This is a genomic window from Brevundimonas viscosa (assembly GCF_900116065.1).
In the GTDB taxonomy this organism is placed as follows: Bacteria; Pseudomonadota; Alphaproteobacteria; order Caulobacterales; family Caulobacteraceae; genus Brevundimonas; species Brevundimonas viscosa.
Window position 1 is genome coordinate 54,621 of the sequence record NZ_FOZV01000003.1, and the last position, 56,198, is coordinate 110,818.

The 56,198-nt window shown below is 71.2% G+C and carries 53 protein-coding genes, 1 tRNA gene and 1 other RNA gene (2 of these 55 cut by a window edge); 24 read left to right on the plus strand and 31 right to left on the minus strand.

The window, feature by feature from the left end; translation table 11 throughout:
- The 6 genes from BM333_RS06650 to thiE all read right to left on the minus strand — a co-directional run.
- Nucleotides 1-126: the 5' portion of a Crp/Fnr family transcriptional regulator gene (locus BM333_RS06650; protein WP_092308756.1), read on the minus strand. Its footprint begins 651 nt before the window's first position; only the first 126 of its 777 coding nucleotides appear in the window; it begins with the start codon at nt 124-126; its stop codon lies off the left edge, out of view.
- A 174-nt stretch (nt 127-300) separates the two neighbouring features.
- Complete coding sequence (locus BM333_RS06655; RefSeq protein WP_092308759.1) at nt 301-1,134, minus strand: hypothetical protein; 834 nt, start codon at nt 1,132-1,134, stop codon at nt 301-303.
- A gap of 160 nt (nt 1,135-1,294) precedes the next feature.
- The gene (gene cydB, locus BM333_RS06660) at nt 1,295-2,320 is read right to left on the minus strand and encodes a cytochrome d ubiquinol oxidase subunit II (protein ID WP_092308763.1); all 1,026 of its coding nucleotides are present in this window, start codon (nt 2,318-2,320) and stop codon (nt 1,295-1,297) included.
- Entirely contained in the window at nt 2,317-3,717 is a 1,401-nt protein-coding gene (locus BM333_RS06665) for a cytochrome ubiquinol oxidase subunit I (protein ID WP_245777176.1), read from the minus strand. Before BM333_RS06665 ends, cydB begins: the two co-directional genes overlap by 4 nt.
- Before the next feature lie 101 nt (nt 3,718-3,818).
- Nucleotides 3,819-5,480: a sensor histidine kinase gene (locus BM333_RS06670; RefSeq protein ID WP_092308766.1), complete on the minus strand. Its 1,662-nt coding sequence runs from the start codon at nt 5,478-5,480 to the stop codon at nt 3,819-3,821.
- A 64-nt stretch (nt 5,481-5,544) separates the two neighbouring features.
- Nucleotides 5,545-6,204: a thiamine phosphate synthase gene (thiE, locus tag BM333_RS06675; RefSeq protein WP_092308769.1), complete on the minus strand. Its 660-nt coding sequence runs from the start codon at nt 6,202-6,204 to the stop codon at nt 5,545-5,547.
- A gap of 128 nt (nt 6,205-6,332) precedes the next feature.
- Here thiE and BM333_RS06680 point away from each other — a divergent pair, with 128 nt between their 5' ends.
- On the plus strand, nt 6,333-6,518 hold the full coding sequence (locus tag BM333_RS06680) for a (2Fe-2S)-binding protein (protein WP_092308772.1): 186 nt from the start codon (nt 6,333-6,335) through the stop codon (nt 6,516-6,518).
- Nucleotides 6,519-6,664: 146 nt separating this feature from the next.
- On the plus strand, nt 6,665-7,165 hold the full coding sequence (gene bfr / locus BM333_RS06685) for a bacterioferritin (protein ID WP_092308775.1): 501 nt from the start codon (nt 6,665-6,667) through the stop codon (nt 7,163-7,165).
- Here bfr and BM333_RS06690 read toward each other — a convergent pair.
- Nucleotides 7,162-8,040 carry a CPBP family intramembrane glutamic endopeptidase gene (locus tag BM333_RS06690; protein WP_092308778.1) on the minus strand — a complete coding sequence of 293 codons (879 nt, stop codon included), beginning with the start codon at nt 8,038-8,040 and terminating at the stop codon, nt 7,162-7,164. The genes bfr and BM333_RS06690 overlap by 4 nt on opposite strands.
- A 130-nt stretch (nt 8,041-8,170) precedes the next feature.
- On the opposite strand from BM333_RS06690, the gene BM333_RS06695 reads away from it, so the two are divergent.
- From BM333_RS06695 to BM333_RS06705, 3 genes are all read left to right on the plus strand, one after another.
- Nucleotides 8,171-8,716, plus strand: coding sequence for a tryptophan-rich sensory protein (locus BM333_RS06695; protein WP_092308781.1), 546 nt, complete (start codon nt 8,171-8,173; stop codon nt 8,714-8,716).
- Nucleotides 8,717-8,819: 103 nt separating this feature from the next.
- The gene (efp, locus tag BM333_RS06700) at nt 8,820-9,386 is read left to right on the plus strand and encodes an elongation factor P (protein WP_092308784.1); all 567 of its coding nucleotides are present in this window, start codon (nt 8,820-8,822) and stop codon (nt 9,384-9,386) included.
- 93 nt (nt 9,387-9,479) lie between these two features.
- Nucleotides 9,480-10,286, plus strand: a complete 807-nt coding sequence (locus BM333_RS06705; RefSeq protein ID WP_092308787.1) for an inositol monophosphatase family protein — start codon at nt 9,480-9,482, stop codon at nt 10,284-10,286.
- Between the two features lie 10 nt (nt 10,287-10,296).
- Here the strand turns inward: BM333_RS06705 and recN are convergent, their stop codons facing one another.
- Complete coding sequence (gene recN / locus BM333_RS06710) at nt 10,297-11,997, minus strand: DNA repair protein RecN (RefSeq protein ID WP_092308790.1); 1,701 nt, start codon at nt 11,995-11,997, stop codon at nt 10,297-10,299.
- A 142-nt stretch (nt 11,998-12,139) separates the two neighbouring features.
- Complete coding sequence (locus BM333_RS06715; RefSeq protein ID WP_092308793.1) at nt 12,140-12,997, minus strand: outer membrane protein assembly factor BamD; 858 nt, start codon at nt 12,995-12,997, stop codon at nt 12,140-12,142.
- 203 nt (nt 12,998-13,200) lie between these two features.
- Between BM333_RS06715 and BM333_RS06720 the strand changes: the two genes are divergently transcribed.
- From BM333_RS06720 to ychF, 7 genes are all read left to right on the plus strand, one after another.
- Complete coding sequence (locus BM333_RS06720; RefSeq protein ID WP_092308796.1) at nt 13,201-14,136, plus strand: ribose-phosphate pyrophosphokinase; 936 nt, start codon at nt 13,201-13,203, stop codon at nt 14,134-14,136.
- Nucleotides 14,137-14,218: 82 nt separating this feature from the next.
- Nucleotides 14,219-15,445, plus strand: coding sequence for a hypothetical protein (locus BM333_RS06725; RefSeq protein ID WP_092308799.1), 1,227 nt, complete (start codon nt 14,219-14,221; stop codon nt 15,443-15,445).
- 125 nt (nt 15,446-15,570) lie between these two features.
- On the plus strand, nt 15,571-16,656 hold the full coding sequence (locus BM333_RS06730; protein ID WP_092308802.1) for a hypothetical protein: 1,086 nt from the start codon (nt 15,571-15,573) through the stop codon (nt 16,654-16,656).
- Between the two features lie 150 nt (nt 16,657-16,806).
- The gene (locus tag BM333_RS06735; protein WP_092308805.1) at nt 16,807-17,478 is read left to right on the plus strand and encodes a 50S ribosomal protein L25/general stress protein Ctc; all 672 of its coding nucleotides are present in this window, start codon (nt 16,807-16,809) and stop codon (nt 17,476-17,478) included.
- An 80-nt stretch (nt 17,479-17,558) separates the two neighbouring features.
- A complete protein-coding gene (gene pth / locus BM333_RS06740; RefSeq protein ID WP_092308808.1) occupies nt 17,559-18,188 on the plus strand; it encodes an aminoacyl-tRNA hydrolase in 630 nt (209 codons plus the stop codon).
- Nucleotides 18,189-18,306: 118 nt separating this feature from the next.
- Nucleotides 18,307-18,762 carry a copper chaperone PCu(A)C gene (locus BM333_RS06745; RefSeq protein WP_092308811.1) on the plus strand — a complete coding sequence of 152 codons (456 nt, stop codon included), beginning with the start codon at nt 18,307-18,309 and terminating at the stop codon, nt 18,760-18,762.
- Between the two features lie 79 nt (nt 18,763-18,841).
- A complete protein-coding gene (gene ychF / locus BM333_RS06750) occupies nt 18,842-19,936 on the plus strand; it encodes a redox-regulated ATPase YchF (RefSeq protein ID WP_092308814.1) in 1,095 nt (364 codons plus the stop codon).
- A gap of 9 nt (nt 19,937-19,945) precedes the next feature.
- Here ychF and BM333_RS06755 read toward each other — a convergent pair whose 3' ends face one another.
- Nucleotides 19,946-20,362 carry a hypothetical protein gene (locus tag BM333_RS06755; protein WP_143105787.1) on the minus strand — a complete coding sequence of 139 codons (417 nt, stop codon included), beginning with the start codon at nt 20,360-20,362 and terminating at the stop codon, nt 19,946-19,948.
- 201 nt (nt 20,363-20,563) lie between these two features.
- On the opposite strand from BM333_RS06755, the gene BM333_RS06760 reads away from it, so the two are divergent.
- Nucleotides 20,564-20,827, plus strand: a complete 264-nt coding sequence (locus tag BM333_RS06760; RefSeq protein ID WP_092308820.1) for a hypothetical protein — start codon at nt 20,564-20,566, stop codon at nt 20,825-20,827.
- 139 nt (nt 20,828-20,966) lie between these two features.
- Here BM333_RS06760 and BM333_RS06765 read toward each other — a convergent pair whose 3' ends face one another.
- Both BM333_RS06765 and ppdK read right to left on the minus strand, forming a co-directional pair.
- Complete coding sequence (locus BM333_RS06765; protein ID WP_092308823.1) at nt 20,967-21,491, minus strand: porin family protein; 525 nt, start codon at nt 21,489-21,491, stop codon at nt 20,967-20,969.
- Between the two features lie 187 nt (nt 21,492-21,678).
- Entirely contained in the window at nt 21,679-24,369 is a 2,691-nt protein-coding gene (ppdK, locus tag BM333_RS06770) for a pyruvate, phosphate dikinase (protein ID WP_092308826.1), read from the minus strand.
- A gap of 974 nt (nt 24,370-25,343) precedes the next feature.
- Here ppdK and BM333_RS06775 point away from each other — a divergent pair.
- The 3 genes from BM333_RS06775 to BM333_RS06785 all read left to right on the plus strand — a co-directional run bounded on the left by BM333_RS06775 (nt 25,344) and on the right by BM333_RS06785 (nt 29,909).
- Entirely contained in the window at nt 25,344-26,423 is a 1,080-nt protein-coding gene (locus BM333_RS06775; RefSeq protein WP_092308829.1) for a site-specific DNA-methyltransferase, read from the plus strand.
- Between the two features lie 125 nt (nt 26,424-26,548).
- Nucleotides 26,549-27,661: a glycosyltransferase family 4 protein gene (locus tag BM333_RS06780; protein WP_092308832.1), complete on the plus strand. Its 1,113-nt coding sequence runs from the start codon at nt 26,549-26,551 to the stop codon at nt 27,659-27,661.
- A 103-nt stretch (nt 27,662-27,764) separates the two neighbouring features.
- A complete protein-coding gene (locus tag BM333_RS06785) occupies nt 27,765-29,909 on the plus strand; it encodes an amylo-alpha-1,6-glucosidase (RefSeq protein WP_092308835.1) in 2,145 nt (714 codons plus the stop codon).
- Here BM333_RS06785 and mutY read toward each other — a convergent pair.
- Nucleotides 29,906-30,934: an A/G-specific adenine glycosylase gene (gene mutY, locus BM333_RS06790; RefSeq protein ID WP_092308838.1), complete on the minus strand. Its 1,029-nt coding sequence runs from the start codon at nt 30,932-30,934 to the stop codon at nt 29,906-29,908. The genes BM333_RS06785 and mutY overlap by 4 nt on opposite strands.
- Before the next feature lie 22 nt (nt 30,935-30,956).
- On the opposite strand from mutY, the gene BM333_RS06795 reads away from it, so the two are divergent.
- The 4 genes from BM333_RS06795 (at nt 30,957) to smc (ending at nt 36,343) form a co-directional block, all read left to right on the plus strand.
- Nucleotides 30,957-31,511: a DUF721 domain-containing protein gene (locus BM333_RS06795; protein WP_092308841.1), complete on the plus strand. Its 555-nt coding sequence runs from the start codon at nt 30,957-30,959 to the stop codon at nt 31,509-31,511.
- Nucleotides 31,512-31,607: 96 nt separating this feature from the next.
- Nucleotides 31,608-32,264, plus strand: coding sequence for a DsbA family protein (locus tag BM333_RS06800; RefSeq protein ID WP_092308844.1), 657 nt, complete (start codon nt 31,608-31,610; stop codon nt 32,262-32,264).
- Between the two features lie 16 nt (nt 32,265-32,280).
- Nucleotides 32,281-32,892, plus strand: coding sequence for a thioredoxin domain-containing protein (locus BM333_RS06805; protein WP_245777178.1), 612 nt, complete (start codon nt 32,281-32,283; stop codon nt 32,890-32,892).
- A 13-nt stretch (nt 32,893-32,905) separates the two neighbouring features.
- Nucleotides 32,906-36,343, plus strand: a complete 3,438-nt coding sequence (gene smc / locus BM333_RS06810) for a chromosome segregation protein SMC (protein WP_092308850.1) — start codon at nt 32,906-32,908, stop codon at nt 36,341-36,343.
- Between the two features lie 75 nt (nt 36,344-36,418).
- Here smc and BM333_RS06815 read toward each other — a convergent pair whose 3' ends face one another.
- The 17 genes from BM333_RS06815 to sppA form a co-directional block, all read right to left on the minus strand.
- Nucleotides 36,419-37,141 (minus strand): WecB/TagA/CpsF family glycosyltransferase, encoded by a 723-nt coding sequence (locus tag BM333_RS06815; RefSeq protein WP_092308853.1) that lies wholly within the window; start codon nt 37,139-37,141, stop codon nt 36,419-36,421.
- A 23-nt stretch (nt 37,142-37,164) separates the two neighbouring features.
- Entirely contained in the window at nt 37,165-38,298 is a 1,134-nt protein-coding gene (locus BM333_RS06820; protein ID WP_342741661.1) for a mechanosensitive ion channel family protein, read from the minus strand.
- A 24-nt stretch (nt 38,299-38,322) separates the two neighbouring features.
- Nucleotides 38,323-39,408 carry an undecaprenyldiphospho-muramoylpentapeptide beta-N-acetylglucosaminyltransferase gene (murG, locus tag BM333_RS06825; RefSeq protein ID WP_092308859.1) on the minus strand — a complete coding sequence of 362 codons (1,086 nt, stop codon included), beginning with the start codon at nt 39,406-39,408 and terminating at the stop codon, nt 38,323-38,325.
- Nucleotides 39,409-39,416: 8 nt separating this feature from the next.
- Nucleotides 39,417-40,595 (minus strand): FtsW/RodA/SpoVE family cell cycle protein, encoded by a 1,179-nt coding sequence (locus BM333_RS06830; RefSeq protein WP_092308862.1) that lies wholly within the window; start codon nt 40,593-40,595, stop codon nt 39,417-39,419.
- Complete coding sequence (gene murD / locus BM333_RS06835; protein ID WP_092308865.1) at nt 40,592-41,968, minus strand: UDP-N-acetylmuramoyl-L-alanine--D-glutamate ligase; 1,377 nt, start codon at nt 41,966-41,968, stop codon at nt 40,592-40,594. Before murD ends, BM333_RS06830 begins: the two co-directional genes overlap by 4 nt.
- 4 nt (nt 41,969-41,972) lie before the next feature.
- Nucleotides 41,973-43,082, minus strand: coding sequence for a phospho-N-acetylmuramoyl-pentapeptide-transferase (mraY, locus tag BM333_RS06840; RefSeq protein WP_092308868.1), 1,110 nt, complete (start codon nt 43,080-43,082; stop codon nt 41,973-41,975).
- A complete protein-coding gene (locus BM333_RS06845) occupies nt 43,082-44,497 on the minus strand; it encodes a UDP-N-acetylmuramoyl-tripeptide--D-alanyl-D-alanine ligase (protein ID WP_092308871.1) in 1,416 nt (471 codons plus the stop codon). Before BM333_RS06845 ends, mraY begins: the two co-directional genes overlap by 1 nt.
- Nucleotides 44,490-45,944 (minus strand): UDP-N-acetylmuramoyl-L-alanyl-D-glutamate--2,6-diaminopimelate ligase, encoded by a 1,455-nt coding sequence (locus BM333_RS06850; RefSeq protein WP_092308874.1) that lies wholly within the window; start codon nt 45,942-45,944, stop codon nt 44,490-44,492. The genes BM333_RS06845 and BM333_RS06850 overlap by 8 nt, the downstream gene beginning before the upstream one ends.
- The gene (locus tag BM333_RS06855) at nt 45,941-47,587 is read right to left on the minus strand and encodes a peptidoglycan D,D-transpeptidase FtsI family protein (RefSeq protein WP_177221837.1); all 1,647 of its coding nucleotides are present in this window, start codon (nt 47,585-47,587) and stop codon (nt 45,941-45,943) included. The genes BM333_RS06850 and BM333_RS06855 overlap by 4 nt, the downstream gene beginning before the upstream one ends.
- 95 nt (nt 47,588-47,682) lie before the next feature.
- On the minus strand, nt 47,683-48,123 hold the full coding sequence (gene ftsL, locus BM333_RS06860) for a cell division protein FtsL (RefSeq protein WP_092308879.1): 441 nt from the start codon (nt 48,121-48,123) through the stop codon (nt 47,683-47,685).
- Nucleotides 48,120-49,070: a 16S rRNA (cytosine(1402)-N(4))-methyltransferase RsmH gene (gene rsmH, locus BM333_RS06865; RefSeq protein ID WP_092308881.1), complete on the minus strand. Its 951-nt coding sequence runs from the start codon at nt 49,068-49,070 to the stop codon at nt 48,120-48,122. Before rsmH ends, ftsL begins: the two co-directional genes overlap by 4 nt.
- Nucleotides 49,067-49,546 (minus strand): division/cell wall cluster transcriptional repressor MraZ, encoded by a 480-nt coding sequence (locus BM333_RS06870; RefSeq protein WP_092308883.1) that lies wholly within the window; start codon nt 49,544-49,546, stop codon nt 49,067-49,069. Before BM333_RS06870 ends, rsmH begins: the two co-directional genes overlap by 4 nt.
- 328 nt (nt 49,547-49,874) lie before the next feature.
- Nucleotides 49,875-50,251, minus strand: an RNA gene (gene rnpB / locus BM333_RS06875) — RNase P RNA component class A.
- A 6-nt stretch (nt 50,252-50,257) separates the two neighbouring features.
- Nucleotides 50,258-50,773, minus strand: a complete 516-nt coding sequence (locus BM333_RS06880) for a DUF6678 family protein (protein ID WP_092308886.1) — start codon at nt 50,771-50,773, stop codon at nt 50,258-50,260.
- Between the two features lie 11 nt (nt 50,774-50,784).
- Nucleotides 50,785-51,486, minus strand: coding sequence for a peptidoglycan recognition protein family protein (locus BM333_RS06885; protein ID WP_092309634.1), 702 nt, complete (start codon nt 51,484-51,486; stop codon nt 50,785-50,787).
- Nucleotides 51,487-51,556: 70 nt separating this feature from the next.
- Nucleotides 51,557-51,883: a hypothetical protein gene (locus BM333_RS06890; protein WP_092308889.1), complete on the minus strand. Its 327-nt coding sequence runs from the start codon at nt 51,881-51,883 to the stop codon at nt 51,557-51,559.
- A gap of 99 nt (nt 51,884-51,982) precedes the next feature.
- Nucleotides 51,983-53,767 (minus strand): signal peptide peptidase SppA, encoded by a 1,785-nt coding sequence (gene sppA / locus BM333_RS06895; RefSeq protein ID WP_092309637.1) that lies wholly within the window; start codon nt 53,765-53,767, stop codon nt 51,983-51,985.
- Nucleotides 53,768-53,986: 219 nt separating this feature from the next.
- On the opposite strand from sppA, the gene panD reads away from it, so the two are divergent.
- Together panD and BM333_RS06905 are read left to right on the plus strand one after the other, a co-directional pair.
- Nucleotides 53,987-54,343, plus strand: a complete 357-nt coding sequence (panD, locus tag BM333_RS06900; protein ID WP_092308895.1) for an aspartate 1-decarboxylase — start codon at nt 53,987-53,989, stop codon at nt 54,341-54,343.
- A 44-nt stretch (nt 54,344-54,387) separates the two neighbouring features.
- Nucleotides 54,388-54,663 carry a hypothetical protein gene (locus BM333_RS06905; RefSeq protein ID WP_092308898.1) on the plus strand — a complete coding sequence of 92 codons (276 nt, stop codon included), beginning with the start codon at nt 54,388-54,390 and terminating at the stop codon, nt 54,661-54,663.
- A gap of 36 nt (nt 54,664-54,699) precedes the next feature.
- Here BM333_RS06905 and BM333_RS06910 read toward each other — a convergent pair whose 3' ends face one another.
- Complete coding sequence (locus BM333_RS06910; RefSeq protein ID WP_092308901.1) at nt 54,700-55,503, minus strand: SIMPL domain-containing protein; 804 nt, start codon at nt 55,501-55,503, stop codon at nt 54,700-54,702.
- 192 nt (nt 55,504-55,695) lie between these two features.
- Between BM333_RS06910 and BM333_RS06915 the strand changes: the two genes are divergently transcribed.
- A tRNA-Ile gene (locus BM333_RS06915) sits at nt 55,696-55,768 on the plus strand.
- Between the two features lie 85 nt (nt 55,769-55,853).
- Nucleotides 55,854-56,198: the 5' portion of a hypothetical protein gene (locus BM333_RS06920; RefSeq protein ID WP_092308904.1), read on the plus strand. 240 nt of this gene lie beyond the right edge of the window; only the first 345 of its 585 coding nucleotides appear in the window; the start codon lies at nt 55,854-55,856; its stop codon lies beyond the right edge, outside the window.

The window sequence follows — 56,198 nt, forward strand, 5'->3', positions numbered from 1 at the left end:
GGTGTCGACCATGGCGCCCTGCTCGACGAGGATCTCGCCGCGGTCCACGCGACGCTCTGTCAGCCAGGGGACCAGGGCGGCGAAATCCGCATCCCGCATACCGGCGATGGTGTGGTTTCTGAGCATGGAAGCACTCCGGCGGCGGGGCGGGAGTGCGCAGCTGCTTGTGCCGAATTCTCTCAGCCTCCAGCGGCCAAAAGAGGCTGGAGGTCCAGATAGAGTGGTCGCGAAGGCGAGGAAGTTCCGCCGGCTTCACGACATTGCACGCGGAATTCGGCGTCGAGCGCCGATTTCCGACGCCTAGCGGACGTCCACCGACTGGGCGATCTGTTCCGCCAGGGCGCGGTCGGCGCCATCGAGGGTCATGGTCCAGACGTGGATCTCACGCGGGGCTTCCGCACGCTGGAACAGGTGCTCGACGGCGTGGCGGGCGCCCTGCTCCGTCAGGACCACGCTGGCGCGGCCGCCGGCCTCGACCATCTCGCCCGTGTAGATCGGAAACTGCGAAGCCGGGCCGACGTAGACCATGACGAACGACCGCTCCCCGCGGCGGATCGTATAGATGCGGAAGTCCGGGCCGGGGCGGCCGGTGACGATCTGGAAGCCGGCCGGAAGCTCGACCGAGAACGGCAGGGCGGCGCGCGCGGCGGCGTCAAGGACGGCGACCGCCGGGGTCGGCGGCGGGGCAGGCTCGGCGGCGGGCGCCGCGGCCGGCGGGGCGAGCGGCTCGACCCGCGCCGCCGGCGGGGGAGCGGGCGTGATGGGCGCGGTGCGCGCGGCGGGCGAGGGCTCCACGGGGATGGGGGCGGGGCGAGGCGGCTGGGTCTCGCCCGGGGCCTCGAACGGTTCGGGAATTGAGGAGCGCCGGGTGTCCGGGGCCGGCGAAGTCGGGGTTGGCCGAGCGGGAGCCGGTTCCGGCTGGACCGCGGCGCCCGGCGGAGTCGCCGGGGCAGCGGGCGGTGGCGTCGTCGCCGCCGGCGGCCGGGCGAGGTACTCCTCGATGGTCGGCGGGCCGCTGTTGAGGTCGCGCGTCAGGTCGCTGGCGGAACGCGGGGGCGGCGTCTGCGGAGCGGTCTGGGCGTCGGCGGCGCCGGCGAGAAGCAGGAAGGCGGCGGCGGGTACGAGGACTTTCATGGCCGCGACCTTCCTCCCTCAGCCCATGAACGGCAAGGCCCTGAGCGCATAGGCGACCGCCGCCGTGACCGCCGAGGCGGCGACGGCGAGACCGAGGAACCAGGCCAGGCGCTTCCACAGGGGGCCGGGAGATTCACCGGGCCCGGGCGGGGGCTCGATCCTAATGATAGCCGGCCTCCGGCGTGACCTTGCCGCGGAACACCCAGTAGACCCAGCCGGTGTAGGCGAGGATCAGCGGCAGGATGACCACCGTGCCGACCAGCATCAGGGCGAGCGCGTTGTCGGGCGCGGCGGCGGCGCGGAAGTCGACGCTGTACGGCGCGACATAGGGGAAGAAGCCGGCGGCAAGGCCCGCGTAGCCCGACAGGAAGACCAGCACCGCACCGACGAAGGGCCAGCCGTGGGAGGCCCGTCGTACGCCCCAGCCGACCAGGCCCAGGCCGATGAGGCCGAGCAGCGGAATCCAGGCCAGCGGCAGGAAGCGGCCGAAATCGAGCCCCCCTCCGGTCCAGCCCCAGCGCTCCGCCACCACCGGGTGAACCACCAGTGTCGAAAGGCTGACGCCGACGAGGAACAGGGCGGTCAGCACGCCGGAGATCACCGCCCAGCGGCGGGCGTCGCCGTGCAGCTCGTCGGCGGTCTTCCACATCAGCCAGGCGGCGCCGAGCAGGGCGTAGCCGCAGACCAGACCGGCGGCGACCAGCAGGGTGTAGGGGGTGAACCAGTCGAAGGTCCCGCCCGCGAAGCGGTCGTCGACCACCTCGATGCCCTGGATGAAGCCGCCGAGGATCAGACCCTGGGCGAAGGCGGCGAGGATGGAGCCGAAGGCGAACATGGCCGTCCAGAACGGGCGGCCGCGGCGCTGGCCGCGGAAGCGGAACTCGAAGGCCACGCCGCGCAGGATCAGGCCCGCGAGCATCAGGATCACCGGCAGGTAGAAGGCCGGCATGACGATCGAATAGGCCAGCGGAAACGCCGCCAGCAGGCCGCCGCCGCCCAGCACCAGCCAGGTCTCGTTGCCGTCCCAGACCGGGGCGACAGTGTTCATCATCACGTCCCGGTCCTCCTTGTTCCGCGAGAAGGGGAACAGGATGCCGACGCCGAGATCGAAGCCGTCGAGCAGGACGTAGAGCAGCACGCCCGTGGCGATCAGTCCGGCCCAGATCAGGGGGAGGTCGAGGCTCATGACGGATCTCCCGGAGCGTCCTCGGGGGCGGCGGCGAGCGGGGTGCCGGGGGCGCGCTGGCCCTCGGGCTTCGGCTCGGCGGCGCCGGCGACCGGGCCCTCTCGCAGCAGACGGAGGACGTAGATCGCGCCCGCGACGAAGACGATGGCGTAGACGGTGACGTAGATCAGCAGCGAGGTGGCGACCGAGCCGGCGGTCACCGGCGAGACGGCGTCGGCGGTGCGGACGAGGCCCTGCACCACCCACGGCTGGCGGCCGACCTCGGTGACGACCCAGCCGGCGACCACCGCCACGAAGCCGGACGGCCCCATGAGGACGGCGAAGCGGAGGAACAGCCGGTCGTCGGCGAAGCGCTTGCGCCACACCAGCCAGGCGCCCCAGAGGCCGAGCCCGAGCATCAGCACACCCAGTCCCACCATGACCCGGAAGCTCCAGAACACGATGAAGACCGGCGGCTGGTCCTCCGGCGCGAAGGCGTCGAGGCCGGTAACCACCTCGTCGGCAGGGGCGACCAGCACGCCGCCGCCGGGAATGGCCAGTTCGAAATGGTTCGACTGCGTGGCCCGGTCGGGGATGGCGAAAAGGATCAGCGGGTGGTTGGCGTCGGTCTCCCAGTAGGCCTCGATAGCGGCCAGCTTCTGCGGCTGGTGGTCCTTGGCGACGAGGCCGGACTCGTGGCCGACCAGCACCTGGACCGGGGCGAGCACGGCGATCAGACCGATGGCCATCTTCAGGGCCAGGCGGCTCTCCTCCTGGCCGCGGTTTCGCAACAGCTGGAAGGCCGAGGCGGCGCCGACCACGAGCGCCGTGGTCAGGAAGGCGGCGATCAGCATGTGCGCCAGCCGGGTCGGGAAGCTGGGATTGAAGATCGCCTCCATGAAGCTGGTGGCCACGATGCGGCCGTCGGCCAGCACCTCGTAACCCGCCGGGGTCTGCATCCAGCTGTTGGCCGAGAGGATCCAGAAGGCCGAGATGGAGGTGCCGATCGCCACCAGGCAGGTGGCGAGGAAGTGCAGCCTCGGCCCGACCTTCTTCCAGCCGAACAGCATGACGCCGAGGAAGGAGGCCTCGAGGAAGAAGGCGGTCAGCACCTCGTAGGCCAGCAGGGGGCCGATGACCCCGCCCGTCAGGCGGATGAACTCCGACCAGTTGGTGCCGAACTGGTAGCTGAGCACGATGCCGGAGACGACGCCCATGCCGAAGCTGATGGCGAAGACCTTCACCCAGAACAGGTAGAGGGTCTTGTATGCCTCGCGCTTCGTGCGCAGCCACAGGCCTTCCAGCACCGCGAGGTAGGCCGCCAGACCGATGGTGAAAGCCGGGAAGAGGATGTGGAAGGCGACGGTGAAAGCGAACTGAAGCCGCGACAGGATCAGGGCGTCGTATTCCAAGGCCATACCCTTTCGAGCAGCGAGGCCCGGGAAGGCTACGCCCGCAGGCGGCGCCTGTCACCCGGCGCCCTGTCGCGCGACGGAACGCCTCAGCTTGCGGAAAGGGGTCAGGCCGCGGGCAGTTCGACCCAGAAGGTGGCTCCCTCGCCCGGCGTCGAGTCGACGCCGATCGATCCGCCCTGCAGCTCGACCAGGCGCTTGGCCAGGGCCAGGCCGATGCCGTGGCCCTCGACGGCGGATCGCTCCAGACCCAGCCGGTTGAAGGGCTCGAAGAGCTGGGCCTGCTTTTCCGGCGTCAGCCCGGGGCCCCTGTCGGTGACCTCAAGCCGCACCCCGTCGTGAATCCGGCAGGCCCTCATGACGACGACGCCGCCGGCCGGGCCGTACTTCACCGCGTTGGAGGTCAGGTTGCTGACCACCTGGGCGAGGCGCTGGGAGTCGGCCAGGGCGATGAGGCCGTCGCCCTCGTTGATCATCTCGAAGCGGATCGCCTGGGCTTCCGGACGCAAGGCGGTGGCGCGGCGGACGTCTTCGAGCACGCCGGGCACGTCGGTCGGACGCAGCTCGACCTTCACCGCCCCCGATTCCGCGCGGGCGACGTCGAGCAGGTCGTGGGCCAGCGACTCGACCTGACGCGCCGTTTTGACGAGCATGTCGGCCATTTCGGCCTGGGTCGCATTCACGGGACCGAGCTGACCGGTCTTCCACAGTTCACCGATGCCGATCACGCCGCCGACCGGGCTCTTGATCTCGTGCGCCACGTTGGCCAGGAGCCGGGACTTCGCCTCGGACGCCCGTTCGGCGCGAGCCTGGCCGGCGCGAGCCCGGTCGCCGAGGCGGTCCCGCTCCTCGAGCAGGGCGGCGACGAGCAGGATGGGCAGGTAGCCGAGCAGGACCAGCAGCTGCGCCATCATGGCCCGCTCCGGTCCCGGGAAGGCGGCGTAGGGACCGTAGCCCAGCATGCTGCCGCCGACTGCCAGAACGGTGATGATGACAAGGCCGGCGGTGGTCCCGATCACCCTTAGCCGGACGGCGACAAGCAACAGAAGCGGCAGCACCAGAAAGGCGACGGGCGCGGCGCTGCGGAGAAAGATCGTGGCGGCGACGACGGTCAGCGCCAGGAGCAGGACCGCCGCTTCCGCGGCCCGGGGAAACGCCCGATAGCGCACCAGCTCCCGTCGGGTGACGGCCAGGCCGAAGCTGCCGACGACAGCGATGCTCAGGGCGTGGCCGAACCACCAGGTCTGGGTCGTCTCGAAGAAGTCGGCGCCGTTCATCCACCACAGCATGCCGCCGACGAAGACCGCGGCGGGCAGCGGCGCGACGGCGGCGGCGCTTATCAAAAAGCGGCTCGCCCCCTCGACGCTGGCGAGGTTGAGCGTCGGCGCGAACCGCCGCGCCAGCAGCACGGCGACGTAGATGTCGAGCATGTTGGCGACGGTGAACATCGCCGTCGTCCCTGTGGAGTTGCCGGCCAGCAGATTGCCCGCCGCAAGACCCAGCGCGGCGAGCCCGCCGAAGGACAGGTCGTACATCGGCCCGCGCGAGGTGCGGAGCCAGACCGCGACCGCCAGGCCTGCCGAGCCCCAGAGGGCGGCGACCATGTCCGCCGAGCGCGCGAACGTCAGGGAGAGCACGGTGAGGACCATCACGGCCATGGCCGTGAACACGGGCGCGAGCGGCTGCCGGGCGCCCAGCGGGGCCGCGACGGGCGACGCCTTGAGGACGGGCCTCGCCGGCAGGGGCTCGAGCGCGGGGCTCATGGTCATGGTCGGGTCCGGACGTCTGGAAACCGGACCGGCTTACCCTGCGCTTCCTAATATCCCCTGAAAATCAGAAGGCGCCGGCCAGCGCCGCATCGAAGGCGCGCACCGCCGCGGCCGGACCTTCGGGGGCGTTCCACACTGCCGAGCTCACCGCCACGAAGTCGGCGCCGGCCCGCGCCAGCTCCGGGGCGTTGGCGGGGGTGATCCCGCCGATGGCGACGCAGGGCGTCTCCACCGTCTCCTGCCAGATCGACAGAATCTCGGGATCGGGTCGGTGCGTGGTCGCCTTGGTGTCGGTCGGGAAGAAGGCGCCGAAGGCGACGTAGTCGGCCCCCGCCTCCGCCGCGTCCATGGCCAGCTCGCGGCTGTCGTGGCAGGTCACGCCGATCATCGCCTGCGGCCCCATGATCCGCCGCGCCTCGGCGTAGGAGGCGTCGGACTGGCCGACGTGCACCCCGTCGCAGCCGGCGCGGGCGGCGAGATCGGGGCGGTCGTTGAGGATCACCGCCACGCCCCGGGCGCGGGCCACGGGCGCCAGGGCGGCGACCGCCGCGAGGATGGCGGCGTCGTCGACGTCCTTGAGCCGGATCTGCAGCGCCGCCACATCGCCGGCGTCGAGGGCCTCGGCCAGCGTCACGGCGAAGGCCGCCGGATCGGGAATGGCGGGCGGGGTGATCAGATAGAGCCGGCACGGCGGACGGGGCGGGGCGACGGGTTCTCTGGCCATGGCGCGGGATTGGGACGCCGTCGGCCGTGCGTCAATCGGTTACGTACAATTCCCGAATGCGAACGACTTGCATTCGCCTCATTCCCGTGGCTATAGCGAACTGTTCGCAATCGCATCGGATTTCCGCCGTGTACGTCTGCAACTGCAACGGTCTGCGCCAGCGCGACGTCGCCGCCGCCATCGACGCGGGCGCGACGCGGCCGAAGGACGTGTTTGACCGCCACCAGTGCCGGCCGCAGTGCGCGCGCTGCGTCTGCGAGATGCGCGAGATGATCGACGAAAGCCGCGACGCCTTCGCCCTCGCCGCCGAATAGCTGCACACGCCTTTTACTCGCATTTTCAATGTGCTGAGAAGTGTTCGCAGGTGAACACACTCGCGCGGCGCGTGTTATGAATGCGGCGAGCGACGGGTGATTCAGGGCGTCAGGTCGACGACCGCCCCGCCGACGGGAAGACGATCATGAAGGGCGACCCCGCGATCATCCGCACCCTCAACGCGGTGCTGACCAACGAGCTGACCGCGGTCAACCAGTACTTCCTGCACGCGCGGATGTTCGAGAGCTGGGGGCTGAAGCACCTCGGCCAGATCGTCTACGACGAGTCGATCGGCGAGATGAAACACGCCGACAAGCTGATCAAGCGCATCCTGTTCCTCGACGGCCTGCCCAACCTTCAGGACCTGCACAAGCTAAAGATCGGCGAGAACGTGTTCGAATGCCTCGGCGCCGACCTGGCGCTGGAGCTCGGCGGACGCGACGCCCAGATCGCCGGCATCGCCCAGTGCGAGGCGGCGAAGGACTACGTCAGCCGCCAGATCCTGTCGGAGATCCTCGCCGACACCGAGGAGCACATCGACTTCCTCGAGGCCCAGCACAAGCTGATCGAGCAGCTGGGCGAGCAGAACTACCTGCAGTCCGCGATGACCGAGATCGCCCCGGACCGGAGCGCGACGGGGAACTAGAGGCCGACGGCCAAATGGCTGCCGAGGTTGAGGAGCGTGTGGACGGCGGCGATCAGGGCGATCGACCCTGACCTGAGCCAGAGCACGCCGAGGAAAAGCCCCAGCAGCACCTGCATCAGAAACTGGGGGGCGTAGTCGAAAGCGACGATCTGGAGCAGCGGCCAGTTCGCCTCGAACAGCGGCTGCGCGAAGGCGCCCGGCACGTGCATCAGTCCGAACGCCACCGCTGACAGGAACACCGCTTCAAACCGGGAGCCGAGGCGCTCCAGCAGGGCGGTCATCAGCATAACCCGGAACACCACCTCTTCCATTGAGGCCGCGAGGAAGGTGACGGGAAGCACGAAGAGAACGCGTCCGATCGAGGGAGGATCGAGTCGATCCGGAGCCCACGACCAGGCCGCCCAACTCCATGCCGTCGCAATCCCGATCCCGACGACGCAGAGCACGAGCAGGGAGGGCCAACCCGGCCGCGCTACCCGGCTCGGCCAGCGAACCTCCCGTGCCAGCAGGAAGGCGGCGGGCACGAGCGTCGAGGCGATGAGGGAGACGACTATCGCACTAAGCGCATCAAGGCGACCCATCCACTCAAGCGCCCGTCCGCCTGCCAACATGACGCCCATTGTGGAGACGATCATCCAGCCGATCGGGCGAAGCTGATCCGGCGTTCGCATCGTCCAGTAGGTCGCGTTTCCCCCGGTCGCCCAGCGCAGCGCCAGGAACACCGCCCCGAAGAGGATGAGCGTCAGGACGCCGAACACGGCGATGATCTCGGCGACGAATTCGTCCCCGAGGACGCCCGGCCGGGAGACGCACACCCACCATGCCAGTGCAGCCAGCGCCGCCGCCGAAAGTTGAGACAATCTGCGCGACGTCATCCATCCCCCCGATACGCCTGGGGCGACGGTAAGCGCGACCTTCGCGGCGGCGCAACCACAGCGCGTTCCTCCCGGGATGCGGAACCGGCCCTCTCGCGCATCATTGTTCCGGGCGGAAAAGGAGAGCCGGATGGTTGCGATCGACGAGGCCGTGGACAATGCGAAGGACGCGGCGACGGACTTCCTGAATGCCGAAGGCCGTCACCCCGGGCATGTGCTGCTGGGGGCGCTGCTGACTGTCGGCTTCGCCTTCGCCGCCACCACCCTCGCCCGCCGGGCCATCCGGCCGCAGCCGCTGCACGAGGCGGACGGCGGCAAGCCGGTGACCGAGCGGCCGCGCGGGGCGCTGAGCCTGATCCTGCCGGCGGTGTTCTCGGCCACCACATTGTCGGCGCTACGGGTGTGGAACGCTCCGCCGGCGCCCGCCCGCAGTCGCGCCATCGGCCTGTGGACCGCGGCCCAGGCGCTGAACGCCGTGTGGATCGCCCTGCGCCCGGCCAGCCGCGGCCTGCAGATCGCTGCGGCCATGTCGACGGCGGGCATGGCGGCGGCCTTCGCCCACGAGGCCCGCAAGATCGACCTGAAGGCGGGCCAGTGGGCCGCGCCCATGGGCAGCGGGGTCCGCATCGCCAATACGGTGCAGGAGAAGGTCGACGAGCAGCCGACGCTGCACTGAGCCCGGCCGCCTTGCCGGGCGCCGTGGTTTCCTCTAGGGACTGCGCCCGATTTCGCGCGCGCCGGACGGTCGGACGCCCGCGCCTCCAGACCTCCGAGATTCCATGAAGATCAACGGCAACACCATCAAGCCCGGCATGGTCCTGCAGCACAACGGCGGGCTGTGGGTGGTCACCAAGGCCAGCCACGTCAAGCCGGGCAAGGGCGGCGCCTTCGCCAACGTCGAGGCCAAGAACCTCGAGACCGGCAACAAGCTGAACGAGCGCTTCCGCTCGGAAGACAAGGTCGAGCGCGTCACGCTCGAGCAGAAGGACTTCTCGTACCTGTACGAGCAGGGCGACGCCCTGGTGTTCATGGACGACGCCACCTACGAGCAGATCGAGCTGCAGAAGGACTGGGTCGGCGACGAGCGCATCCCCTACCTGCAGGACGGCATGAAGGTGGTCATCGAGATGCACGAGGGCCGGCCGATCGGCCTGGAGCTGCCCGAGCAGGTGACCCTGACCGTCGCCGAGACCGAGCCGACGGTGAAGGGCCAGACCGCCTCCTCGTCCTACAAGCCGGCCATCGCCGACAACGGCGTGCGCATCATGATCCCGCCGTACATGTCGGCCGGCGAGCGCATCGTGGTCGACACGACGACGGGCGAATACGTCCGCCGCGCCGACTGATCCTTCCGGCTCCATCGGGGCCGTCCAGCGTTTGAACTTCTCCGCCTGTCCGGGCTGCGCGCCTTTTCAGGACTTGCGGACCAGGAGATTCCCATGGCCCTCGCCTCCGCCCTTCTGCAAGTGATGATGGACGCGGTCCGCAAGACGGCGCGGCCGATCCTGCGCGACTTCGGCGAGGTGTCGAACCTGCAGATGTCGAGGAAGGGCCCGGGCGACTTCGTCACCGCCGCCGACCTCAAGGCCGAGCAGACCCTGTTCGAACTGCTCACCAAGGCCCGCCCCGGCTACGGCTTCCTCGGCGAGGAGCGCGGCATGATCGAGGGTACCGACAAGTCGCACCGCTGGATCGTCGACCCGATCGACGGCACCACCAACTTCATGCACGCCATGCCGCACTTCGCCATCACCGTGGCGCTGGAGCGGTTCGCCCCCGACGGCGGTTCGGAGATCGTGGCCGGGGTGACCTACAACCCGGTGATGAACGAGATGTTCTGGGCCGAGAAGGGCAAGGGCTCCTACCTCAACGACGGTCGCATCCGTGTGGCCGGACGCAAGGATCTGTCGGAGAGCCTGATCGCCACCGGACTGCCCTTCATCGGCAAGACGGGGCACGCCCAGGCCATCAAGGACATCCACGCGGTGGGGCAGCGGGTGGCGGGCATCCGCCGGCTGGGTTCGGCGGCGCTGGACTTCGCCTGGGTCGCCTGCGGCCGGTACGACGCCTACTACGAGCGCAATCTGCAGCCGTGGGACGTGGCGGCGGGCCTGCTGTTCGTCACCGAGGCGGGCGGGATCGTGACGACCATCGACGCCGACGGCGATCCGAAGGCCGGCAAGCAGATCCTGGCGGCGAATCCGGAGCTGCACCCGCAGCTGCGCAAGGTGCTGCAGGGGGCCTGAGCCCCCTCCCCTAGCCGATTAGCGCCCTGGCGGCGGCGCGCGCCTCGTCGGTGACGACGGCGCCCGACAGCATGCGGGCGATCTCCTCCAGCCGCTGCGTCTCGTCCAGCGCATCGACGGTGGTGGTCGTCAGGCCGCCGGCGTCGGACTTGCGCACCTTCCAGTGGACGTGGCCGCGGGCGGCGACTTGGGGGCTGTGGGTGACGACCAGAACCTGCGCGCCCTGCGACAGGCGCTGAAGCCGGGTGCCGACCGCCTCGGCCACGGCCCCGCCGACGCCCTGGTCGACCTCGTCGAAGATCATCACCGGCTGGCGCTGGTCCTCGCGGCCGGCGAGCGCCGCCTTCATGGCGAGGGCGAAGCGGGCCAGTTCGCCGCCCGAAGCGATGGCGTCGAGCGGGCCGAAGGCCGTACCGGCGTTGGTGGCGATCTCGAAGCGCACCGTCTCGACGCCCAAGGGGCCGCGACGGCCCTCGGCCACCGGCTCGAAGGCGACGCGGAAGCGGGCTCGTTCCAGCTTGAGCGGCCCCAGTTCCTCCATCACCGCGGTCATCAGGCGCTCGGCGGCGGCTTCGCGCGCCGAGGTCAGCAGGGTGGCGGCCATGTCGTAGGCCTCGCGGGCGGCGGCGGCGGCGCGCTCGGCGGCGGTGATGGCCTCGGCGCCATCCTCGATCAGGCGCAGCTGCTCGCGGAAGCGGACGCGCAGCACCGGCAGCAGTTCGACGGATGTGTTCAGCTTGCGGGCCGCGGCGCGCAGGGCGAACAGCCGCTCCTCGGCCTTGTCCAGCCGCCCGGGCTCGAAGTCGAAGGCGTCGGCGGCCGCGTCGACGGCGGCGATGGCTTCCTGGGCCTCGACGAGGGTGCGGTCGATGGCCTCGGCGGCGACGGAGAGGCGCTGCAGGATGGGATGGTCGGGCTCCGCCCCCGCCTGCCCCGCCCTCTGCCGGGCGTGCTCCACGGCGCGCAGGGCGGCGGCCAGGTTGCGGGCCAGCTTGTCGCCGCCCAGCTGGGCGCGGGCGTCCTGGAGGTCGGCGATGGCCTTCTCGGCGGCGCCGAGGATGGCGCGTTCCCCGGCCAGTTCGGTCTCCTCGTCCGGCTGGGGATCGAGGGCGTCGAGGTCGGCGAGGTTCTCGGCCAGTTCCCCGGCCCGGGCGGCGGCGTCGGCGGCTTCGGCTTTCAGGGCCGCGACGGTCTGCTCGGCCGCCTTCAGGCGTTCGGCGGCGCGGGCCACCCCGTCGAGTTGCGGCTGCAGGCCGCCATAGGCGTCGAGCAGGGCGCGATGGGTCTTCCAGTCCAGCAGGCCGACGGTCTCGTGCTGCCCGTGCACCTCGACGAGGGCCTGGCCGATCTCGCGCAGGGCGGCGACGCCGGCGGGCTGGTCGTTGACGAAGGCGCGGCTGCGGCCGTCGGCGGTCAGGGTGCGGCGCAGGATCAGCTCCTCGCCGGGCGCGACCTCGAAGCCCTTTTCGGAGATCAGCTCGATCAGGGTCGGGTCGTCCGGCGCGGCGAAGACGGCGGTGGCCGAGGCCTGTTTCGCACCCGCCCGCACCAGGCCCGCTTCCGCCCGGGCGCCGAGCGCCAGACCCAGGGCGTCGAGGATGATCGACTTGCCGGCGCCGGTCTCGCCGGTGAGCACGGTCAGCCCGCTTTCGACCTCAAGGTCCAGCGCGTCGACCAGCACGATGTCGCGGATGGACAGGGCCGTCAGCACGGGAGTCTCCCGCGAAGGATGGAGGGGCCGGCGGGACGGACAGGTGGAATGGACAAGACGAATCGGTCTCCGGCGACGCCGGAGGATGCGAAGCAACGACCGCCCCCGGCAAGGCCGAGGCTAGCGGAACAGAACGGAAACGTCAGCCCGGAATGATCCGGCGCAGCCAGCTCTCGCGCTGGCCGGAGGGCTCGACGTCCGGGCGCGAGCCCTCCTCGGTCAGGAGGGCGTAGGCCTCGGCGTACCAGGGGCTGCCCGGATAGTTGTGGCCCAGCACGGCGCCGTTGCGGGTCGCCTCCTCCTTGAGGCCCAGCCCCAGGTAGACCTCGACGAGGCGATAGAGGGCCTCAGGGGTGTGGGAGGTGCGCTGGTAGGCCTCGTTGTCGATCACCGCCTTGTAGCGATTGATGGCCGCCAGCGGCTGTCCGGCGCGCTGGTAGTAGCGCCCGATCGACATCTCCTTGCCGGCCAGCTGGTCGTTGACCATGTCGATCTTGACCGTGGCGTCGATGGCGTAAGGGGTGCCGGGGTAGCGCCGCGCCACGTCCCGGAGCCCATCCAGCGCCGCCTGGGCGTAGCCCTGGTCCCGGCCCACGTCGGTGATCTGCTCGAAGTTGCAGAGCGCCTTCATGTAGAAAGCGTAGGGCGCGCTGGGATTGCCCGGGAACAGGGCGATGAAGCGATCCGCGGCGGCGATGGCCTCGGCGTAGTCATTGCTCTGATAGTAGGCGTAGATCTGCATCAGAATGGCGCGGCGCGACCATTCCGAATACGGGTGCTGGCGCTCGACCTCCTGGAAATAGTCGATCGCGTCGTTCCAGCGGCGGGATTCGAGGCGCTGGTAGCCGGTGTTGTAGAGGGCCTCGACCGGGCGTTCCTCATAGGCGAGACGCGGGCGGTTGCCGCGGCCGGAGCAGGCGGAGATCGTCAGGGCCGAGACGGCCACGGCCGAAAGGATCAGGCCGGTGCGGAACTTCGAAGCAGACAAGGACGACCTCAACTTGCAGGCCGGCGGGCAACCTCCCGTCGGCGCCCCCGGAAACGAGACGCGTTCTCTACACCAGCGGACAAGCTCGCGCCAATGCCGCCACGAAGCCGCAAAAACGCAGGGCCGCGCCTTGTGGCCCGGCCATCCCCTGTTATGAAGCGCGCCAGCGCTCCGCGGCATGTCGCCGGGCGATGACGGCGAAAGGATGACCGGCCATGAAGCTGCTTTCCGGCAACTCCAACCGGACCCTGTCCCGGGCCATCGCCAGCCATCTGGACATGCCCCTGACCCGGACGCAGGTGAAGCGCTTCGCGGACAACGAGGTGTTCGCGATGATCGAGGAGAACGTCCGCGGCGAGGACGTCTTCGTCATCCAGTCGACCAGCTATCCGGCCAACGACAACCTGATGGAGCTGCTGATCATCACCGACGCCCTGGTGCGGGCTTCGGCGAGGCGGATCACCGCGGTGGTGCCCTACTACGGCTACGCCCGACAGGATCGGAAGACCGACGGCCGCACGCCGATCTCGGCCAAGCTCGTGGCGAACCTGATCACCCGCGCGGGAGCCGACCGGGTGCTGACCATGGATCTGCACGCCGGCCAGATCCAGGGCTTCTTCGACATTCCGACCGACAATCTCGTCGCGACCCCGGTCCTCGCCCAGGACATCCGGGAACACTACCGGAAGGGCGACGACCTGATGATCGTGTCGCCGGACGTCGGCGGCGTGGTCCGGGCGCGCTCGCTGGCCAAGCGGCTGGACGCCGATCTGGCCATCGTCGACAAGCGCCGCCCGAAGGCAGGCGAGAGCGAGGTGATGAACATCATCGGCGACGTCGAGGGGCGGCGCTGCATCCTGTTCGACGACATCGTCGATTCGGGCGGGACGCTGGTGAACGCCGCCCAGGCGCTCATCGACAAGGGCGCGGTCGAGGTCTCGGCCTACATCAGCCACGGCGTGCTGTCGGGCCCGGCCGTGCAGCGGGTCACCGACGGCCCGTTGAAGGAGCTGGTCATCACCGACTCCATCGAACAGCCGGACGAGGTGACGGACTGCAGCAAGATCCGCGTCGTCTCGGTGGCGCCGCTGATCGGCGAGGCGATCCGCCGGATCGCCAATGAAGAGTCGGTGTCCAAGCTGTTCGACTGAGCTTTTTCGGAACGGCTTCGCCTTCGCCCCATTACCGCCCGGAACGGGGGCGTTGATGACGCCGGCATTCAGAGGAGTTCCGATGCGACCGGCTTTCCTGCGCGCCAGCCTGAGCCTCGCCGCCCTTGCGGCCGCCGCTTCGATGGCGGCCGGGTGCGCCTCGCCCACCGCCCAGGCCGAAGCCGAAGCCCGGGCTCAGGCCGAGCAGGCCGCCGCCGAATACGCCCTGCGCGGCCCGTCGATCGCGCTGAACCAGTCGGTCGCGGATTCCGCAGCCACCTACATCGCCTTCGCGCGGGACATGGCCACCATCGAAGGCGGCTTCGAGAGCCCTGAGGCCATCCAGGCGGCGCTCGCCCGCGCCTCGAGCTACGATCCGGAGCAGCTGTCGCGGGGGCTGATCGCCTACGCCTCGATCCTGGCGCTGCAGTCGCCGGAGTTCGTGCAGGGCGTCCGGCAGTTCAACACCCCCGAAGCGACCCGGCAGCGGATCGTCGCCGAGATCGTCGCCGACCCCAAGCGCGCCTCCCGCCTGCCCGGGGCCGACGCTGCCGCCGGACTGATCATCGCCAGCCTGCAGACCGACGTCGAGGCGCTGAGCCGGGCGGCCAACTCCATCGAGAACGACGCGTACAACATCCAGAATCCGTGGGATCCCCGACGGGCCTGGGCCGTGACCCAGATCGCCGATCGCCAGGGACGTCTGGATGCAGCCCACGGCGACGGAGAGGCGATGTTGCCGCCGGCCGCGCTGACCGCCCGGCTGTTCGCCGCGGCCCACGACGGGACCGGGCTGGCCGTGCGGGAGGGGCGCAGGGCCCCGCCCTATCCGCCTGTCGTGGAGAACGCACTGTCGCTCGCGGCGCTGGCGGCCCTGGGGGCCGCGGGCGAGAACGCCCGGCCGAATACGGATGCGCTGCAGTTCGACTGGACCAGCCGCACTTGCATGCAGATGGCCAAGCTGAACCTGCTGCAGTGCCTGGCCGCGTCGCGCCCGAACTACGAGGACATCTTCTGCCTCGGCCGTCACGTCGTCCGCGACCTGTCCACCTGCACGCGGGGCGCCGCCCTGCCCGCCGCGATCGTCACCGTGTCAGGCCTGACCACCACAGAGGTGGTCGAGGAACCGCCCGCTCCCAGAATTGTGATCGCGCCGGACCCGGTGCTTTCGCCGCCCGCACCGCGCATCGCCCCGGGGCCCGCCATCACACCGGCCACGCCCGCCAGCCCCGCCCCGACGCGGCTCACGCCGCCGCCGACGACGCCGGCGCGGTCCCTGACCGAAAGGCTCAACACGGGCGCCGACTAGCCGGCGAGTCCCGGAGGGTGCGTTCGCCCGGCAGGATTAACCCTCGGCCAACCCTTTTTCTCGCGGTATAAGGGCCGTCAGTCATAGCTCCGCGCCGGGCCGGCGTCGGGTTGCTGGGGGTCAGTATGTTCCAGGGTCACATGCGCCGCGGCCTTGCGCTCGCCGCCGTCGCCGCCGCCGCCGTCCTCGCCGGCTGCGCCACCGACGAGCCTCCGGCTCCGCCGCCGCCGCCGCCGCCGCCGCCGGCCGTGTCGCTCAACGAGGGGGTGGCCGAGGCCGCGTCGATCTACGTCGCCTTCATGCGCGAAGCCGGGGCAATCCCTGCCGGAGGGTTCTCCGACGCTGAGTCCATCCAGGCGGCGATCCGGCGCGGCGCCGCCTACGACCCGGCCCAGCTGTCGCGCGGCTTGATCGCCTATGGATCGATCCTCGCGCTGCAGTCTCCCGAGTTCGTCCAGGGCGTGCGCCAGTACGCCGTCGATCCGGCCACGCGGGAGGAGCTGGTCGCGCGCATCATCGCAGATCCCGCCACCGCCGCCGTCCTTCCCGGCGCCGAGGCCGCCGCCAGCCTGATCGCCGGCACCCTCGGGCAGGACGCCGCCGCCATGCTCGCCATCGCCGAGGCGGTGGAGAACGACGCCTACAAGATCCAGGAGCGCGCCGATCCGCGCCGCCGCTGGGCCGTGACCCACATCGCCAATCGCGAGCAGCGCCTCGAGGGCGCCAAGACGCTCTCCGCGGCCAGCATGCTGCCGTCGGCCGAGGAGGCCGCCCGCCTGTTCGCCGCCGCCAACTCCGGCGGCGGACTGACCACGGCCGCCGCGACGGCCCGCGCGCCGTACACCCCGGCCGTGGTTCGCTCCCTGGCCCTGGCGGCGCTTGCGGCCCTGGGCGCCGGCGGCGAGGACGCCCGCCCGTATACCGAAGCCCTGACCGTCGAGCAGAACAGCGAGTTCTGCCTGAACATGTCCAAGCTGATGCTGTTCCAGTGCCTTGCGGCCTCGCGTCCCAGCTACGAGGACATGTTCTGCGTCGGCCGCCACATCGCCCGCGACCTGGCGACCTGCACCACCCAGACCATCACACCCGCGCCGCTGCCGGTCTCTCCGACGCTCGTGGCGGACGTCGACGCCGCAACGGCCGAACCGGTCGCGGCCGAAGCGGTCGCCGCTTCGGCGGCCGCCACGGCGAGCCTCGACAGCGGTCGCTGATCGACTGCGCGGGCCGCGGCCTTCGACGGTTGCGTCGGGGGCCGCCAGCGTGTAATAGCCCGCGCTCCTGAATTCGAGGGTTTCACGACCCCGCCGCGCGGGCCACTCAGGGTTGGCGCGGCGTTTCCGTTGTTTGTTGAGGCGAGCCAGATGGCCGAGATCATTCTGAACGTCGACGTCCGTGACGGCGTGGGCACCGGCGGCGCCCGCGCGGCCCGCCGCGCCGGCATGGTGCCGGGCATCCTGTACGGCGGCGACAAGGCCCCGGTGGCCATCTCGGTCAACGAGAAGGACTTCCGCAAGTCGCTCTACACCGGCAAGCTGCTGGGCCACCTGGTGACCCTGAAGTACGGCGAGGAGACCCAGCCGGTCATCGCCCGCGACGTGCAGTTCGACCCGGTGTCGGACCGTCCGCTGCACTTCGACCTGATGCGCGTCGACGAGAAGCAGACGATCAAGATCGAGATCCCGGTCCACTTCATCAACGAAGACCAGTGCCAGGCCTTCCGTCAGGGCGGCTCGCTGGAAGTGGTCCGCCACGCCGTCGAGGTGAAGGTCCGCGCCGACCACATCCCGGAAGACCTGATCGTCGACCTGGCCGGCCACAAGCTGGGCGACACCATCCGCTGGTCCGACCTGAAGGGGACCAAGGACGTCGAGCCGACCATCACCGACCGCGACTTCGTGATCGCCTCGATCAAGACCTCGTCGGCCGCCATCTCGGCCGCCGCGGACGAGGCCCAGGAGGCGGAGGCCGCCGCCGAGGCGGAAGCCGAGGTTCCGGCGACCGAACAGGCCGGGGAAGAAACCTCCGAGGGCTGATCGCCTCATCCATTGTTCTGCGGAGCGGCCCCTTCCGGTATCGGAGGGGGCCGTTTCCTTTTCAGGAGCCCGTCGCCCCCATGATCATCATCGCCGGCCTCGGCAACCCCGGTCCGAAATACCAGGGCAACCGCCACAACATCGGCTTCATGGCCGCCGACGAGATCGCGCGCCGCTGGTCGTTCGGGCCGGAACGGGCAAAGTTCCAGTCGGTGATCCGCGAAGGCGAGATCGAGACCGCGCAGGGCCGGATCAAGGTCCTGCTGATGAAGCCGCAGACCTGGATGAACGAGAGCGGCCGGGCTGTCGGAGAGGCGGCGCGGTTCTACAAGGTCGCGCCCGGCGAAGTGATCGTCTTCCACGACGAGATCGACCTCGCCCCCGGCCGGTTCCGCATGAAGACCGGCGGCGGGGCGGCCGGCCAGAACGGGGTGCGCAGCCTGATCAGTCAATTGGGGCCGGATTTCCGCCGGGCCCGACTGGGAGTCGGCCATCCCGGCCGGCCGGAGCTGGTGCACGGCTATGTGCTGGGCGACTTCCACAAGGCCGACCAGCCGTGGGTCGAGGCGCTGTTGACGGCCTGCGCGGACGCCCTGCCCTTCGCCCTGGCCGGGGACGACGACCGCTACCAGGCCGAGGTCATGCGGCTGGCCCCGGCCCCGAAATTCAGCCCGCGCCAGGCGGCGCAGGGCGCGGCGCGGGGCGGCTGACCGTGGCGGCGGAAACGCGCGACCGTGCGCCGCCCTTTGCGAATGGCGCCCGGGGCGCTATGCGGCCCCTGACGCCGCACGACGCCGGCGGACTGCGAAACGACCGAGGTATTCGCCCATGGCCCGTCTGACCCTCGCCCTCCCGGCCCTCCTGCTGCTCGCCGCCTGCGGCTCCGGCGAGGGCGGCAAGCGCGGCGCGGCGGCGGAGCCGGTGGCGGTGGGCGACGCCTGGTGTCGGCCGACGCCGAACGGGCGGCTGATGACGGGCTGCTATCTGACCATGACCGCGCGCGCCGACGACCGGCTGGTCGCCGTGACCGCCGCCGGCGCGGGCCGCGTCGAACTGCACGAGACGCGCATGGAGAGCGGCATGATGATGATGCACCCGATGGAGGCCGGCCTGCCGCTGCCGGAGGGGCGCCTCATCGAGCTGGAACCCGGCGGCAACCACATCATGGTGATGGGCCTGACGCAGCCGCTGGAGGACGGCGACAGCCTCGAACTGACCCTCGACTTCCAGCATGCGCCCGACGCCAAGGTGACCGCCTGGGTGCGCCAGCCCGAGGCCGAATAGTCCGCGCCTTGCGGGCGAGCCTGACAAACCGGTCCAGACCGGCTAAGGGCACGCGCTCACGAGGAACCTCCCCAAGACCATGGCCCTGAAAGTCGCGATCGTCGGCCTGCCGAACGTCGGCAAGTCCACCCTCTTCAACGCCCTGACGCGCACCGCCGCGGCCCAGGCGGCCAACTATCCGTTCTGCACCATCGAGCCGAACACCGGCGACGTGGCCGTGCCCGAGCCGCGGCTGCAGACGCTGGCGGCGATCGCCGGGTCGAAGGAGATCATTCCGGCGCGCATCACCTTCGTCGACGTGGCCGGCCTGGTGCGCGGCGCCTCGAAGGGCGAAGGGCTGGGCAACCAGTTCCTCGCCAACATCCGCGACTGCGACGCCGTGGCCTTCGTGGCCCGCTGTTTCGTCGACGACGACATCACCCACGTCGAGAACCGCATCGATCCGGTGTCGGATCTCGAGATCATCGAGACCGAGCTGATGCTGGCCGACCTCGAGAGCCTCGAGAAGCGGGTAGTCAACGTCGAGAAGAAGGCCAAGGGCGGCGACAAGGAAGCCCAGCAGACCCTGCGCCTGATCAACCTGGCCCTCGAGCAGCTGCGCGCCGGCAAGCCGGCGCGCCTGGCCGAAGTGTCCAAGGAGGACGAGAAGGCCTGGCACATGCTGCAGCTGCTGACCTCGCTGCCGGCGCTATACGTGGCCAACGTCGAGGAGGCTTCGGCCGACCAGGGCAACGAACTGTCGGCGAAGGTCGCCGAGCGCGCCGCCCGCGACAACGCCAACTCGGTGGTCATCTCGGCCCAGATCGAGTCCGAGATCGCCGTGCTCGACGATGAGGAGCAGAAGGAGTTCCTCGAGGGGCTGGGGCTGGTGGAGCCGGGGCTGAACCGGCTGATCCGCGAGGCCTACAAGCTGCTGGGCCTGCAGACATACTTCACCGTGGGTCCCAAGGAGGCGCGGGCGTGGACGGTGCCGGTTGGGGCCACCGCCCCGCAGGCGGCGGGCGTGATCCACACCGACTTCGAGAAGGGCTTCATCCGCGCCGAGACGGTGGCCTACGAGGATTACGTCGCTCTGCAGGGCGAAGCCAAAGCGCGCGAGGCCGGCAAGCTGCGGGCCGAAGGCAAGGCCTACGTCGTCAAGGACGGCGACGTGATGCACTTCCTGTTCAACTGACCGCGTTCCCTATCCCGCCGACGGCGGCAGGCCGGCGCCGCAGCGGGTGAGCAGGACCACAGCGCCGTCGCGATCCGGCCAGGTCAGCCGCAGCGAGTCCCCCTGGGCAGCGAGTCGAACCCGCTCGCGGGTGGTCGCGCCTTCCGCCCGGCAGGTCAGGGCCGCATCGTAGCCGCCGGCGTTCTCGTCGATGCGGTCGATCGAGCAGCTGTTCTCGTAGCCTTCGAAGCGGGTGGTGGTGATCTCGATCGGCCGTTCGGCGCCCGTGGCGTTCGAACACCAGGCGATGTCGGCGGCCCAGCGGCCGACGAAGCTGGCCGGCCCGGCGCCCGGCAGCGCGGCGCCGGCCTCCGGCGGGGCGACCGGCGGCGGGGCCGCCGCCTCGGGCGTGACCACGGGCGGCGCCGGCTGCGTGGGCGGATTCACGGTTTCGTCCCCGCATGCGGCGAGGGCGAAGACGAGCGGAACAGCAAGGTGGAGAGGCCGACGATCCTTCATGGGGTCGAAAACGCCCCCGCAACGCCGTGGCTCCGCTTCGCCTCGATCACGAAATCGCGGTCAAGCTTGCATCCGGCGGAAGTTTTTGCGAGGCGTTCTCCCGTGTCGAGAACAAAGGGGGTGTCCCGAATGGCTCAGAACACGACCCCGTGGGGAGCCCAGATCGATCCGCTGGCGCAGGACGTCGCGGCGGTGCTCAAGCGGATGGGGGGCTCGGCCCACCAGCGCGACGTGGTCCAGTGCGTCGCGGCGCTCAAACGACAGCGGGGCGAGACCGTGGCGCAGGATCTGGCCGCAAGGGTCATCGAGGTGTTCGAGCGCTATCGCGACCTGTTCTTCCGGCCCTTTGGCGAAGGGTCCATGCGCTGGGCGCTGCAACCCGGCGTCGCCTGAGCCCGAGCCTCCGCCCATGACATGAGGCCCGCGACCGAAGTCGCGGGCCTTGTCGTTTCACGACGATGTCGCGCTTGTCGCCAAGGACGCGAATGTCCTGGCCGCGATGTCTCGTCTATCGCGGCCGGAATGTATCGTCCTAGAAGCGGCGCACGTAGCTGAGGCCGTAGGTGTCGACCTCGCCGGCGTCATCCTGGAAGTCGCGGCGCGTCCAGTCCGCGCGCAGGCCGTTCTGGCCGTCGAAGAACCAGTTGGCGCCGGCCCCGTAGTTGATGCTCTCGCCGTCCTCGCTGACGTCGACGCCGGCGACCTCGGCCTTCAGCGAGGTGGTGCCGTAGCCGACGCGGCCGAACAGTTCGAGATTGGGGTTCACCGGCACCGTGCCGACGAGATAGGCCGCGGCGTCGTACTCGTGCTCGAGCGTGCCGTCGACGCCGCCGACGGTGATGTCCTCGTCCTGGACGCCGACAGAGGCCTCGCCCTCGATGCCGACGTAGGGATTGAAGCGGTAGCCGAGACGGCCGGTCACCGCGCCGAGGTTGCCCTGGTCGCCGTCGAAGTGGGTGTAGCCGATCGAGCCGGTGACCGGCGACGTCGGAACCTGCGCCATCGCGGGCGCGGCGATCAGAGTAAGGGCGGCGGTTGCGAGAAGAACGTTACGCATTGTTTCTTTGTATCCTCTAGATGTGGTCGCCGCACGACGACCAGCCCCATCCAGCGGGATACAAATGGGCGGCCCTCACGCCCGTTCCAGACCTCGGTGACATCTGGAAACCGGGTGTGAACACTGAGACACAGACATCGATACGCCAATCGTGACTTAACGGCGGCGTTTTCGAGGCTGACGGACTCTAGTGGTCCTTTTCGCGCTCCGTGCCGGCCCGGGCGTCCAGCGCGGCCTGGGCGGCGGCGAGGCGGGCGATCGGCACGCGGTAGGGCGAGCAGCTGACGTAGTCGAGGCCGACGGTCTCGCAGAAGGCGATCGAGGCCGGGTCGCCGCCGTGCTCACCGCAGATGCCCATCTTGACGCCCTCGCGGGCGCCCCTGCCCCGCTCGGCGGCGATGCGGATCAGGTCGCCAACGCCGTCCTGGTCGAGGCGGACGAAGGGATCGGTCTCGAAGATGCCCTTGTCCATATAGGCCTGCAGGAAGCGGCCGGAGTCGTCGCGGCTGATGCCGAAGGTGGTCTGGGTCAGGTCGTTGGTGCCGAAGCTGAAGAACTGGGCGTGCTGGGCGAGGTCAGCGGCGCGCAGGGCGGCGCGCGGCAGTTCGATCATGGTGCCGACCAGATACTCGACCCGGTCGCCGGCCTCGGCGAAGACGGCTTCGGCGGTGCGGTCGGTGAGCTCGCGCAGGAACTTCAACTCGAGGCCGAGGGCAACCAGCGGGTGCATGATCTCGGGGATCGGGGCCACGCCCGAGGTCTTCTTCACCTCCAGAGCCGCCTCCAGCACGGCCCGCACCTGCATCTCGTAGATCTCGGGATAGGCGACGCCGAGGCGGCAGCCGCGGTGGCCGAGCATGGGGTTGGTCTCGTGCAGCTCCTTCGCCCGGCGTTTCAGCTTGGCGGCGTCGAGCCCCTGCGCCGCGGCCAGGGCCTCGATCTCGCCCTCCGAATGCGGGATGAACTCGTGCAGCGGCGGGTCGAGCAGGCGCACGGTGACCGGCAGGCCGCTCATGATGGTGAACAGCTCGACGAAGTCCGACTTCTGGAACGGCGCGATCTTCGCCAGCGCCGCCCGGCGGCCGGCCTCGTCGTCGGCGAGGATCATCTCGCGCACGGCGGCGATACGGGTGTCGTCGAAGAACATGTGCTCGGTGCGGCACAGGCCGATGCCCTCGGCCCCGAAGCCGCGCGCGGTCTTTGCATCCAGCGGCGTCTCGGCGTTGGCGCGCACCTTCAGGCGGCGGACCTTGTCGGCCCAGGCCATCAGGGTCTGGAAGTCGCCGGTCAGCTCGGGTTCGATCATCGGCACAGCCCCGGCCATCACCTCGCCCTTCGAGCCGTCGATGGTGACGATCTCGCCGGCGGCGAAGGTGCGGCCGCGAGCGGTGAAGGTCCCGGCCTTCTCGTCGATGTGGATTTCGCCGGCGCCGGAGACGCAGGGACGGCCCATGCCGCGGGCGACGACGGCGGCGTGGCTGGTCATGCCGCCACGGGCGGTGACGATGCCGCGGGCGGCGTGCATGCCGTGGATGTCCTCGGGCGAGGTCTCCTCGCGCACGAGGATGACGGCGTCGCCGAGCTGGCTGAGGCGCTCGGCCTCGTCGGCGTCGAAGACGATCTTGCCCGTGGCCGCGCCGGGCGAGGCCGGCAGGCCGGCGGCGACCACTTCGCGCGCCGCCTTCGGATCGAGGGTCGGGTGGAGCAGCTGGTCGAGGGCGGCCGGCTCGACGCGGCTGACCGCTTCCTCCTCGCTGATCACCCCCTCCGCCGCGAGATCCACGGCGACCTTGAGCGCCGCCTTGGCGGTGCGCTTGCCGTTGCGGGTCTGCAGCATCCACAGCCGGCCCTGCTCGACCGTGAACTCGATGTCCTGCATGTCGCGGTAGTGGGTCTCGAGTTTCCCAACAACTTCAACGAATTGGGAGAAGACCTCGGGCATCGCCTCCTCCATGGAGGGGGCGGTCTCGCCCATCTCCTCGCGCCCGGCCCTGGTCAGCGACTGCGGCGTGCGGATGCCCGCGACGACGTCCTCGCCCTGGGCGTTGATCAGGAACTCGCCGTAGAGCTTCGCCTCGCCGGTGGAGGGATTGCGCGTGAAGGCCACGCCGGTGGCCGAGGTGTCGCCCATGTTGCCGAACACCATCGACTGGACGTTCACCGCGGTGCCCCAGCTCTCGGGGATGTCGTGCATGCGGCGATAGAATTTGGCCCGGTCGTTCATCCAGCTGGCGAAGACCGCGCCGATGGCGCCCCACAGCTGGTCGTGCGGGTCCTGGGGGAAGGGCTGGCCGAGTCGGTCCTCGACCACCTGCTTGTAGGCGGCGACCACCTTCTCCCAGTCTTTCGCCGTGAGGTCCGTGTCGACGGTGACGCCGAGCCGGTCCTTGTGGTCGTCCAGCACCTCCTCGAAATCGTCGTGGGCGAGGCCCAGCACCACGTTGGAGTACATGGTGATGAAGCGACGGTAGCTGTCGAGGGCGAAGCGGCGGTCGCCGGACAGGGCGGCGAGCCCCTCCACCGTCTCATCGTTGAGGCCGAGGTTGAGAACGGTGTCCATCATGCCGGGCATGGAGGCGCGGGCGCCCGAGCGGACCGAGACCAGAAGCGGATTCTGCGGATCGCCGAAGGTCTTGCCGACGACCGACTCCACCTGCTCGAGTCCGGCCTTCACCTGGGCCTCGAGATCGGCGGGGTAGGATCGGCCCTGCTGGTAGTAGTGGTTGCAGGCCTCGGTGGTGATGGTGAAGCCTGGCGGCACGGGAAGGCCCAGCGCCGACATCTCGGCGAGGTTGGCGCCCTTGCCGCCGAGAAGGTTCTTCATCGAAGCGTCGCCGTCGGCCGAGCCGCCGCCGAAGCCGTACACCCACTGAGTCATCAAGCAGCCCCTGAGCCGTGGTTCGTCGCGGCGGATTCGCTCCGGCCGCGGTCTGTGGCCCCGCTTAGCGCGCCGGAAGCGGCAAGGCGAGGCCGAGGGTGTAACAAAACGTGAGCGGCTGTGACGGTTCCGGCGCAGCACCGTTCGGCCTCCGGCGGAGCTCCGCTGGAAGGGTGGGAAGGGCGCGGGGCGCCGGGCCTCGCCCGGTCTGTGAGTGGGTTACCGTTTCGACGAGACTGACGCCCCGCGCGGTCGTTGGGTCGCGCGCTCTCCGGTTGGCGGCCCTGATATTCGAGCCTAGCCGGATCTCCGCCGGGACCGTTGCCGGGCCCGACGCGGGGCGGACATGACGGCGCTCTTGAGACGCCGACAGCAGTCCGCAATCCATTGGCGCGCGGCGAGCAAGCGGCAGGATCCACTCCCTGCCGACGAGGACCCCGGGACTGCCCTTCGCCCCGGCTTCATCGCTCGACCACAGCCCGCCGTCGTCGAGGTCGTGGATCCGACGCCCTCCCCATCGACGGGATGGGAGGAGCGTAGGGGCGGTTTTTCCTATGGCGGGTTCATGACGCTGCCTGCCGGTGTTTGTTCAATGAAAACAGCGGGCGATGCGGGCGAGATAGGGGACTTAAACATTAACTCCCGGCGCCTGGGCGGGGTTTGGCGCCGCGGGTTCATCACGAAGGACACGAAGGGGGCACGCAGGACATGAAGGGGCCGGCGTGTTCTGCGGCGGCCGCAGGGCGGCGTCATCGCTCCCGACTGCAGGCCTTCGGCCCGCGGGCGGCGGCGACGGGCGCGCTCCCGGCCTCGCCCCTCCACCGCTTCGCGGTCCCCCTCCCCCCGCCTGCGGCGCGGGGAGGAAACGTCGTCGCCGCCGGCAGGCACGGGCGGTGCGCGCCGGGCGCGCCGCTTACCCCGCCTTAACCGTAAGGATTCACCTTGCCGGTCTCAGAGTTGCGGGGCCGGGTTCCATGTCCGAGTTGAAGACCGACGTCATCCATCGGGGCGACTGCATCGAGGTGCTGCGCTCGCTGCCCGACGCCTCGGTGGACATGGTCTTCGCCGACCCGCCGTATAACCTGCAGCTGGGCGGCGACCTGCTGCGGCCGGACAATTCCAAGGTCGACGCCGTCGACGACGACTGGGACAAGTTCGCCAGCTTCGCCGATTACGACGCCTTCTCACGCGCCTGGCTGACCGAATGCCGGCGCGTGCTGAAGCCGGAAGGCTCGATCTGGGTGATCGGCAGCTACCACAACGTGTTCCGGCTGGGGGCCGCGATCCAGGACCTCGGCTTCTGGGTGCTGAACGACATCATCTGGCGCAAGTCGAACCCGATGCCGAACTTCAAGGGCACCCGGTTCACCAACGCCCACGAGACGCTGATCTGGGCCGCCCGGTCGCGCGAGCAGAAGCGCTACACCTTCAACTACGACGCCCTGAAGGCCTTCAACGAAGACACCCAGATGCGCTCGGACTGGACGCTGGCGTTGTGCACCGGCGAGGAGCGGCTGAAGGACGACGAGGGCAAGAAGGCGCACCCGACGCAGAAGCCCGAAGCCCTGCTGCACCGGGTGCTGCTGGCGGCCACCCGGCCGGGCGACGTGGTGCTGGACCCCTTCTTCGGCACCGGCACCACGGGGGCGGCGGCGAAACGGCTGGGCCGGCGGTTCGTCGGCATCGAGCGCGACGAGGGCTATGCGAAGCTGGCCGAGAAGCGGATCAAGGCGGTGGTTCCGGCCGCGCCGGAAGACCTGGCGGTGATGGGCTCCAAGCGGGCCGAGCCGAAGGTGCCGTTCGGCGCCCTCGTCGAGGCCGGTCTGCTGCGGCCCGGCGACCGGCTGTACTGCCCCAAGGGCGAGCGCGAGGCGCGGGTGCGCGCCGACGGCTCGCTGGCCTACGGCGACCTGACCGGCTCGATCCACAAGCTGGGGGCGCTGCTGGAGAATGCGCCGGCCTGCAACGGCTGGACCTACTGGCGCTTCAAGACCGACCAGGGGCTGCGCTCCATCGACGCCTTGAGGGCCGAAATCCGCGCCGGCATGCAGTGACGCTCCAGAAAGCCCTGTAAACTCTGTAACCCGCCGGGAAGTTTGCAGAAATCGCCGTTCGGAAGGGGAACCTTTCGCACGTGCGAAGGTTTGCGATGGGCTGTCATCCATTGCGAGCGCGCGCTATGAAAATCGCCCAGGTGACGCCTCTGTACGAGGCGGTTCCGCCGAAACTGTACGGCGGCACGGAGCGGGTCGTCGCTCACCTCACCGACGCCCTCGTCGACCTCGGACACGAGGTCACCCTGTTCGCCGCGGCCGACGCCGAAACCCGTGCACGGCTGATCCCGGTGCGGGACCAGGCCATCCGGCTGGACCCGACGCCGCTCAAGTCCGATCTCGCCGCCCACATGGCGATGCTGGCCGAGGTCAAGGCGCGGGCCGACGAGTTCGACATCATCCATTTCCACACCGACATGATCCACTTCCCGTTCTTCGAGCGGATGGCGGACAAGACCATCACCACCCTGCACGGGCGGCTGGACCTTAAGGATCTCGCCGGCGTGTACCGGCGCTGGCCGGAGTTCGGGCTGGTGTCGATCTCCGATGACCAGCGCCACCCGCTGCCCGGCGCCAACTGGAAGGCGACGGTCCACCACGGCATGCCCGCGGAGCTGTACAGCTTCTCACCGAAGTCCGACGGCTACCTCGCCTTTCTCGGTCGGATCTCGCCGGAGAAACGGCCGGATCGCGCCATCGAGATCGCCGCCAAGCTCGGCAGGCCGCTGAAGATGGCGGCCAAGGTCGACGCCGCCGACAAGGTCTACTGGGACACCGTGATCCGGCCGATGATCGAGGCCCACCCGAACGTCGAGTTCGTCGGCGAGATCGGCGACCACCAGAAGTCGGCCTTCCTCGGCGGGGCCGAGGCCCTGTTGTTCCCCATCGACTGGCCCGAACCGTTCGGCCTGGTGATGATCGAGGCCATGGCCTGCGGGACGCCGGTGGTGGCCTTCCGCTGCGGTTCGGTGCCGGAGATCGTCGAGGACGGCGAGACCGGCTTCGTGGTCGAGACGCTGGAGCAGGCGGTGGCCGCCGCCGACCGGGCCCGGCTGCTGGATCGCGAGGCCATCCGGGCGCACTTCGAGCTGCGCTTCTCGGCCACCGCCATGGCCCGCCGCTATCTGGACGTCTACGGCGACCTGCTGGCCCGCCGGCCGTTCGCCGAGGAGCCGCTGCCGGAGGTGGTGACGCCGCTGCGCCCGGCGGAAGACCGCAGCTTCGCCGCCATCGCCTGAACCCCGACGGCCCTTCGTCCATTACCGTACGCAAGGCCGCCATATGGCGTCCGCATTCGGGCGGCAGCCTGTCTGCGTTCCTGAAGCCCCCGTGAGGAGATCGATGGACGACGCCTATACGGTGAAGGTGACGGCGCTGGAATCCGGCGAGGAGACACCCGAACAGTTGCAGGCGCTCAAGTCGGGCGACTGCTTTCTCGTGGCGGACGGCTGGGGCGACCTGAGGGAGGGCGCCGAGGGCCTGTTCGACAACGACACCCGCATCCTGTCGCGGCTGGTGCTGCGGGTCGGGCAGGCGCGGCCGTCGCGACTGAGTTCGGGCGTGTCGCAGGACAACGTCTTCTTCACCTGCCATTCCACCAACCGCCCGCTGCCCCCGATGGGGGGCAAGTCGGCACCGGCGGGGGTGCTGCATCTGGAGCGCCGCCGGTTCCTGTGGGAGCGGCGGATGTTCGAACGCATCCGCATCTCCAACCATGGCGTCGAGGACGTGCTGCTGCCGCTGTCGGTCGACTACGGGGCCGACTTCGCCGACATCTTCGAGGTGCGCGGCACGGTGCGCGCGCGCAAGGGCGAGATCGCCCCGCCGGGCACCGACGGGCGGCGGGTGACGTTCAGCTACATGGGTCTGGACGGCGTCGAACGGCGCAGCTGCGTCGCCTTCTCGGAGCCGCCGGCGCGGATGAGCGCTTCGCGGGCCGAGTTCATGTTCAGCTTGCCGCGCGGGCGGACGCTCGACCTGTACGTCGAGTGCGGCGCCGACCGATGCGACGCGCCCTCCCCCGAGCGCTGGCGGGTGCACGCGTTGCAGGCGCGGCTGGCGATGCGGGCCAAGCGGCGGCGTGGCGCGTCGCTGCGGGGACCGCGCAGCCCGCGCTTCAACGACTGGCTGGACCAGTCGCGCGCCGACGTGGCGCTGCTGACCACCGAACTGCCGACCGGGCCCTACCCGTACGCGGGCACGCCATGGTTCTCGACGCCGTTCGGGCGGGACGGGATCATCACCGCCTGGCAGATGCTGTGGCTGGATCCGTCGCTGGCCAAGGGGGTGTTGACCTACCTCGCCATGCGGCAGGCGACGGAGAGCTCGGCCTTCGCGGACTCGGCGCCCGGCAAGATCATGCACGAGACCCGGCGCGGCGAGATGTCGGCGCTGGGGGAGGTGCCGTTCGGCCTCTATTACGGCGGCGTCGACACGACCTGCCTGTTCGTGGCGCTGGCGGGGGCCTACGCCCGGCGGACCGGCGACCTCGAGACGATCCGGCGGCTGTGGCCGAACCTGATCGCCGCCGTGGGCTGGATGAAGGACTACGGCGACGTCCAGGGGACCGGCCTGATCGCCTACCAGCGCGCCGCCGAGACCGGCCTGTCGAACCAGGGCTGGAAGGACTCGGAGGATTCCATCTTCCACAGCGACGGCCGCTTTCCGAAGGGACCGATCGCGCTGCTGGAGGTGCAGGGCTACGCCTACTCGGCCTGGCAGGCGATGGCCGACCTCGGGCGGGCGCTGGACGATCCGGGAGCGGCGGAGTGGGCGGCGAAGGCGGAGAGCACCCGCGACCTGGTCGAGGAGCGCTTCTGGCTGGAGGACGAGCAGTTCTACGCCGTGGCGCTGGACGGCGACGGGGCGCCGTGCCGGGCCATCGCCTCGAACGCCGGCCACCTGCTGTTCACCGGCCTGCCCTCGGCGGACCGGGCGCGGGCGGTGACGCGGCGCATGCTGTCGGCGGAGTTCCGCTCGGGCTGGGGCATCCGCACGCTGGCCACGGGGCAGGCGCGGTTCAACCCGATGAGCTACCACGACGGCTCGGTGTGGCCGCATGACACGGCGATGGCGGCGGCGGGGATGGCCCGCTACGGCGAGCGCCGGGCGGTGGCCATGCTGCTGAACGAGATCTATTCGGCGGCGACGCATTTCCAGCTGCGGCTGCCGGAACTGTTTTGCGGCTTCGAGCGCCTGACCGGGGAGCCCCCGATCGCCTATCCGGTCGCCTGTCTGCCGCAGGCCTGGGCCGCCGGGTCGGTGTTCATGATGATGCAGGCGGCGCTGGGGGTGAGCGTCGACGCCATCGAGGGGCTGGTGGAGGTGGACGACCCCACCCTGCCGCCGGGGATCGAGCACCTGGTGCTGTCGAACCTGCAGGTCGGGGAGGCAGTGGTCGACGTGGCTTTCGAGCGGCTGAACGGCCAGACCGTGGTGGCGCCGCGTCGCCACCGGGGCGATGTGCGGGTGCGGATGCTGCGCTAGCCGGCGAGGCCGCGCTCGAGCGCCTTGCGGAAGACGGTGGGCAGGGCGGTTCGGGCCTCGTCGGGAGCGCTCCACAGGAAGTCACCCCTTCCCTGCCCGGTCCGGACCGTCAGGGTGAGCGCGAAGTGGGTGAAGACGTGCTCGACCGCGCCGGCGTCGCGCCAGTCGGCGGCGGCGGGGGGCGGCGCTTCGGCGACCGCCGGACCCCAGTCGGAGGTGGGCAGGCCGAGCATGCCGCCCAGCAGCCCTTTTTCCGGACGGCGGACGAGGGCGACGCGGCCCTGTCCGTCGCGCAGCACCCAGGCGACGCCGTGGCGACGGGGGCGCTCGGTTTTCGGGGCTTTCAGGGGCCAGCGTTCCGGGGTCCCGGACGCGAAGGCGGCGCAACGGACGGTGAGCGGGCAGGCGTGGCACAGCGGGCGGCCCGGACGGCAGACGGTCGCGCCGAGGTCCATCAGGGCCTGGGCCCAGTCGCCGGGGCGATCGTCGGCGACCAGCGAGGCGGCGAGGCGGCGCAACTCCGGCTTCGCCGCCGGCAGCGGCGTCCCGACCGCGAACAGCCGCGCCATGACCCGCTCGACATTGCCATCCACCACATTGGCCGGGCGGCCGAAGGCGATCGCGGCCACGGCGGCGGCCGTGTAGGGGCCGACGCCCGGCAGGGCCAGCAGGCCGGCCTCGGTGTCCGGGAAGACGCCGCCGTGGTCGCGGGCGACGGCGCGGGCGCAGGCCAGCAGGTTGCGGGCGCGGGCGTAGTAGCCGAGCCCCGCCCAGGCGGCCATGACCTCGGCGTCCGCCGCCGCGGCGAGGTCGGAGACGGTCGGCCAGCGGGCGGTGAAGGCCTCGAAATATGGGGCGGCGTGGACCGTGGTGGTCTGCTGCAGCATCACCTCGGACAGCCACACGCGGTAGGGGTCGGGTCGGACGCCGCCGGTCGTCCGCCAGACCAGCGGCCGGGCGTGGGCGTCGTACCAGTCGAGCAGGGCGGCGCGCAGGGCGGGAACGTCGGCGGGGACGAGAGGCATCGATCCGCGCTATAGACCAGGAATGCGCCGCCCGCTGCCCACCGATGACGAGGTTCGCGAAATCCTGTCGCGCCGGCGCACCCGCCCGGCTCCGCGCCCGGCCCCGAAGGCGGGCCGCGCCCTGCAGGGGCTGATCCGCGAACTGGACGCGAAGCTGGGCCGCGGCGCCGGGGCGCTGGAGCCGCGCTGGCGCGAGATCATCGGCGAGCGGCTGGCGCGGGTGACGCGGCCGCAGAAGCTGACCCGGGGCCGCGACGGCCGCGGCGGGACGCTGGAGCTGCGCGTCGCCGGGCCGGCGGCGCTGCTGGTGCAACACCAGTCGGAGGAGATCCTGCAGCGGGTCAACCTGTTCCTCGGCCCGGGCAGCGTGGAGAAGCTGCGCATCGCCCAAGGGCCGGTGAAGCCGCTCGCCGACGCGCCGGCGCCGCCGCGGCGCAAGGCCGCGCAGCCTCCGCTGCCGGCGTCGGTGGAGGCGGAACTGAAGGCGGGCGTCGAGGCCGCGCCGGAGCCCCTGAAGGGGCCGCTGGAGCGATTGGGCCGGGCGGTGCTCGGCGAAGGCGGCCGCGGCTCCCGTTGACAAAACTTCGCCGCTTCTGTTCTCGAAACCACGGACGCGCGAATTTGCGGGGAATCGCGCGATGCTCCCGAATCCCGTGCCAGTGAGGAAGACGCCATGAGCGCCACGAAGTCGAAATTCGCCGCCATGAGCCGCCGGGCGGCGATGACCGCCGCGGCGCTGGCCTCGATGGCCGCCCTGGCCGGCTGCGGCGGCGGCGGCGGCGCGGGCGCGGCCGCCGAGGGCGACATGGCCATGGGCGCCCCGGAAGGCGCCAAGGTGACGGTGGTGGAGTACGCCTCGGTCACCTGCCCGCACTGCGCCGCCTGGCAGGAAGAGGTTTGGCCGGCGTTCAAGACCAAGTACGTCGACACCAACAAGGTGCGCTACGTCTTCCGCGAACTGCCGACTCCGCCGGCGAACGTCGCCGTGGCGGGCTTCATGGTCGCCCGCTGCGCCGGCGAGGACAAATATTTCGACGTGGTCCACGCCATCATGGAGAGCCAGGAGGAATGGCGCGCCGGCGTGAACCCGCGCGACACCTTGTTCCGCGTCGGCAACGGCGCCGGTCTGTCGAACCAGCAGATCGAGGAATGCATCAAGGACCCCGAAGGCATCAAGGCGGCCGACGAGCGCGCCCGCGCCGCCCTGGCCGCCGGCGTCAGCGGCACGCCGGCCTTCTTCGTCAACGGAACCCAGGTGATCACTCCGGGCGGCGAGGGCGCGAGCCTCGAGGACCTGTCCAGGGCCATCGACGCCGAGCTGGCGAAGTAGGACGGCCATGGCGGCGGTGCGGCGTTCCCTGCTGATCGCGGCGCTGGCCCTTCTGGCGCCGCTGGCGGCCGCGCCGGCCGCGGCGCTGGAGCCGGTCGCCCCGGTGACCGCCGCCGACCGGACCATCGGCCGCGCCGACGCGCCGGTGACGGTGATCGAGTACGCCTCCTTCTCCTGTCCGACCTGCGCCAACTGGCACCAGCTCGTCTGGCCGGTGTTCAAGCGGCGGCTGGTCGACACCGGTCAGGTGCGGTTCGTGTTCCGCAACCTGCCGACCCAGCCGGAACAGATGTCGCTGCCGGCCGCGGCGCTGGCCCGCTGCGCGGCGCCGGAGCGGTTCTTCGAGGTGACCTCGATCCTCATGGCCGGTCAGGCGGCGGTGCTGCGCGGCGGCGACCGCGAGGACTGGTACGCCCCGGCCATCGCCGCCAGCGGCCGGACCCAGGCCCAGATCGAGGCGTGCGCGACGACGCCGGCCACGCGCGCGGCGATCAACCGCGACGTCGAGACGGCCCACGCCGCCGGGGCGCATCACACGCCCAGCTTCTTCGTCAACGGCCGGCCGGTGAGCGATCGGTCGCTGGGCGGGCTGGAAGTCGCCGTGCGCGCCGCACTGGCAGAGCGCTGAGGACGCCGCCCGGGTGCAGTTCCAGCGCCTCAGACTGGTCGGGTTCAAGTCCTTCGTCGATCCGACGGAGTTCCATATCGAGCCGGGCCTGACCGGCATCGTCGGCCCCAACGGCTGCGGCAAGTCCAATGTGCTGGAGAGCCTGCGCTGGGTGATGGGCGCCAACTCGGCCAAGGCCATGCGCGGCCAGGGCATGGACGACGTAATCTTCGCCGGCGCCGCCAACCGCCCGCCGCGCAGCCACGCCGAGGTCCAGCTGACCATCGACAACGCCCAGCGCCGGGCCCCGCAGCCGTTCACCGACAGCGCCATGCTGGAGGTGTCGCGCCGCATCGACCGGGGCCAGGGTTCGACCTACCGCATCAACGGCAAGGAAGTGCGGGCCCGCGACGTGCAGCTGCTGTTCGCCGACGCCTCGACCGGCGCCAACAGTCCGGCGCTGGTGCGCCAGGGCCAGATCAGCGAACTGATCGCCGCCAAGCCGCAGAACCGCCGCCGCATCCTCGAGGAGGCCGGCGGCGTGGCCGGGCTGCACACCCGGCGGCACGAGGCCGAGCTGCGGCTGAAGGCTGCCGAAGCCAACCTCGAGCGGCTGGACGACATCGGCCGCGAGCTGGAGACCACCCTCACCCGGCTGAAGCGCGAGGCGCGGCAGGCGGAAAAGTACAAGAAGATCTCGGCCGAGATCCGCGCCCTGCAGGCGGCGCTGCTGTACGTGCGCTGGAACGACGCGCGCGTGGCCGCGGAAGGCGCGGCGCAGGAGCTGGCCGAGGCCGACCGGGCGGTGCTGGAGGCGACCACCGCCTCGGGCCGGGCGCAGACCGCGGCGCTGAACGCCCAGGAGGCGCTGAAGCCGGCGCGCGAGGAGGATGCGGTGGCGGGGGCGCTGCTGCACCGCGCCTCGCTGGAGCGCGACCGGCTGGACATGGCCGAGCAGCAGGCGCGGGCGGAGGTCGAGCGGCTGAAGGCCGAAGCCGCGCGCATCGCCGGCGACATCGAGCGCGAGACGGCCATGGCCGGCGACGCCGAGGGCGAGCTGGCGCGGCTGTCGGCGGCGCTGGGGGCCCTGTCGGCCGAAATCGCCGCGGCTCCTGCCCGCGGGCCCGAGCTGGAGGCAGCGCTGGCGGCGGCCGAGGACGCGCGCAAGGCGGCCGACGCCGAGGTCGAGCGGGTCGCCGGGGCCGTGGCCGCGGTCGAGGCGCGGGTCTCGGCCGAGAACGCCCGCCGCCGCGACGCCGAGGCGCGGGTGGCGCGGGCCGAGGCGCAGCTGGCCTCGGCGGAGCGCGAGCGGGCGGCGCTGGGCCCGATGGAGACGCCGGAGATCGAGGCGGCGAAGGCGGCGCTGGAGCAGGCCCAGGCGGCGCTGGCGGCGGCCCGGGCGGCGGTCGAGACGGCCGAGGCCGAGCGGGGCGACAGGGCGCGGGCCGAGCAGGAGGCGCGGCAGGCGGCGCGCGCGGCCGAAGACCGGCTGGGCCGATTGCAGACCGAGGCGCGCGGGCTGGCCCAGCTGCTGGTCCAGGGCAAGCGCGAGCATCCTCCGGCGCTGGACCGGGTGCGGGCTGACAAGGGCTATGAGGCGGCGCTGGCGGCGGCGCTGGGCGACGATCTGGACGCGGCGCTGGACGCGCGGGCGGCGGCCTACTGGGCCGGGGCGGACGTCCCCTCCCCGGTCTGGCCTTCCGGAGTGGAGCCGCTGGCGGTGCGGGTCGACGCGCCGGATCAGCTGAAGGCGCGGCTGGCGCTGTGCGGCGTGGCGGCGCGCGGCGAGGTCGAGGCTTTGGCGAAAGCGCTGCCGGTGGGAGCGCGGCTGGTCACGGTCGAGGGCGACCTGTGGCGCTGGGACGGCTTCGTGCAGCGGGCCGAGGCGCCGCGCCCGGCGGCGGTGCGGCTGGCGCAGCGCACCCGGCTGTCCGAGCTGGAAGCCGAGATCGACGCCGGCAAGCCGGCGCTGGAGGCGGCCCAGGCGACGCTGAAGGCGGCCACAGAGGCTTTCCGCGCGGCCGAGGAGGCGGTCAAGGCGGCGCGGGCGGCGCCCTTCCCGCTCGACAAGGCGGTCGGCGCGGCGCGCGACCGGGTCGAGGCGCTGGCGCGCGAACAGGCGCGCAAGGAGGCGCGGGCGCAGGCGCTGGACGAGACCCTGGAGCGGCTGACCGCCGAGGTCGAGGCGGCGCGGGCGGCGCTGGCCGAGGCGCAGGGGACCGAGGCGCCGTCGGAGACGCTGGAGGGCCTGCGCGCCGAACTGTCGGCGGCGCGGGCGGCGGCGGACGCGGCGCGGGGCGCGGCCGCCGAGGCGCGGCTGGCGCGGGACGCGGAGGCTCGGGAAGTGGCTGGGCGGCAGGCGCGGCTGGACGGCCTGGTGCGCGAGCGCGACGGCTGGGCCGGACGGGCGAAGGACGCCAAGGCGCGCATCGTCACGCTGGAGAAGGAGGCGGAGAAGACCGCGGCCCGCCTGCAGGCGGCGGCGGATGCGCCGGACCAGCTGGCGGCGCAGCGCTCGACCCTGCTGGACGCCCTGACCTCGGCCGAGACCCGTCGGAGGGCGGCGGCGGACGCCCTGGCCACGGCCGAGGCCGCCGCGGGCGAGGCCGACCGGGCGGCGCGGGCCGCCGAGAGCGCCGCCTCGCAGGCGCGCGAGGCCCGGGCCGGGCTGGCGGCGCGGGCCGAGGCGGCCGCGGAACGGCTGGCCGAGGCCGAGCAGAACGTGCGCGAGACGGCGCAGATGTCGCCCGAGGAACTGGGCCAGAAGCTGCAGGACGACGCCATCGCACGCCCGCCCGACGCCGCCGGGGCCGAGAGCCTGCTCTACGGCCTGGAGCGCGAGCGGGAAGCGCTGGGCGCGGTCAACCTGCTGGCCGAGGAGGAAGCCAACGAATACGGCGACCGGCTGCAGACCATGAAGGTCGAGCGCTCGGACCTGACGTCGGCCATCGCCAAGCTCCGCGACGGGATCGATGAGTTGAACGCCGAGGGGCGCGAACGGCTGATCGCCGCCTTCGACATCATCAACGACAACTTCAAGACCCTGTTCGAGGCCCTGTTCGGCGGCGGCCAGGCCGAACTGAAGCTGGTGGAGTCGGACGACCCGCTGGAGGCGGGGCTGGAGATCTACGCCTGCCCGCCGGGCAAGCGGCTGGCGGTGATGAGCCTGATGTCGGGGGGCGAGCAGGCCCTGACGGCGGCGGCGCTGATCTTCGCCGTGTTCCTCGCCAATCCGGCCCCGGTCTGCGTGCTGGACGAGGTCGACGCACCGCTGGACGACGCGAACGTGGACCGTTTCTGCCGCATGCTGGACGAGATGCGGAAGCGCACCGACACCCGCTTCATCGTCATCACCCACAACCCGGTGACCATGAGCCGGATGGACCGGTTGTACGGCGTGACCATGCCGGAGCGGGGTGTAAGCCAGCTGGTCAGCGTGGACCTGACGCAGGCGGAGAAGCTGGTGGCGTGAGGCGGCCGGTGATCGTGGCTGGCGGCTGGCCAAACCGCCGGGGATGTCCACCGGCCACCAGCCGCCGGTCGCCAATCACCCCTTCAGCACTTCCGTCTTCAGGAACCAGCCGAAGATGGCCGGCCCCTCGATCACATAGCGGCGGAACATGCGGCGGGGCTGGCTGGCGAGGCGGTGCAGCCATTCCAGCGACAGGCGCTGGAAGATGGCCGGGGCGCGGTGCTGGCGGCCGGTGAGGAAGTCGACCGAGGCGCCGACGCAGAGGGTGACGCCGCGCTCGCGGCCGGCGATGCGCAGGGCGTGGGCGAACATCTCCTGCTTGGGAAACGAGACGCAGGCGAGGAGAACGTCCCATTCAGCCTTCGCGGCGGCGTCGACGGCGGCCAGCCAGGCCGGCGTGCCGGGGGTCAGCATCGGGGCCTCGAGGAAGACGAAGCGGCGGCGCGGGAAGCGCGCCTGGAGGGTGTGGAAGGCCTCGAGGTCGGGTCCGAACACGGCCCAGGTCAGGTCCGCCCCGACCTCGGAAGCAAGCAGGTCGGCGGTCAGGTCGGAGCCCGGATAGACCGACAGTCGGCGGCCGCGCAGGCGGGCGAGGTGGGCGAGGATGCGGCTGTCGCAGATGTGCAGGGCGGCGCCGCGATAGACGTCGGCGGGGACGCGCCCGTCCATCAGCTTGATGACGTGGTCAACGTTGGGGGTGACGACGTAACCGTAGGGACCGCGGGCGCGCTCGGCCACCCCGGCCAGCAGGGCGGGGCGGTCGCCGTCGGCGAAGTCCAGCGTCATGAAGCGGGTCATGGACCGAGACTAGCCGGCCGGGGTCAACGCGAGGTTACGCCCTTCCCCTCCGTCATCCGCTCCAGCGCGAGCCGGTCGCGCGGCAGGGCCTCGGGGCACTGGTCGCGCATGAAGGCCAGCATCTTCTCGCGGATGTCGCAGCGCAGGTCGAAGACCACCGCGCCGTTGCGGCCGCTGGCGAGGCAGCGGACCTGGGCAACCCGGTCGGTGATGTCGGTGACCTGCAGGCTGACCACATCGCCGTCCCATAGCGGGCTCTCGCGGCAGATGCGCTCCAGCTCGGCGCGCAGCCGATCGATCGGCGCCTCGTAGTCGACGTAGAGGACGGCCGTGCCGATCAGGCGGGCGGTCTCGCGGGTCCAGTTCTGGAACGGCTTCTGGATGAAGTGGGTCAGCGGCAGGACCATGCGCCGCCAGTCCCACAGCTTGACGACGACGTAGGTGGAGGTGATCTCCTCGACGGTGCCCCATTCGCCCTCGACAATGACCGCGTCGTCGATTCGGATCGGCTGGGTCATGGCGATCTGGATGCCGGCCAGCAGGTTGGTCAGCACCGGCTGAAGAGCGAAGCCGGCGATGATGCCGACGACGCCGGCCGAGGCGAGGATGCTGACCCCCCACTGCCGGAAGCCGGCGATGGTCATCAGGGCCAGGCCGAGGGTGACGAGCGCGATCACCACCTTGGCGACCTTCTGCAGGATGCGCGTCTGGGTGATGTGCTTGCGGGCGACGAGGTTGTCCTCGGTCTGGATGTTGAAGCGCCGCATGTAGACGACGGCCCACATGTCCATGACGCCGGCTGCCAGCCAGCCGGCGGTCAGGATGCCGAGGAACAGCAGCACCGAGCGGATCTGCGCCGACGGCAGCGGGTCCATGGGCGACACCGTGACACCGATGCCGATCGCCGCCAGCACCATGAGGATGCGGAACTTGATGCGGCCGCGTTCGACCACGCCGCGCCAGAACACGTCCCGCTTGCGCACAAGCCGGCGCAGGATGCCGAACAGCAGCTTGTGGGCCAGCCAGCCGCCGCCCACGAAGACCAGCAGGACAAGGCCGATCACGGCCCATTCCGGCAGCCAGTCGAAGCGCCGCCACAGCCGGGTGACCGCGGCGGTCAGGTCGGTGATCCAGATCGGCATCCAGCTTAAGCGCACGGACGCCGGGGCGGTTTCCCGAGCTCAGCCGGCGGCGGCTTCGACCATGTCGGCCAGCCGGGCCGTGGCGTCCGGCAGTGCGGCCGAGCGGGCGCCCGCGCTCATCGCCGCCAGCCGCGAGGGATCGGAGAGCAGGCGCTCCAGAACGGCGGCCATACCGTCCACAGTCACGTCGTCCTCCAGCACCATCTCGGCGCCGCCGGCCTCGACCAGCGACAGGGCGTTGAACCGCTGGTGATCGTCGGTGGCGATCTTCAGGGGCACGAGCAACGAGGGCACGCCGGCGACGGCCAGCTCGGCGCAGGTCGAGGCGCCCGCGCGGCCGATGACCAGGTGGGCGCCGGACAGGCGGGCGGCCATGTCGCGGAAGAAGGGGGCCACCTCGGCCTCGATCCCGGCGTCGAGGTAGATATGGCGGGCGGCCTCGAGGCTTTCGGCGCGGGCCTGCTGCTGGACCTTCAGTCGGGCGCGCAGGGTCTCCGGCAAGGCGGCGAGGGCGCGGGGCGTGGTCTCGGCGAGGATGCGGGCGCCCTGGCTGCCGCCGGTGACAAGGACGTGGATCGGCCCGTCGGGGGCCGGAGCGACGAAGGGGCGCTCGTGGAGAGCGCGGATGTCGGGGCGGACCGGATTGCCGACGAGGGTCACGCGGGCGCCGACCGCCTGCGGAACCCTCTGCAGGTTGGGAAAGGCGGCGGCGACGGCGGCGACCCAAGGCGCCAGCCAGCGGTTGGTGCGGCCGAGCACCGCGTTCTGCTCGTGCAGCAGGGTCGGACGCCGCTGGCTGAGCGCGGCCAGCAGGGCCGGCGCGGACGGATAGCCGCCGAAACCGACCACGACGGCGGCGTCGAGGCGGTTCAGGGCGCTCCGCGCCTGGGTCACCCCCCTGAGGATCGCCATGCCGGCCTTGGCCAGACCTATGGGGCCGCTACCGGTGGCGGCGTCGAGCGCCAGGCGCTCATCGGCCGGAAAGGCGTGGGCGTATTGCTCGCCGCGGCGGTCGGTGGCCAGCACGATGCGCCAGCCGCGGACCTGCAGCTCGCGGGCCAGGGCCTCGGCCGGGAACATGTGCCCGCCGGTGCCCCCGGCGGCGACGACGCAGACTCTGGACACGCTCGAACTCACGGCAGGATGCGCCGGCGGTCCGGCAGGGTGGCGCCCGGCTCGTAGGCGCCGGGGCGACGGCGGGTCAGGCTGAGGGCGAAGCCCATGGTCAGGCCCATGGCCAGCATGGACGAGCCGCCGTAGCTGATGAAGGGCAGGGTCATGCCCTTGGTCGGGATCAGGTTCAGGTTCACCGCGATGTTGATGCAGGCCTGCAGGCCGATGAGCATGAACAGGCCGGCGGCGGCGGTCTGCTCAAAGGGGTCGTTCAGCTTCATCGCCTTGCGCATGCCGCGCAGCACGATGAAGGCGTAGAGGCCGATCATCGCGAGGCTGAGGACCAGCCCGAACTCCTCGGCGCCGACCGAATAGATGAAGTCGGTGTGCAGGTCGGGCACATAGCGCTTCATCACCCCCTCGCCGATGCCCCGGCCGACCAGCCCGCCGGCGCGGATGGCCTCGGAGGCCCGGTCGATCTGGTGGGTGTCGGTGGTCTCCGGCGACAGAAAGCGACTCAGGCGGTCGCGCATGTGGCCGAAGGTGAAATACAGGCCGACCACCCCGGCGGCGCCGGCGGCGGCGAGGGCGGCCACCCACTTCAGCGGCACCCCGGCCATGAAGAAGACGGCCATGAAGGTGGTGGTGATAAGCAAGGTCTGGCCGATGTCGGGCTGGATCAGCAGCAGGCCGACGGTCAGGGCCCAGAAGCCGAAGGCGATCGAGACCCCCGGCACGCCCTGCCCCTTCTGGGTCTCGGCGAACATCCAGGCGGCGAAGACGATCAGCGAGGGCTTGGCGAACTCGGACGGCTGCAGGCTGAACGGGCCGAGGTTCACCCAGCGCGCGGCGCCCTTCACCTCGTTGCCGATGAACGGCAGGGCGGCCATGACGACGATGGCCCCGACCAGCGCCAGCACCGCAATGCGGCGGACGCCGCGCGGCGAAAGCAGCGAGGTGGTCAGCATGATCGCCACCCCCATCGAGGCCCAGACCATCATGCGCCACGAGTAGTGGAAGGGATCGACGATCGACTGGTCGGCGTTGATGGCGGCCGGGCTGGAGGCGAAGCTCAGCGCCACCCCCAGGCCGATCAGGGTCAGGGCCGCGGCGAGCAGGCCGCGGTCGACGGTCCAGAACCATTTGGCGATCGGGCCCTGGTCCAGACGGGAGAAGGCGGGGCTGTAGCTTTCGCTCATGACGCGCTCGCGGGAACGGCGCCGAGGGCGAGGGCGGCGGCGCGGAAGGCCTCTCCCCTCGCCTCGAAGTCGGGATACTGGTCGAAGCTGGCCGCGGCGGGGCTGAGCAGCACCACCTCGTCGCGCCCGGTGGCCGCGGCGGCCTCGTACGCCTGCCGGACGGCGCTGGCCATGTCGCGGCTGATCCGGTGCGGGGTGTCGCCGAGGCGGGCCGCGAAGGGTCCGGCCGCCTCGCCGATCAGGAAGGCCTCGACCACCCGGGGGAACAGGTCCTCCAGATCGTCGATCCCGCCGGACTTGGCCCGACCGCCGGCGATCCAGAAGCTGCGGTCGTAAGCGGACAGCGCCTGCCGCGCCGCGTCGGCGTTGGTGGCCTTGGAATCGTTGACGAACTCGACGCGGCCGAGCCGGCCGACGGTCTCCATCCGATGGGCGAGGCCGGGGAAGGTGAGAAGGCCTTCGAGGACCTTGTCGCGCGGCACGCCGAGGGCGCGGGCGGCCGCCCAGGCGAAGGCGGCGTTCTGGGCGTTGTGGCGCCCCCGAAGCGAGCGGGCCGCCCTGAAGTCGATCCGCCCGTCCGCCCCCGTCAACTCGCCGGGAGCGGCCATGATGTCGGCGGCATCGCCGCTGGTGGACACCGAGGCGACCGCCCGCCCGTCGGCCTTGAGGCGGGCCGTCGTGTCGCGCCCCCACGGATCGTCGACGCCGACCAGCGCCAGCCCGGAGCGGGCGAAGATGCGCCGCTTGGCCGCAACGTAACCGTCCATGCCGCCATGGCGGTCGAGGTGATCGGGGCTGATGTTGATGAGGATGGCCACGTCCGGCGCGAAGCGGGTGGTCAGGTCCAGCTGGTAGCTCGACACCTCGACCACATAGACCGCGTCCGGGGTCGGGGCCGGCAGGGCCAGCACGCCGATGCCGATGTTGCCGCCGACGTGCACGGTCATGCCAGTCTGCTTCAGCACCCAGCCAACCAGGGCGGTGGTGGTGGACTTGCCATTGGTGCCGGTGATGGCCACCACCCGCGGCCGCTGTTCGTCCGGCAGGGCGGCCAGCGCGCGGGCGAACAGCTCGATGTCGCCGATCACCTCGATTCCGGCGACCTTCGCCTTGTCCACGGTCCAGTGCGGCCTGGGGTGCGTCAGCGGCGCGCCGGGCGAGAGGACGAGCGCCGCAAAGTCCGACCAGTCGGCGGCGGTGAGGTCATCGACAGCGAAGCCCTCGGCCTCGGCCTGCATGCGGCTGGAGACGCTGTCGTCCCACAGCACCGGCAGGGCCCCGCCGGCCTTCAGCGCACGCGCGGCCGTCAGTCCCGACCTGCCGAGGCCGAAGACCGCGATCCTCCGCCCTTCGAAGCCGGGGACCGGGATCATGGCGTCAGCGCAGCTTGAGGGTGGCGAGGCCGGCGAGCGCCAGCATGGCCGCCACGATCCAGAAGCGGATCACCACCGTCGACTCCGGCCAGCCCATCTTTTCGAAGTGGTGGTGGATCGGCGCCATCAGGAAGATGCGCTTTCCGGTGGCCTTGAAGTAGGCCACCTGGATCATCACCGAGGCGGCCTCGACCACGAACAGGCCGCCGACGATGCCCAGCACCAGCTCGTGCTTGGTGGCCACGGCGATGGCGCCGAGCGCGCCTCCCAGGGCGAGCGAGCCGGTGTCGCCCATGAAGATCTTGGCGGGCGGGGCGTTGTACCAGAGGAAGCCTACGCCGCCGCCGATGATGGCGGCGAGGAAGATCGCCAGTTCCCCCGCGCCGGGCACGTGGTGGATGCCGAGATAGTCGGAGAAGATGAAGTTGCCGGCCAGGTAGGAGATGATGCCGAAGGCGGCGGCGGCCATCATCACCGGCACGATGGCCAGGCCGTCGAGACCGTCGGTCAGGTTCACGGCGTTGGAAAAACCGACGATGGTGAAGGCGGCGAAGGCGACGTAGAACCAGCCGACATTGAGCAGCACCGCCTTGAAGAACGGAAAGGCGATCGAGGTCTCGAGACCGGGCGAAGTCGGCGAAGCCTTCATCCAGAGCACCGTCAGCACGCCTGCGACGATCGACACCACGGTCTGGGCGAGAAGCTTCTGTCTCGAGGTCAGGCCGGCAGAGGACTGTTTGGACACCTTGGCGTAGTCGTCGACGAAGCCGAGCACGCCGAAGGCCGCGGTGACCAGCGATACGATCCAGATATAGGGATTGGTCAGGTCGCCCCAGAGGAAGACCGCCACCGCGATGCCGGCCAGGATCATCAGTCCGCCCATCGTCGGCGTGCCGACCTTGGACAGGTGGGTGACCGGACCGTCGGAGCGAATCGGCTGTCCCTTGCCCTGCTTGACGCGCATCCAGGCGATGAAGCGGCTGCCCATGGCGACCGCGACGATCATGGCCGTGGCCATGGCCAGGGCCACCCGCACGGTCTGGTACTGGACCAGGTTCAGCAGCGGATAATCCTGCGCCACGTCGGCGTAGTAGAGATAGAGCAGGTAGAACATCAGGCGGCCCCCTCATCCGCTTGGCCGAGTCCGGCGAGCGCCTTCGCGACGAGCGAGGCCCTGGAGCCGTTCGATCCCTTGACCATGATGACATCGCCGGGCGCGACCAGCGTCGCCGCCTCCGCCGCCAGCTCGGCGGCGGACTCGCGCCACAGTCCCCGCCGATCGGGGGGCAGGACGTCGTGCAGGCGCTTCATCCCGGGTCCGGCCGTATGGACGAGGTCGAGCCCCGCTTCGACGATCGGCCCGGCCAGCCCTTCGTGCAGGGCGCGGGACTGGTCGCCCAGCTCCAGCATGTCGGTGAGCACCACGACGCGCCGGCCGCCCGCGGTCACCGGACGCGCCCCGAGGCTTCGGAAGCCGGCCGCCATCGACAGCGGATTGGCGTTGTAGCTCTCGTCGACGAGGGTGAAGGCGCCGCCGGGTGCGTGCACCACGGTGCTCTGCCCCCGGCCCGCCAGCGGCCGGAACTCGGCCAGCGCGGCCAAGGACGTCTCCAGCGGCACGTCGAGCGCATCCAGCATCAGCAGGACGCACAGGCTGTTCATGCCCCAGTGGAAGCCAGACTGGGCGAGCGGGAAGTCGAGGGGCCGGCCGAACAGCTCGGCCTTCACCCGCGCGCCCTGCCCATTGGGACGGAAATCGATCAGGCGCGCGTCGCTGCCGGCGCTGGTTCCGAAGGTGACGGGCCGCGCGCCGGCCCGGCAGGCGGCGGCGTCGAGGACCACGGCGAAGGCCACGTCGCCGTTGAGGACGGCCGCGCCGCCTTCCGCCAGACCCTCGAAGATGGAGGCCTTCTCGGCCGCCACGCCCGCCTCGCCGTTGGCGAAGGCCTCGATGTGCACCGGTCCGACGGTGGTCACGCAGGCGGCGTGGGGCCGGACCATGCGCGACAGCGGCGCGATCTCGCCGGGGGCGTTCATGCCGATCTCGAACACCGCCCGCTCGACGCCGCGCGGCATGCGGGCCAGCGTCAGCGGCACGCCGATGTGGTTGTTGTAGCTCTTGATCGAGGCGTGGGCGGGCCCTGCCAGGTCGAGACCGGCCTTGATCGCCTGGGTGACGCTGGTCTTGCCGACGGAGCCGGTGACCGCGCCGCGCCGCACGTGCGGCGCCCGCTCGCGCGAGGCGACGCCGAGCGCTTCGAGCGCCTTCAGGGTGTCCTCTTCGACCACCACGCAGGGACCGCCCTCGACAGGCCGGTTCGTCAGGGCGCCGGCGGCGCCGGCGGCGAAGGCGGCGGCGGCGAAGTCGTGACCGTCGCGCGCGCCCTTCAACGCGACGAACAGGTCGCCCGGCGCGGTCTCGCGGCTGTTGTAGGTGATGCCGGCCGCCTCGAACGGCGCGCCGGACAGCGTTCCTCCGACAGCGGAGGCGATCTCCGCGGAGGTCCAGAGGGGGGTGGCGTCAGGCATGGATGCGCAGGGCTTCGGCGGCTTCGGTGGCGTCGTCGAAGGGGTGGGTCACCCCGCCGACGATCTGTCCCTGTTCATGCCCTTTTCCGGCGATCACCACCACATCCCCGTCACGCATCATCGACACCGCGAGGTGGATGGCGCGGCGGCGATCGCCGACCTCCTGCGCGTCGGGGCAGCCTTGCCGCACCGCGCGCCGGATTTCGGCCGGATCCTCCGAGCGCGGATTGTCGTCGGTGACGATGGCGACGTCCGCCAGCCGCGCCGCGATCTCGCCCATCAGCGGCCGCTTGGCCCGGTCGCGGTCGCCGCCGGCGCCGAACACCACGATCAGACGTCCGACGGCGTGCGGCCGCAGGGACCGCAGCACGGTCTCCAGCCCGTCCGGGGTGTGGGCGTAGTCGACGTAGACCTCGCCGCGCCCGCCGCCGGGGATGCGCTGCATCCGCCCCTGCGCGCCCTCGAGGTGCTCCAGCGCCGCCAGCACCGCGCCCGGCTTCTCGCCACCAGCGATGCACAGGCCGGCCGCGACCAGGGCGTTCGAAGCCTGGAAGGCTCCGGCCAGCGGCAGCAGGATGTCGTGCGTCTCGCCGCCGGCGTCGATGGTCAGGCGCTGGCCCTCGGGCGTGGCGCGGCGCGCCAGCAGGGCGAGGTCGCGGCCGCGCTCCCCCACTCCCATCACCCCGAGGCCCGACATGATGCTGGTGGCGGCGAAGCTGGAGTAGGCCTCGGAGTCGGCGTTCAGCACCGCCGTGCGGCCGCGCGGCAGCAGGGCCTCGAACAGGCGGAGCTTGGCGGCCCGGTAGGCGTCCATGGTTCCGTGGTAGTCGAGATGGTCCTGGGTCAGGTTGGTGAAGGCGGCCGCCTTCAGCGACACGCCGTCGAGGCGGCGCTGGTCGATGCCGTGCGACGAGGCCTCGAGCGCCAGGTGGGTGACGCCGCCGGCGGCGAGGTCGGCCAGCAGGCGCGCCGCGTCGGCGGCGTCCGGGCTGGTCAGGCCCGGGCCGGTCAGGGCCTGGTTAACGTTACCCGCCTGCTTCAAAACCCCCAGCGTGCCCATGCTCGCCGAGGTCCGTCCGAGGCGTGCCCAGATCTGCCGGCAGAAGGCGGCGACGGAGGTCTTGCCGTTGGTGCCGGTGACCGCCACGCAGGTGGCCGGCTGGGTTCCGTAGAAGCTGCGCGCGGCGATGGCGTAGGCCCGGCGCACGTCCCCGGAGGTGACCAGCACCGGCGCGAGGGCCGCGTCGGTGTCGGCCGGGGCCAGCACGGCGGCGGCGCCCTGGGACAGGGCCTGGGGGATGAAGGCGCGTCCGTCGGCCGCCGTCCCCGGCAGGGCCACGAACAGCGAGCCGGCAGCGACCTTGCGGCTGTCGGCGGTGACCCCGGTGATCACCGGGTCAGCGGGCACGTCGCGGCGCAGCAGTTCGGACAGGCGAAGGGCGTTCATCGGCCGTCCCCCGCCACGTCCTCGAACGCGGGGACCTTTTCGCCGGTCGCCGTGCGGTAGGGGTCGGCGCGGCGCTGGACGCCGAGGAAGGGGGCGATGCGGTCGGCGATGCGGCCGACGGCGGGCGCGGCGACGTAGCCGCCGGTGCGGGGGTAGGTCCCCGGCTCGTCCACGAGGATCAGGATCGAATAGCGGCGGGCGTCCAGCGGGCCATCGGTCGGGAAGACGGCGGCGAAGGTGCCGACCGCGTGGGTCGGATCGTAGCGGCCGTTGACCAGCTTGTTGGCCGAGCCGGTCTTGCCGCCGACCCGCAGGCCGGGGGCGTCGGCGCGCGTGCCGGAGCCGCGCACCACGTTGCGGCGCATCAGCTCCAGCAGGGTCGCCGAGGTCTCGGGGGAGACCACCTGGCGGGCCTGGACGTCGCGCCGGCCGCCCTTGCGCAGGGTCAGCGGAATGAAGCGCCCCCCGTTGGTCAGGGCGCCCATGGCCGCGGTCATCTGCAGCGGCGTGATCATGACGCCGTAGCCGAACGACAGCGACGCCAAGGTGGAGTCGTCCCATTTGCGGGGACGCCGGGGCCGCGCCGACTCGTGCAGCTCGATCGGCGCGGCGTCGAGCAGACCGAAGCGGGCGAAGTAGTCGCGCATCACCTGCGGCCCCATCTCCACCGCCAGCCGCGAGGTGCCGATGTTGGACGAGTGGAGGTAGACCTCCTCCAGCGTCAGGATCTGGTTCGTGGCGTGGAAGTCGGTGATGCGGCGGTTGCCGATCATGAAGGCTTCCGAGGCGTCGAACAGGGTGTCCATGTCGGCCCGGCCGGTGTCTAGGCCGGCGGCGACGGTGAAGGTCTTGAACACCGAGCCCATCTCGTAGTGGGCGGACGTGGCGCGATTCAGGCCCTCGGTCGTCGGCCAGCTGGCCATGCCGAGGATTTCGCCGGTCTGGACGTCCGCCACGATGCCGACGGCGCCCTTGGCCTGGGTTTCCTCGGCGGCGGCGGCGAGCTCGTTCTCGAGCACGCCCTGGACGCGCAGGTCGATCGAGAGCGGGAAGGCCTGCCCCTTCTCGCCCGCGGCGCGGATCTCGCTGTTGAAGGCCAGCTCGGCGCCGGTGATGCCGACGCCGCCGCCGTCGGCCGCGCCGACGACGTGCCGGGCCGAACGGCCCAGCGGATAGACGCGGCGGTCCTCGGGCTCGAAGGTCACCCCGCCCAGCGCCAGCGCGTGCACGGCCGCCTTCTCCTGCGGCGTGAGGCCCGGCAGCACGATCAGCCGTCGCTCGCCGCTCAGCACCCGGTTCAGGCGCGCCATCGACACGCGCGGCAGCGCCCGCTTGATCTGTTGCGCGGCCAGTCGCCGGTCCCAGACCTCGTCGGGGTCGATGTAGAGGCCGTAGTGGACGATGTTGGTGGCCAGCAGGGCGCCGTTGCGATCGACCAGATCGGCCCGCGTCATGGCGAACGGGTGCTGCGCCGAGCCGCCGCCGCCTTGCGGGACGAGCAGGGCCGCGCGCGCCGCGCCGAGCGCGAGGCAGACGAAGACGAGGCTGAAAACCGCCAGGATGAGGAAGATGCGGACCCGGGTGTCCTCTTCCGGCCGGGCGTCGGCGCGGGCGCGGCCGAAGGAATGCTCGACCCACCACATGGCCTCGGCCAGCCAGCGCCACGACGGCAGGCGCGGCCGGGCGGCCCAGCCAGATCCGGGGGCGGGGCGGTCCCAGGCGTGGGGATCATGGACGCTCACTGCGCCGCCTCCGCTTCAGCGGCAGCAGCAGCCATCGACCCGGGGGCCGCGGCGTCGACCGGCGCGGCGGCGGCGGCTACGGGTTCGGGCTGCGGCCCGGCCTCGGGGATCGGCGCGATCGCGGGCAGCTGATCCACGCCCGCCTGGCGGTGGACGTCCACCGGCACAAGGCCGGCGCCGCGCGACAGAACCTCCAGCCGCGCGGGCTGCTCCAGCCGCGCCACTTCGGCCCGCAGCAGTCGTACGCGGCGGCCGTTCTGGGCGATCTGGCGCTCCAGATCGGCGATCTCCGATCCAGTGCGCGCGGCGGCCGCCTTGGCGACGTAGACCGAGAAGATCATCGCCGCGACCAGCACCACGCCGATGATCTCGACCCAGCGCACGCCGCGGATCTTCCAGGCGAACAGGCGCTGCAGGGGAAGGGTGAGGGCGCTCACGCGGCGATCCTCCCCCACGGCGCCGCGTCGGTGCGGACGGCGGCGCGAAGCTTCGCCGAGCGGGCCCGCGGGTTGGCTTCACGCTCGGCCTCGCCGGCCTCGCGCGCGCCCTTGAACTTCAACACGAAGCTGGGCTTGCGGGTCTCTACGGCGACAGGGGCGTGGCGCGAGCCGCCGGGCGCCGCGCCGCTGCGCTCGGTCAGGAAGGCCTTCACGATGCGGTCTTCCAGCGAATGGAAGGTGACCACCGCCAGCCGGCCGCCGGGCGACAGGGTCGCCTCGGCCGCTTCGAGACCGGCGCGCAGCTCGCCGAGCTCGTCGTTGACGGCGATGCGCAGCGCCTGGAACACCCGGGTGGCCGGATGGATCGGCGCGCCGCGGCGGCCGCCCAAGGCCTTCTCGACCACCTCGGCGAGATCCAGCGTGCGTTCGAACGGCCGCTCGGCCCGGCGGCGCAGGATGGCGGTCGCCACGCGTCCCGACTGGCGCTCATCGCCGTAGAGCTTGAAGATGTGGGCCAGCGGCCCGTGCTCCCAAGTGTTGACGATGTCGGCGGCGCTCTCGCCCTCGCCCGACATGCGCATGTCCAGCGGGCCGTCGCGCATGAAGGAGAAGCCGCGCTCGGCCTGGTCCAGCTGCATCGAGGACACCCCGATGTCGAACACCACGCCGTCCAGCCGCGCCGCGCCGCTGCCGGCGAAGGCCTCGGCCAGGCCGGAGAACGGGGTGCGAACGAGCCGGAACCGGCCCGGGAAGTCGTTGGCCACGGCGTCGGCGTAGGGCTGGACGGTAGGGTCGCGGTCGAGCGCGATCACCGTCGCCCCGGTTTCCAGAATGGCCCGGGTGTAGCCGCCGGCGCCGAAGGTGGCGTCGATGACGACATCGCCCGGCTTCGGCTCCAGCGCCTCGAGCACCTCGGCGAGCAGGACGGGGGCGTGCGGGCTCATGCGCCCTCCCCCGCCGGACCACGGGCGCGGGCGCGCCGCGCCGCCTCGCCCCGCTCGCGCACCGCCTGACGCGCCAGCAGGCGGCGTTCCTCGCGGCGGGCGTTCCAGCGCGCGCGATCCCAGATCTGGAAGCGCGAGCCGAGGCCGACGATGACCACGTTCTCCCTCAGCCCCGCCTCCTGGCAGAGACCCTCCGGCAGGGTGATGCGGCCGCCGCCGTCGTAGGCCAGCGGTCGCTGGCCGGCGTAGAAGGTTTCCTCCAGGGCGGTGCGCTGGTCGTCGCCGAACGGCAGTTCCTCGATCATGGCGACGTACTCGGCCATCAGCTTGTCGCCGCCGGCCTCGAGACAGTCAGACTCGATCGAGAAGAAGCAGAACACCCCGTGCTCGGCGCCGTTGTCGGCCGTGCGGAACTCCTGCGGGATCAGCAGGCGGCGCTTGCCGTCCAGTTGTTTCTCAAAGGTCGAGAGAAACACGCCCTGCCCAACTCGGACCCTTCGATCCGCCCCTCTGATCCCGATCCCACGCGACGCACGCCGCGCCCCAAACCCGGCAGGATTGGGATAGCATGGGATCAAATGGGCGACAATGGGATTAGTTGACGTCCGTTAACTGTCACGCTGCGCCGAAACCTTGGGCCACAACTGGAACATACATGGAACATCCAAGATGTTCACAGGCTGGGGACAGGGGCCGCCGGGCCTTGCACAGCAACGGGTCAGGACGGGAAAAAGCCGGCGGCGACGCGCCACGCGGCCGCGGTCCGGAGGCCGCCCGGGCCCTTCCAGGCGTGGTCGGAAGAAAAATGCCAGACGGCCTGTAAGCCGGGTTCTGTTCCGTCCCGAAGGACGGCGACGATCATTCCTCTGGACCGGCCATTGCTGACCGGTTCTCGCGACCTACCCGGACGCCTCGGGCGGTGAACCCTGCGGGCGAACCCGCGCGACGTCCCTATTCGGTCTTGCTCCAGGCGGGGCTTGCCATGCCGGTCGCGTTGCCGAGACCGCGGTGGGCTCTTACCCCACCCTTTCACCCTTCCCGGCCTCGCAAGGCCGGAGGTTTGCTTTCTGTGGCGCTATCCCTCGGGTCGCCCCGGGCGGAAGTTATCCGCCGCCTTCTCACCGTGGAGCCCGGACTTTCCTCGACGGAGCGAGCCCCGCCGCGACCGCCCGGCCGTCTGGCGGCTTCTAGGTGGGCGTTTCCGAAGGCGGCGTCAACGTCGCCGGATCGGCGGGGGCGTAGCCGTAGATCCAGAAGGTGCGGGCTTCGTCCTCACGGTAGGGGATATGAAGGCGCTCCAGCACGCGGCGAAAGGCGTCGGCGCAGTCGATCACCTCATCGGCGACCAGTCGCCCCCGGGGCCTGCGGTGGCGCGGGACCACGCGCAGCCACTCGACGGCCCAGGCGGCGTCGCCCAGTTCCGACCAGCCGCCCCAGCCGCCGGCCAGCGCCTCGGGGTCCGCCAGCGGCTCGCGCTCGCCCAGCACGGACTGCAACTGGAAGGCCGGCGGGAACGGCAGCTCGGCGTACACGGCTTCGCACAGCGCGCGCCAGCGGGTGTCGTTCATGAACGAGGCGAGGCCGCGTCGTTCGACCGCAGCGCGCACCTCGGCCCTGAACTTCGGCTTCTCGACCTCGAGCCAGCGCTGCTGACGCGCCTCGAGGTCGGCGGCGCGGCGAGCCGCCCGGTCGGCCTTCGTCATCTGCCCGCCGCTCACGAGAGCACGCCCGTCACGCTCTCCGCCGTCGCCAGCTGAAGCACGCCCATCAGGGTGGCGCGGGTCTCGCCGTCGGCGACGCCATCGACTCGGGTCGGCCGCCAGTGACGCTGGAAGGCCTCGACGGTGATGCGGGTCTCGTCGTCGTAGTCGCCGCCGGGCTGCAGGCCGTAGCCGAGGCGGTGCAGGCCGGCGCGCAGCACGATCACGCCCAGTCCGTCGTCGCCTGGCCCCAGCGGCGCGCCGAGGGCCGAGATGCGCTCTTCGGCCGGCTCGAACCATAGACCGTGGCCCTCCACGGCGAGCCGCTTCCACGGAAAACGCTCGCCGGGATCCTGCTTCCGATCCGGCGCGAGGTCGGAATGGCCGATGATGCGGGCGTCGGGGATGGTCCAGCGGCCGCGGATGTCGGCCGCCAGCTCCAGCACCGCCGCCACCTGGGCCTCCGGAAAGTCGCGATAGCCGAACTCGTGCCCCGGATTGACGATCTCGACGCCGATCGAGGCGGCGTTGCAGTCGGTCTCGCCCTGCCAGACCCCGCGCCCGGCGTGCCACGCCCGCCGCTCCTCCGGCACCAGCCGCAGGATGGAGCCGTCCTCGTCGACGACGTAATGGGCCGAAACCCGTGCCGACGGATCACACAGCCGGGCGATCGCCGCCCCGGCCGTCTCCATGCCCGTGTAGTGCAGCACCAGCATGTCGGGCGGACCCCGCCGGGCGTCGAAATTGGGCGACGGAAGGTCCCGGACGGCGCGCACGACCCCGCCCTTACCGGCCGGTCCGCTCCCAGCCGTAGGCGACCCAGGCGCCGTCGACCTTGCGGGCTTCGATGACGTCGTCCGCGCGGCGGCTGCGGCGCGTGACGGTGCGGCGGGCGCGCACCGCCAGGCCGGCGAAGAACACCAGCACGGCGGCGATCAGGGCGATCACCGCCACGGCGGCGGCGGTGACCACGGCCAGCACCGCGCCGACCACCATGGCGACGAGGGTGGCCACCATGCCGCCCAGCCACATCACGGAGCCGAGCAGGCCGCCGGAGCCGCGGCGGGAGCCGGGGCCGACGTGGGCGAACAGCAGGCGATCGGACTGGGTCATGGCGATACCTTCAGGGGCGCTGCCTAGAACGCCGAAGCTCCAATGTCGGTCCATCGGAATGAACGGTCAATGAGCGACGCCTTCACAGGCGAGTGTGCGTCAGTACGGCTGGTCGGCCAGCACGGATGCGCCCGAAGCCCGCGCCCGCTCGGTCCGGATGCGGCGAACCGCCGCCTCGGCGGTCGGGTCGTTCATCACGCCGCCGATGCCGACCAGCACCCGGGCCGCCTCGCCGGACACGCCGAACATCTCCGACAGCGCCTCGAACGGCGATTCCGGCGTCGGGAACCGCTTGAAGCGCACCGACTCGTCGTCCGGGATGCGGGCCAGCTGGCGGGCCTTGGCGATGGCCTCCTCAAGGCCGCCGAGCTGGTCGACGAGGCCCAGTTCGCGCGCCTGCGCCCCCGTCCAGACGCGGCCGCGGGCGATCTCGCGCACCCGCGCCGGCGGCAACCGCCGGCCGGTGGACACCCGGGTGATGAACTCCTCATAGGTCCGGTCGATCGAAGCCGCGAAGGCGGCGCGCTGCTCGGCCGTGAACGGCTCCGAGGGCGAGAAGGCGCCGGCGTAGTCGCCGCCGATGCTGAGGTTGCGCATGTCGACGCCGAAGCGGCCGAGCGCGTCGGCGAGGACGAACTTGCCGCCGAACACGCCGATCGAACCGGTCAGCGTGGTCGGCTGGGCGACGATCCAGTTGGCTTCCGAACTGATCCAGTAGCCGCCGGAGGCCGCATAGTCGCCCATGGACACGACGACCGGCTTGCCCGCCGCCTTGGCCGCGCGGACGGCGGCGAGGATCTGCTCCGAGGCTTCCGGCGAGCCGCCGGGCGAGGAGACGCGGAACACGATAGCCTTCACCGCCCGGTCCTCGACCGCGTCGTAGAGGGCCTCGGCCAGATCGTCGGAGCGGATGTTCGAGCCGCCGCCGAACGGATCGGCCCCGCCGCCCGTGCCGGTCATGATGGTGCCCTCGCCGCCGACAATGGCGATGGCGTTGCGGCCGGAGCCGCTGCGCTCGCCCTTCGCGGAGACATAGTCCCCGAACTCGATGATCTCGGCGCCCCGACCGGCACGGCGCTTCGCCTCGGCCTCGGCCTCCTCGACCTGGCCGATCTTGTCGACCAGCCGACGCTGCAACGCCTGGGCCGAGGAGTACGGCCCGGCCTCGATGGTCGCGCGCAGCGCCTGCGGCGTCAGCCGCCGGTCCTGCGCCGCATTGGCGATCGCCGAGGCGTAGATCGATCCCATCCACGCCGACATCGCCTCGCGGTGGGCGGGCGTGAAGTCGCTCTCGGTGAACTCGTTGACCGCGTTCTTGTATTCGTAGCGCTGCTCGAACTGGGCGTTCACGCCGTACTTGTCGAAGGCCCGGCCGAGAAAGATCGAGTCGGCGGAGAAGCCCGCCACCTGGAAGCTGGCGGTGTTCTGCATCCACAGTTCGGAGGCGGAGGCGCCCAGCATGTAGGCGGAGATGCTGGTCCCCACCGGCTGGAAGCCCTGGCTGTGGGCGATGACCGGCTTGCCCGAGCGGCGGAAGCGGCGCACGGCCTGGCGGATCTCGTCGGCGGCCGCGGGGGTGACGCCGCCGGCTTCCGGCAGGCGGATCAGCAGGACCTTGACGCGGCTGTCGTCGGCGGCCTGGGCGAGGGTGTCGACGACCTGCAGGGTGGACAGGCCGGAGCCGCCGAACACCGCGAACGGATTGGTGGGGGTCTGGTCGGTCAGCCCGTCGCGCAGGTCCAGCTCCAGCACCGCGTGCGACGGCGTCGGCTCCTTGGACGAGGCCGTGCTGATCGCCACGGCGATCAGCACGAACGGCACCACCACCAGGAACAGGAACAGGCCGGCGAAAACGCCCGCCACGGTAAGGAAGAACTGCTTCATGGAACGGATGGTCGCCCGGACGTCGGCCGAGGGTTGGCCGGATTGGACCATAGGGCGGCGGGTCTTCCCGTCAAATGAACGTCGCGTAACGCGCGAATGCGCCGCAGCATGCATGTTGCGACGCAGCGCAACCGATTGATGCGCGGCTGCGGAGGCCCTATATCAGCCGCCTGCGAGCGGGGGCGGATCGCCCCGCGTCACCAAGGGACCGCACTCCCCATGCTGGTCACCCTGATGAAGGCCAAGCTGCACCGGGCGACGGTGACCCAAGCCGACCTCGACTACGAGGGCTCGATCGCCATCGACGCCGACCTGCTGGACGCGGCCGGCATCCTGCCGCACGAGCAGGTCGACGTGCTGAACATCACCAACGGCCAGCGGTTCACCACCTACGCCATCGAGGCTCCGCGCGGGTCGCGCGTGATCGGCGTCAACGGCGCGGCCGCGCGACTGGTGCAGAAGAACGACAAGGTGATCGTGGTCACCTACGGCCAGCTGCCGCAGGAAGAGGCCCGCCAGTGGTCGCCGACCGTGGTGCTGCTGGACGACCGCAACGAGATCAAGCGCGCGGCTTGACGGCGGCGCTTGCGGAGCCTCTCCTTCCGGCGGGAGCTTCACCGATGAGCCGCACCTTTCGCATCCTGCGCTGGAGCCTGTTCGGGGCCTGGGCCGTCGCCGCCGCGGTCGCCGTGCTGCTGACCATGCCCGGCGGTCTCGGGGCCCTCGGCTTCCCGCCGGAGCGGGTCACCTTTCTGCCCGCGATGGTCACCGGCCTGCCGTGGAGCGGCCCGCTGTTCCTGATGGAGCTGGATGCGGTGACCACCCTGGCGATCGCCCTGGTGGCCAACCTGCTCAACTTCGCCCTCGGTCTGATGCTGGCGCGGGGCGAGGACTGAAGGGCTCCCGCTTCGCAGGCGCCCTTCCCGTCCGGTTCAGCGGCCGAGGTCGTAGACCCCGGTGATGTCGATCCGCACCGCCAGTTCGCCGGCCGACACGGGCGTGGACCCGGCGTCCATGGCCATCTCGGCGCGGGCGTACATCGGCGCCGGCGGGCGCGGGGCGTAGCCGCCGCCTTCCGTCAGCGAACGGACTCCGCCCAGCGACACGCCGAGCGCGTCCGCGTAGAGGGCAGCCTTGGCCTGAAGGTTGCGCACGGCCAGCTGGCGCGCCCGGTTCTCGGCCGCGGTCGGATCCTGCAGACCGAAGGAGATGCCGCCGATCTGGTTGACGCCGGCGGCGACCACCGCGTCGGCGGTCTGGCCCACCCGGTCCAGATCGTTGATCGTCACCGTCACCTGGTTCGACGCCTGGTAACCGCGCAGGCGGGGCGGTTCGTTCTGCTGGTAGTCGTACTGGGCGGACAGGTTCAGCCCCGAGGTCTGCACGTCGCGCCCGGCGATCCCGCTCCCGCGCAGGGCGGCCATGACCTGGTTCATCTGCGTCGCGTTCTGGCGCATGGCCTCCGCGGCGGTGGGGGCCTCGGTGACCACCGCGAAGTTGATGACGGCCATATCCGGGGCGACCTTGACCTCCCCATAGGCCGACAGGTTGAGGGCGGGGCGCTCGGTCACGGCCTGGATGGTCAGGGGCGCGCCGCCGTCGGGCTGCGACTGGGCGCGCGCGGCCGGAGCCGCGAACGCCAGCGTGGCGGCCGCCAGCAGGCCGCCGCTGACGAGCAGCACGCGGTTGGACAGGGCGGGGGCGGCGGCGGCTCTGGCGATGGTCGGGCGATTCATGGCGGTCTCCTGATGCGAGGCGGTCCGTCGCTCCACGCTGGAGGCGGACCGTGGCGACACCTTGGCCGTTGGCGACTGAACAAGCGCCGGAGACGGTCGGCAGGTTCCGTTCATCCGGGCGACACGTTGGGCCCGCCCCATGACGCTTGGCAAGCCTCGCCGGCGCCTGCTAGGCGGGTAATCCGCCACGGCGGGCCCGTAGCTCAATGGTTAGAGCCGACCGCTCATAACGGTCTGGTTGCAGGTTCGAGTCCTGCCGGGCCTACCGCGTGCGGTGGAAGTCATCAGTTTCCCGCGAAGGTTGGCTCCTCTATCATCCCGCCGTAGCGGAACGGGCTCGGGAGTCGCAGATGATCACCACCCTCAGGAAGTCAGCCGCCGGCGTCGCGGTCGCGGCGCTGGTGCTCGCGACGCCGGTCGCAGCCCAGACCGCATTCGACGGAATACCCGGACTGACGCACTACGGCGATGTCGACGGCTGGCAGGTCAAGAAGCTGGACAGCGACGACATCTGGTACGGCCAGGCCTGCATCCTGTTCAAGGATATGACGGCGGGCGCCAATCCCGCCCAGGCTGTCTATCGTTTCGAGCCGGGCGAGGAAGAGGTGACGATCTCCTTCCGCTTTCCCCAGCTTCAATCGGTCCGCGACCGGGACGCGGTCGACTGGGGCCGCCTCCAGCCCACCGAGTTCCAG

Bases quoted from the DNA above. Each gene is read 5' to 3' on its own strand.
- ychF (WP_092308814.1), top strand. From the start codon at position 18,842: ATGGCCCTGAAAGTCGCGATCGTCGGCCTGCCGAACGTCGGCAAGTCC.
- BM333_RS06655 (WP_092308759.1), bottom strand. From the start codon at position 1,134: ATGAAAGTCCTCGTACCCGCCGCCGCCTTCCTGCTTCTCGCCGGCGCC.
- BM333_RS06690 (WP_092308778.1), bottom strand. From the start codon at position 8,040: ATGACGTCGCGCAGATTGTCTCAACTTTCGGCGGCGGCGCTGGCTGCA.
- ppdK (WP_092308826.1), bottom strand. From the start codon at position 24,369: ATGACTCAGTGGGTGTACGGCTTCGGCGGCGGCTCGGCCGACGGCGAC.
- BM333_RS06745 (WP_092308811.1), top strand. From the start codon at position 18,307: ATGGCCCGTCTGACCCTCGCCCTCCCGGCCCTCCTGCTGCTCGCCGCC.
- mutY (WP_092308838.1), bottom strand. From the start codon at position 30,934: ATGCCTCTCGTCCCCGCCGACGTTCCCGCCCTGCGCGCCGCCCTGCTC.
- BM333_RS06910 (WP_092308901.1), bottom strand. From the start codon at position 55,503: ATGAATCGCCCGACCATCGCCAGAGCCGCCGCCGCCCCCGCCCTGTCC.
- bfr (WP_092308775.1), top strand. From the start codon at position 6,665: ATGAAGGGCGACCCCGCGATCATCCGCACCCTCAACGCGGTGCTGACC.
- BM333_RS06795 (WP_092308841.1), top strand. From the start codon at position 30,957: ATGCGCCGCCCGCTGCCCACCGATGACGAGGTTCGCGAAATCCTGTCG.
- BM333_RS06830 (WP_092308862.1), bottom strand. From the start codon at position 40,595: ATGAGCGAAAGCTACAGCCCCGCCTTCTCCCGTCTGGACCAGGGCCCG.
- BM333_RS06765 (WP_092308823.1), bottom strand. From the start codon at position 21,491: ATGCGTAACGTTCTTCTCGCAACCGCCGCCCTTACTCTGATCGCCGCG.
- mraY (WP_092308868.1), bottom strand. From the start codon at position 43,082: ATGTTCTACCTGCTCTATCTCTACTACGCCGACGTGGCGCAGGATTAT.
- BM333_RS06695 (WP_092308781.1), top strand. From the start codon at position 8,171: ATGGTTGCGATCGACGAGGCCGTGGACAATGCGAAGGACGCGGCGACG.
- BM333_RS06850 (WP_092308874.1), bottom strand. From the start codon at position 45,944: ATGAACGCCCTTCGCCTGTCCGAACTGCTGCGCCGCGACGTGCCCGCT.
- BM333_RS06880 (WP_092308886.1), bottom strand. From the start codon at position 50,773: ATGACGAAGGCCGACCGGGCGGCTCGCCGCGCCGCCGACCTCGAGGCG.
- BM333_RS06845 (WP_092308871.1), bottom strand. From the start codon at position 44,497: ATGCCTGACGCCACCCCCCTCTGGACCTCCGCGGAGATCGCCTCCGCT.
- BM333_RS06665 (WP_245777176.1), bottom strand. From the start codon at position 3,717: ATGGCCTTGGAATACGACGCCCTGATCCTGTCGCGGCTTCAGTTCGCT.
- BM333_RS06815 (WP_092308853.1), bottom strand. From the start codon at position 37,141: ATGACCCGCTTCATGACGCTGGACTTCGCCGACGGCGACCGCCCCGCC.
- BM333_RS06760 (WP_092308820.1), top strand. From the start codon at position 20,564: ATGGCTCAGAACACGACCCCGTGGGGAGCCCAGATCGATCCGCTGGCG.
- BM333_RS06725 (WP_092308799.1), top strand. From the start codon at position 14,219: ATGCGACCGGCTTTCCTGCGCGCCAGCCTGAGCCTCGCCGCCCTTGCG.
- BM333_RS06800 (WP_092308844.1), top strand. From the start codon at position 31,608: ATGAGCGCCACGAAGTCGAAATTCGCCGCCATGAGCCGCCGGGCGGCG.
- BM333_RS06885 (WP_092309634.1), bottom strand. From the start codon at position 51,486: ATGCTGGTGCTGCACTACACGGGCATGGAGACGGCCGGGGCGGCGATC.
- BM333_RS06780 (WP_092308832.1), top strand. From the start codon at position 26,549: ATGAAAATCGCCCAGGTGACGCCTCTGTACGAGGCGGTTCCGCCGAAA.
- pth (WP_092308808.1), top strand. From the start codon at position 17,559: ATGATCATCATCGCCGGCCTCGGCAACCCCGGTCCGAAATACCAGGGC.
- cydB (WP_092308763.1), bottom strand. From the start codon at position 2,320: ATGAGCCTCGACCTCCCCCTGATCTGGGCCGGACTGATCGCCACGGGC.
- BM333_RS06670 (WP_092308766.1), bottom strand. From the start codon at position 5,480: ATGACCATGAGCCCCGCGCTCGAGCCCCTGCCGGCGAGGCCCGTCCTC.
- BM333_RS06730 (WP_092308802.1), top strand. From the start codon at position 15,571: ATGTTCCAGGGTCACATGCGCCGCGGCCTTGCGCTCGCCGCCGTCGCC.
- thiE (WP_092308769.1), bottom strand. From the start codon at position 6,204: ATGGCCAGAGAACCCGTCGCCCCGCCCCGTCCGCCGTGCCGGCTCTAT.
- BM333_RS06735 (WP_092308805.1), top strand. From the start codon at position 16,807: ATGGCCGAGATCATTCTGAACGTCGACGTCCGTGACGGCGTGGGCACC.
- BM333_RS06890 (WP_092308889.1), bottom strand. From the start codon at position 51,883: ATGACCCAGTCCGATCGCCTGCTGTTCGCCCACGTCGGCCCCGGCTCC.
- murD (WP_092308865.1), bottom strand. From the start codon at position 41,968: ATGATCCCGGTCCCCGGCTTCGAAGGGCGGAGGATCGCGGTCTTCGGC.
- BM333_RS06720 (WP_092308796.1), top strand. From the start codon at position 13,201: ATGAAGCTGCTTTCCGGCAACTCCAACCGGACCCTGTCCCGGGCCATC.
- rsmH (WP_092308881.1), bottom strand. From the start codon at position 49,070: ATGAGCCCGCACGCCCCCGTCCTGCTCGCCGAGGTGCTCGAGGCGCTG.
- BM333_RS06785 (WP_092308835.1), top strand. From the start codon at position 27,765: ATGGACGACGCCTATACGGTGAAGGTGACGGCGCTGGAATCCGGCGAG.
- BM333_RS06705 (WP_092308787.1), top strand. From the start codon at position 9,480: ATGGCCCTCGCCTCCGCCCTTCTGCAAGTGATGATGGACGCGGTCCGC.
- panD (WP_092308895.1), top strand. From the start codon at position 53,987: ATGCTGGTCACCCTGATGAAGGCCAAGCTGCACCGGGCGACGGTGACC.
- BM333_RS06905 (WP_092308898.1), top strand. From the start codon at position 54,388: ATGAGCCGCACCTTTCGCATCCTGCGCTGGAGCCTGTTCGGGGCCTGG.
- BM333_RS06855 (WP_177221837.1), bottom strand. From the start codon at position 47,587: ATGTGGTGGGTCGAGCATTCCTTCGGCCGCGCCCGCGCCGACGCCCGG.
- efp (WP_092308784.1), top strand. From the start codon at position 8,820: ATGAAGATCAACGGCAACACCATCAAGCCCGGCATGGTCCTGCAGCAC.
- sppA (WP_092309637.1), bottom strand. From the start codon at position 53,767: ATGAAGCAGTTCTTCCTTACCGTGGCGGGCGTTTTCGCCGGCCTGTTC.
- BM333_RS06775 (WP_092308829.1), top strand. From the start codon at position 25,344: ATGTCCGAGTTGAAGACCGACGTCATCCATCGGGGCGACTGCATCGAG.